General features: G+C 71.9%; 51 protein-coding genes (1 of these 51 cut by a window edge). 23 read left to right on the forward strand and 28 right to left on the reverse strand.

What is annotated here, in order from left to right:
* Window positions 1-340 precede the first annotated feature (340 nt).
* Window positions 341-1,273 carry a Ppx/GppA phosphatase family protein gene (locus ACWCRJ_RS37120; RefSeq protein WP_450943417.1) on the reverse strand — a complete coding sequence of 311 codons (933 nt, stop codon included), beginning with the start codon at window positions 1,271-1,273 and terminating at the stop codon, window positions 341-343.
* 71 nt (window positions 1,274-1,344) lie between these two features.
* On the opposite strand from ACWCRJ_RS37120, the gene ACWCRJ_RS37125 reads away from it, so the two are divergent.
* Window positions 1,345-2,256: a hypothetical protein gene (locus tag ACWCRJ_RS37125; protein WP_450943418.1), complete on the forward strand. Its 912-nt coding sequence runs from the start codon at window positions 1,345-1,347 to the stop codon at window positions 2,254-2,256.
* Between the two features lie 254 nt (window positions 2,257-2,510).
* Here ACWCRJ_RS37125 and ACWCRJ_RS37130 read toward each other — a convergent pair whose 3' ends face one another.
* A complete protein-coding gene (locus ACWCRJ_RS37130) occupies window positions 2,511-4,229 on the reverse strand; it encodes a BACON domain-containing protein (RefSeq protein ID WP_450943419.1) in 1,719 nt (572 codons plus the stop codon).
* A 216-nt stretch (window positions 4,230-4,445) separates the two neighbouring features.
* Here ACWCRJ_RS37130 and ACWCRJ_RS37135 point away from each other — a divergent pair, with 216 nt between their 5' ends.
* The 3 genes from ACWCRJ_RS37135 (at window position 4,446) to disA (ending at window position 8,676) form a co-directional block, all read left to right on the forward strand.
* A complete protein-coding gene (locus ACWCRJ_RS37135; RefSeq protein ID WP_450943420.1) occupies window positions 4,446-5,831 on the forward strand; it encodes an alpha/beta hydrolase in 1,386 nt (461 codons plus the stop codon).
* A 230-nt stretch (window positions 5,832-6,061) separates the two neighbouring features.
* Complete coding sequence (gene radA, locus ACWCRJ_RS37140) at window positions 6,062-7,471, forward strand: DNA repair protein RadA (RefSeq protein WP_450943421.1); 1,410 nt, start codon at window positions 6,062-6,064, stop codon at window positions 7,469-7,471.
* Window positions 7,472-7,551: 80 nt separating this feature from the next.
* The gene (disA, locus tag ACWCRJ_RS37145; protein WP_046919581.1) at window positions 7,552-8,676 is read left to right on the forward strand and encodes a DNA integrity scanning diadenylate cyclase DisA; all 1,125 of its coding nucleotides are present in this window, start codon (window positions 7,552-7,554) and stop codon (window positions 8,674-8,676) included.
* 142 nt (window positions 8,677-8,818) lie between these two features.
* On the opposite strand, the gene ACWCRJ_RS37150 is transcribed toward disA, so the two are convergent.
* A complete protein-coding gene (locus ACWCRJ_RS37150; RefSeq protein WP_450943422.1) occupies window positions 8,819-9,649 on the reverse strand; it encodes a hypothetical protein in 831 nt (276 codons plus the stop codon).
* A gap of 297 nt (window positions 9,650-9,946) precedes the next feature.
* On the opposite strand from ACWCRJ_RS37150, the gene ACWCRJ_RS37155 reads away from it, so the two are divergent.
* The 6 genes from ACWCRJ_RS37155 to cseC all read left to right on the forward strand — a co-directional run bounded on the left by ACWCRJ_RS37155 (window position 9,947) and on the right by cseC (window position 15,995).
* Entirely contained in the window at window positions 9,947-11,005 is a 1,059-nt protein-coding gene (locus tag ACWCRJ_RS37155; RefSeq protein WP_450943423.1) for an LLM class flavin-dependent oxidoreductase, read from the forward strand.
* 272 nt (window positions 11,006-11,277) lie between these two features.
* On the forward strand, window positions 11,278-12,210 hold the full coding sequence (locus ACWCRJ_RS37160) for an A/G-specific adenine glycosylase (RefSeq protein ID WP_450943424.1): 933 nt from the start codon (window positions 11,278-11,280) through the stop codon (window positions 12,208-12,210).
* A 352-nt stretch (window positions 12,211-12,562) separates the two neighbouring features.
* On the forward strand, window positions 12,563-13,114 hold the full coding sequence (locus tag ACWCRJ_RS37165) for a SigE family RNA polymerase sigma factor (RefSeq protein ID WP_013001644.1): 552 nt from the start codon (window positions 12,563-12,565) through the stop codon (window positions 13,112-13,114).
* A complete protein-coding gene (locus tag ACWCRJ_RS37170; protein WP_450943425.1) occupies window positions 13,102-13,785 on the forward strand; it encodes a hypothetical protein in 684 nt (227 codons plus the stop codon). Before ACWCRJ_RS37165 ends, ACWCRJ_RS37170 begins: the two co-directional genes overlap by 13 nt.
* An 81-nt stretch (window positions 13,786-13,866) precedes the next feature.
* Entirely contained in the window at window positions 13,867-14,574 is a 708-nt protein-coding gene (gene cseB, locus ACWCRJ_RS37175; RefSeq protein ID WP_450943426.1) for a two-component system response regulator CseB, read from the forward strand.
* Between the two features lie 14 nt (window positions 14,575-14,588).
* A complete protein-coding gene (gene cseC, locus ACWCRJ_RS37180; RefSeq protein ID WP_450943427.1) occupies window positions 14,589-15,995 on the forward strand; it encodes a two-component system sensor histidine kinase CseC in 1,407 nt (468 codons plus the stop codon).
* A 282-nt stretch (window positions 15,996-16,277) separates the two neighbouring features.
* On the opposite strand, the gene ACWCRJ_RS37185 is transcribed toward cseC, so the two are convergent.
* A complete protein-coding gene (locus ACWCRJ_RS37185; RefSeq protein ID WP_450943428.1) occupies window positions 16,278-17,879 on the reverse strand; it encodes an MDR family MFS transporter in 1,602 nt (533 codons plus the stop codon).
* 167 nt (window positions 17,880-18,046) lie between these two features.
* Between ACWCRJ_RS37185 and ACWCRJ_RS37190 the strand changes: the two genes are divergently transcribed.
* Window positions 18,047-18,676, forward strand: coding sequence for a TetR/AcrR family transcriptional regulator (locus ACWCRJ_RS37190; RefSeq protein ID WP_450943429.1), 630 nt, complete (start codon window positions 18,047-18,049; stop codon window positions 18,674-18,676).
* Window positions 18,677-18,766: 90 nt separating this feature from the next.
* Window positions 18,767-18,955: a hypothetical protein gene (locus ACWCRJ_RS37195; protein WP_005475753.1), complete on the forward strand. Its 189-nt coding sequence runs from the start codon at window positions 18,767-18,769 to the stop codon at window positions 18,953-18,955.
* Between the two features lie 22 nt (window positions 18,956-18,977).
* On the opposite strand, the gene ACWCRJ_RS37200 is transcribed toward ACWCRJ_RS37195, so the two are convergent.
* From ACWCRJ_RS37200 to ACWCRJ_RS37210, 3 genes are all read right to left on the reverse strand, one after another.
* Window positions 18,978-19,574 carry a M23 family metallopeptidase gene (locus ACWCRJ_RS37200; protein ID WP_450943430.1) on the reverse strand — a complete coding sequence of 199 codons (597 nt, stop codon included), beginning with the start codon at window positions 19,572-19,574 and terminating at the stop codon, window positions 18,978-18,980.
* Between the two features lie 490 nt (window positions 19,575-20,064).
* The gene (locus ACWCRJ_RS37205) at window positions 20,065-20,514 is read right to left on the reverse strand and encodes a hypothetical protein (RefSeq protein WP_450943431.1); all 450 of its coding nucleotides are present in this window, start codon (window positions 20,512-20,514) and stop codon (window positions 20,065-20,067) included.
* A gap of 353 nt (window positions 20,515-20,867) precedes the next feature.
* Window positions 20,868-23,393, reverse strand: coding sequence for an ATP-dependent Clp protease ATP-binding subunit (locus ACWCRJ_RS37210; RefSeq protein ID WP_450943432.1), 2,526 nt, complete (start codon window positions 23,391-23,393; stop codon window positions 20,868-20,870).
* 441 nt (window positions 23,394-23,834) lie between these two features.
* On the opposite strand from ACWCRJ_RS37210, the gene ACWCRJ_RS37215 reads away from it, so the two are divergent.
* Entirely contained in the window at window positions 23,835-24,491 is a 657-nt protein-coding gene (locus ACWCRJ_RS37215) for an SCO3374 family protein (protein ID WP_450943433.1), read from the forward strand.
* On the opposite strand, the gene ACWCRJ_RS37220 is transcribed toward ACWCRJ_RS37215, so the two are convergent.
* The 10 genes from ACWCRJ_RS37220 to ACWCRJ_RS37265 all read right to left on the reverse strand — a co-directional run bounded on the left by ACWCRJ_RS37220 (window position 24,470) and on the right by ACWCRJ_RS37265 (window position 32,895).
* Window positions 24,470-24,805, reverse strand: coding sequence for a histone-like nucleoid-structuring protein Lsr2 (locus tag ACWCRJ_RS37220; RefSeq protein WP_129799481.1), 336 nt, complete (start codon window positions 24,803-24,805; stop codon window positions 24,470-24,472). The genes ACWCRJ_RS37215 and ACWCRJ_RS37220 overlap by 22 nt on opposite strands.
* Before the next feature lie 291 nt (window positions 24,806-25,096).
* Entirely contained in the window at window positions 25,097-25,630 is a 534-nt protein-coding gene (locus ACWCRJ_RS37225; RefSeq protein ID WP_005475760.1) for an amino-acid N-acetyltransferase, read from the reverse strand.
* Window positions 25,631-25,639: 9 nt separating this feature from the next.
* Window positions 25,640-26,125, reverse strand: coding sequence for a BlaI/MecI/CopY family transcriptional regulator (locus ACWCRJ_RS37230; RefSeq protein ID WP_450943434.1), 486 nt, complete (start codon window positions 26,123-26,125; stop codon window positions 25,640-25,642).
* 107 nt (window positions 26,126-26,232) lie between these two features.
* Window positions 26,233-26,424, reverse strand: a complete 192-nt coding sequence (locus ACWCRJ_RS37235) for a hypothetical protein (RefSeq protein ID WP_450943435.1) — start codon at window positions 26,422-26,424, stop codon at window positions 26,233-26,235.
* Between the two features lie 19 nt (window positions 26,425-26,443).
* Complete coding sequence (locus ACWCRJ_RS37240; protein WP_450943463.1) at window positions 26,444-27,130, reverse strand: hypothetical protein; 687 nt, start codon at window positions 27,128-27,130, stop codon at window positions 26,444-26,446.
* Window positions 27,131-27,424: 294 nt separating this feature from the next.
* Window positions 27,425-28,222: a type III pantothenate kinase gene (locus ACWCRJ_RS37245; protein ID WP_037702429.1), complete on the reverse strand. Its 798-nt coding sequence runs from the start codon at window positions 28,220-28,222 to the stop codon at window positions 27,425-27,427.
* Window positions 28,223-28,236: 14 nt separating this feature from the next.
* A complete protein-coding gene (gene nadC, locus ACWCRJ_RS37250) occupies window positions 28,237-29,223 on the reverse strand; it encodes a carboxylating nicotinate-nucleotide diphosphorylase (RefSeq protein WP_450943436.1) in 987 nt (328 codons plus the stop codon).
* Window positions 29,224-29,228: 5 nt separating this feature from the next.
* On the reverse strand, window positions 29,229-30,944 hold the full coding sequence (locus ACWCRJ_RS37255) for an L-aspartate oxidase (RefSeq protein ID WP_450943437.1): 1,716 nt from the start codon (window positions 30,942-30,944) through the stop codon (window positions 29,229-29,231).
* Entirely contained in the window at window positions 30,941-31,933 is a 993-nt protein-coding gene (gene panC, locus ACWCRJ_RS37260) for a pantoate--beta-alanine ligase (RefSeq protein WP_450943438.1), read from the reverse strand. Before panC ends, ACWCRJ_RS37255 begins: the two co-directional genes overlap by 4 nt.
* The gene (locus ACWCRJ_RS37265; protein ID WP_450943439.1) at window positions 31,930-32,895 is read right to left on the reverse strand and encodes a Rossmann-like and DUF2520 domain-containing protein; all 966 of its coding nucleotides are present in this window, start codon (window positions 32,893-32,895) and stop codon (window positions 31,930-31,932) included. The genes panC and ACWCRJ_RS37265 overlap by 4 nt, the downstream gene beginning before the upstream one ends.
* A 208-nt stretch (window positions 32,896-33,103) precedes the next feature.
* Here ACWCRJ_RS37265 and ACWCRJ_RS37270 point away from each other — a divergent pair, with 208 nt between their 5' ends.
* Window positions 33,104-34,294 carry a threonine aldolase family protein gene (locus tag ACWCRJ_RS37270; protein WP_450943440.1) on the forward strand — a complete coding sequence of 397 codons (1,191 nt, stop codon included), beginning with the start codon at window positions 33,104-33,106 and terminating at the stop codon, window positions 34,292-34,294.
* A gap of 67 nt (window positions 34,295-34,361) precedes the next feature.
* Here ACWCRJ_RS37270 and ACWCRJ_RS37275 read toward each other — a convergent pair whose 3' ends face one another.
* The 3 genes from ACWCRJ_RS37275 to ACWCRJ_RS37285 form a co-directional block, all read right to left on the reverse strand.
* Window positions 34,362-34,994 carry an AAA family ATPase gene (locus ACWCRJ_RS37275; protein ID WP_450943441.1) on the reverse strand — a complete coding sequence of 211 codons (633 nt, stop codon included), beginning with the start codon at window positions 34,992-34,994 and terminating at the stop codon, window positions 34,362-34,364.
* Window positions 34,995-35,013: 19 nt separating this feature from the next.
* Window positions 35,014-35,685: a response regulator gene (locus tag ACWCRJ_RS37280; protein WP_450943442.1), complete on the reverse strand. Its 672-nt coding sequence runs from the start codon at window positions 35,683-35,685 to the stop codon at window positions 35,014-35,016.
* A gap of 95 nt (window positions 35,686-35,780) precedes the next feature.
* A complete protein-coding gene (locus ACWCRJ_RS37285) occupies window positions 35,781-36,983 on the reverse strand; it encodes a sensor histidine kinase (RefSeq protein ID WP_450943443.1) in 1,203 nt (400 codons plus the stop codon).
* Between the two features lie 118 nt (window positions 36,984-37,101).
* On the opposite strand from ACWCRJ_RS37285, the gene ACWCRJ_RS37290 reads away from it, so the two are divergent.
* On the forward strand, window positions 37,102-38,145 hold the full coding sequence (locus ACWCRJ_RS37290; protein WP_450943444.1) for an SAM-dependent methyltransferase: 1,044 nt from the start codon (window positions 37,102-37,104) through the stop codon (window positions 38,143-38,145).
* 54 nt (window positions 38,146-38,199) lie between these two features.
* Here ACWCRJ_RS37290 and ACWCRJ_RS37295 read toward each other — a convergent pair whose 3' ends face one another.
* On the reverse strand, window positions 38,200-39,360 hold the full coding sequence (locus ACWCRJ_RS37295) for an NADH-quinone oxidoreductase subunit D (protein WP_450943445.1): 1,161 nt from the start codon (window positions 39,358-39,360) through the stop codon (window positions 38,200-38,202).
* A gap of 31 nt (window positions 39,361-39,391) precedes the next feature.
* Between ACWCRJ_RS37295 and ACWCRJ_RS37300 the strand changes: the two genes are divergently transcribed.
* Together ACWCRJ_RS37300 and ACWCRJ_RS37305 are read left to right on the forward strand one after the other, a co-directional pair.
* The gene (locus tag ACWCRJ_RS37300; protein WP_450943446.1) at window positions 39,392-39,898 is read left to right on the forward strand and encodes a PH domain-containing protein; all 507 of its coding nucleotides are present in this window, start codon (window positions 39,392-39,394) and stop codon (window positions 39,896-39,898) included.
* Window positions 39,899-40,128: 230 nt separating this feature from the next.
* Window positions 40,129-41,784, forward strand: a complete 1,656-nt coding sequence (locus tag ACWCRJ_RS37305) for a PH domain-containing protein (protein WP_450943447.1) — start codon at window positions 40,129-40,131, stop codon at window positions 41,782-41,784.
* Between the two features lie 89 nt (window positions 41,785-41,873).
* Here ACWCRJ_RS37305 and ACWCRJ_RS37310 read toward each other — a convergent pair whose 3' ends face one another.
* A complete protein-coding gene (locus ACWCRJ_RS37310) occupies window positions 41,874-43,871 on the reverse strand; it encodes a hypothetical protein (protein ID WP_450943448.1) in 1,998 nt (665 codons plus the stop codon).
* A 284-nt stretch (window positions 43,872-44,155) separates the two neighbouring features.
* Window positions 44,156-45,280, reverse strand: a complete 1,125-nt coding sequence (locus ACWCRJ_RS37315; protein WP_450943449.1) for an alpha/beta hydrolase — start codon at window positions 45,278-45,280, stop codon at window positions 44,156-44,158.
* Between the two features lie 193 nt (window positions 45,281-45,473).
* On the opposite strand from ACWCRJ_RS37315, the gene ACWCRJ_RS37320 reads away from it, so the two are divergent.
* The 6 genes from ACWCRJ_RS37320 (at window position 45,474) to ACWCRJ_RS37345 (ending at window position 50,495) form a co-directional block, all read left to right on the forward strand.
* Window positions 45,474-47,330: a phosphatidylglycerol lysyltransferase domain-containing protein gene (locus ACWCRJ_RS37320; RefSeq protein ID WP_450943450.1), complete on the forward strand. Its 1,857-nt coding sequence runs from the start codon at window positions 45,474-45,476 to the stop codon at window positions 47,328-47,330.
* A 73-nt stretch (window positions 47,331-47,403) separates the two neighbouring features.
* Entirely contained in the window at window positions 47,404-48,270 is an 867-nt protein-coding gene (folP, locus tag ACWCRJ_RS37325; RefSeq protein WP_450943451.1) for a dihydropteroate synthase, read from the forward strand.
* A complete protein-coding gene (locus ACWCRJ_RS37330; protein ID WP_450943452.1) occupies window positions 48,267-48,770 on the forward strand; it encodes a nuclear transport factor 2 family protein in 504 nt (167 codons plus the stop codon). Before folP ends, ACWCRJ_RS37330 begins: the two co-directional genes overlap by 4 nt.
* A 150-nt stretch (window positions 48,771-48,920) precedes the next feature.
* Window positions 48,921-49,280 carry a dihydroneopterin aldolase gene (gene folB, locus ACWCRJ_RS37335; RefSeq protein ID WP_450943453.1) on the forward strand — a complete coding sequence of 120 codons (360 nt, stop codon included), beginning with the start codon at window positions 48,921-48,923 and terminating at the stop codon, window positions 49,278-49,280.
* Window positions 49,277-49,888 (forward strand): 2-amino-4-hydroxy-6-hydroxymethyldihydropteridine diphosphokinase, encoded by a 612-nt coding sequence (gene folK / locus ACWCRJ_RS37340; protein WP_005475796.1) that lies wholly within the window; start codon window positions 49,277-49,279, stop codon window positions 49,886-49,888. Before folB ends, folK begins: the two co-directional genes overlap by 4 nt.
* A gap of 121 nt (window positions 49,889-50,009) precedes the next feature.
* Window positions 50,010-50,495 (forward strand): DUF3180 domain-containing protein, encoded by a 486-nt coding sequence (locus ACWCRJ_RS37345; protein WP_450943454.1) that lies wholly within the window; start codon window positions 50,010-50,012, stop codon window positions 50,493-50,495.
* A gap of 24 nt (window positions 50,496-50,519) precedes the next feature.
* Here the strand turns inward: ACWCRJ_RS37345 and folE are convergent, their stop codons facing one another.
* From folE to ACWCRJ_RS37370, 5 genes are all read right to left on the reverse strand, one after another.
* Window positions 50,520-51,125: a GTP cyclohydrolase I FolE gene (gene folE / locus ACWCRJ_RS37350; RefSeq protein WP_450943455.1), complete on the reverse strand. Its 606-nt coding sequence runs from the start codon at window positions 51,123-51,125 to the stop codon at window positions 50,520-50,522.
* A gap of 193 nt (window positions 51,126-51,318) precedes the next feature.
* A complete protein-coding gene (ftsH, locus tag ACWCRJ_RS37355) occupies window positions 51,319-53,334 on the reverse strand; it encodes an ATP-dependent zinc metalloprotease FtsH (RefSeq protein ID WP_450943464.1) in 2,016 nt (671 codons plus the stop codon).
* A 178-nt stretch (window positions 53,335-53,512) separates the two neighbouring features.
* Complete coding sequence (gene hpt, locus ACWCRJ_RS37360; protein ID WP_046919677.1) at window positions 53,513-54,073, reverse strand: hypoxanthine phosphoribosyltransferase; 561 nt, start codon at window positions 54,071-54,073, stop codon at window positions 53,513-53,515.
* Between the two features lie 96 nt (window positions 54,074-54,169).
* Entirely contained in the window at window positions 54,170-55,336 is a 1,167-nt protein-coding gene (tilS, locus tag ACWCRJ_RS37365; RefSeq protein WP_450943456.1) for a tRNA lysidine(34) synthetase TilS, read from the reverse strand.
* 191 nt (window positions 55,337-55,527) lie between these two features.
* A protein-coding gene (locus ACWCRJ_RS37370; RefSeq protein ID WP_450943457.1) for a zinc-dependent metalloprotease crosses the window boundary here: on the reverse strand, window positions 55,528-56,511 show its 3' portion. It continues 141 nt past the right edge of the window; the window shows 984 of its 1,125 coding nt (coding positions 142-1,125); the start codon falls outside the window, past its right edge; its stop codon occupies window positions 55,528-55,530.

The following is a 56,511-nucleotide window of genomic DNA, read 5'->3' on the forward strand; positions in this document are numbered from 1 at the left end:
AGCGCGCCGTTCCCCGCGCCCCTGAAAGACATGGGGTGCGGGCCGGGGGGTGGGCACCGCCCCTGCGCCGTCGGGGTGCTCCGAGAAGGCGACCGCGGGCCGGTGGGGGCTGAGCGCGCCGTTCCCCGCGCCCCTGAAAGACATGGGGTGCGGGCCGGGGGGTGGGCACCGCCCCTGCGCCGTCGGGGTGCTCCGAGAAGGCGACCGCAGGTCGGTGAGGGCTGAGCGCGCCGTTCCCCGCGCCCCTGAAAAGCTGGGGCTGCGCCCCGCGCTTTTCGCCCTGTGGCCCGCGTCCTCGGCTCGCGGCCGGCGCCTTTTCGGCTCGTGGCCGGGACACCCCCTACGCCGTACCCATGTGGTCCAGGCGTCGCAGGATCACGCCCTCCCGCAGTGCCCAGGGGCAGATCTCCAGGGTCTGCACGTCGAAGAGGTCCATCGCGGCCTCGGCAACCAGCGCGCCCGCGAGGATCTGGTTCGCGCGGCCCTCGGAGACGCCGGGGAGCGCGGCGCGCTGGGCCGTGGTCATGTGGGCGAGCTTGGGGACCCAGGACTCCAGGGCCTCGCGCTTGAGGTCGCGCTGGACGTAGAGCCCCTCCGTGGAGCGGGCCGCGCCGCCGATACGGGCGAGCTGTTTGAAGGTCTTGGAGGTGGCGACGACGTGGTCGGGAGCGCCGAACCTGCTGAACTCGCCGACCGTACGGGCTATCTGGGCCCGGACATGCCGGCGCAGGGCGCGGACGTCGTCGGGCGTGGCCGGATCGCCGGGCAGCCAGCCGGCGGTCAGGCGGCCGGCGCCCAGAGGCAGCGAGGCGGCGGCGTCGGGCTCCTCATCTATGCCGTACGCGATCTCCAGGGAGCCCCCGCCGATGTCGAGGACGAGGAGCTTGCCCGCGGACCAGCCGAACCAGCGGCGGACGGCGAGGAAGGTCAGCCGGGCCTCCTCGGCGCCGGTGAGGACCTGCAGTTCGACCCCGGTCTCGTCCTGGACCCGGGCGAGGACCTCGTCGGCGTTGCTGGCCTCGCGCACGGCGGAGGTGGCGAAGGGAAGCAGTTCCTCCACGCCCTTGTCCTCGGCGGCCTGGAGCGCCTCGTGGACGACGGCTATGAGTTTCTCGACCCCTTCGGGACCGATGGCCCCGGCCTCGTCGAGGAGCTGGGCAAGGCGTAGTTCCACCTTGTGCGAGTGCGCGGGCAGGGGGCGTGCGCCCGGGTGTGCGTCCACCACCAGCAGATGCACCGTGTTCGATCCCACGTCGAGGACACCGAGTCTCATGGGCGGAACGCTACTGCCAGCGGAGCCGTGCAAGGTCCTCGATGCGGCCTCCGGCGCCGTACCCTGGACGGGTGCCAAAGACGAAAAAGGCAAAGGCCGACAAGTCGGCAGCGGGAGCGGCCGTGACCGGCGGCTCTTCGCGGGCGAAGGCGGCGACCAGGCCCCCGAAGTCGGCGAAGGGCTCCGCGGAGTCCACGGCGCCGGACGAGAAGGGACTCGATTTCGCGCGCGCGTGGGTGGAGTTCCCTGATCCGGCGGACGAGGAGCAAGTCTTCCGCTGCGATCTCACCTGGCTGACCTCCCGCTGGAACTGCATCTTCGGCAGCGGCTGCCAGGGCATCCAGGCGGGCCGTGCGGCCGACGGCTGCTGCAGCCTGGGCGCCCACTTCTCGGACGAGGACGACGAGAAGCGCGTCGCCGAACATGTGGCGAGGCTCACTCCGGAGATCTGGCAGTTCCACGACGTGGGCACGGAGACCGGCTGGGTCTCCAAGGACGAGGACGGCGACCGCCAGACCCGTCCGTACAAGGGGTCGTGCATCTTCCAGAACCGCCCGGGCTTCGCCGGGGGCGCGGGCTGCTCGCTGCACATCCTGGCGCTGCGGGAGGGCCGCGAGCCGCTGGAGACCAAGCCGGACGTCTGCTGGCAGCTGCCGATCCGGCGCACGTACGACTGGATCGACCGGCCCGACGACACGCGGGTGCTGCAGGTGTCGATCGGCGAGTACGACCGCCGCGGCTGGGGTCCGGGCGGCCACGATCTGCACTGGTGGTGCACGTCGGCGACCTCGGCACACGGCGCGGGCGACCCGGTGTACGTCTCGTACCGGCCTGAGCTGGTCGAGCTGATGGGCAAGGCGGGGTACGACCGCCTGGTCGAGCTGTGCGAGCAGCGACTGGCGTCGCGTCTGCCGCTGGTCGCGCCGCATCCGGCGGATCCTGTCACCCCGCCGGCCGAACCGATGGATCCGGTCGGACCGTAGGCGGAGTGGTGGATGCGGTCGGACCGTAGGCCGAGTCGGTGGATGCGGTCGAACCGCACCGTGGGCGGAGCCCGTACACCGTGGGCGGAGCCCGTACACCGTAGGCGGAGCCCGTGGTGCGATTCGAGCATCGCAGGCGGAGTCGGCACCCGTCCTCGCCCCGGGCGATCCGTGGCGGGCCCACCACGCGCGACGCACCAGGCAGCTCTCCCGCCGAACCGGACCTTCCCTCCCGGCACGCACCCCCGCCGTCCCTACGAAGCCGGCGGCGGGTCGCCTCCCCCGTCGCTCGGCGGTGAGGTCGGGCCGGGTGGGTCCGTGGGGGTCTCGTCGGTGGGGGCCGGGGTCGGGTCGGGCTGCGCCGGGCCGGTGGGTGTGGGGTCCGGGTCGGGTGCCGGGGGCGGGGCCGTGGGCCTCGGCGGGCCCGGGTCCGCGTCCGGTGGCGTCGGCCGGGTGTCGACCGGCGGCGTCGGCACCGGACCGTAGCCCTCGATCGTCACCACGGCCCCCGACGGAGCCAGTGAGACCTCCGCCGTCCAGTACCCGGCGGGCTCGCTCAGCTGGTCGACGTACACCTTGATCGTCGTGGACGCGCCGGGCTCCAGGGTGCCCGAGGACCGGCTGAGGTAGAGCCAGTCGGCGCCGGTGCGGGCGGACCAGCGGACGGGGGAGTCGCCCGTCGCCTTCAGGGTGATGAGGGTGGTGTCGCCGTCGTTCGCCGCGGTGACGGAGAGCGCGCCCCGCCCCTTCCCCTGGGTGACCTCCACGGACACGTCGTCCGCGGGTCCCTTGCCGGGGCGGGCGCCGGGCCTGGTCCGGGCGTTGCCGGCGTTCTCGTAGGCGTCGCCGCCGCCCTCGCCGACGGTGCCGTCGCCGTCGCCCTGTTCCTCGCCCGCGCTGACGGAACGGCCGTCGGCGCCCTCGCCGATGAGGGGGGCGCCCCGGTAGGCGGCCCAGAGAGCGAAGACGGGCGCGGCGACCACCGTGGCCACGACGGTCGTCGTGACGGCCCGCGCGCGCAGCCGGTCCCGGCGGGCGGCGCGGTCCCTCGGGTCCATGGGGAAGCCCCGGCGGTCGAAGCGCGGGGCGCCGCCACGCGCGCGCGTGAGGTGCGCCGTGGCCGACACGAGGGCCGCGCGCGGCGCTTCGAGAACGGGCAGCGCGGCGGGCGTGACGCTGGTGCCGGGCCAGTGGCCGGGGACGGCGCGCTCGGCGGCGCGGCGGCAGACGGGACAGTCGTCGACGTGCCGGACGAGTTCACGGCGCAGAGCGGCGCTCAGGACGAACGGCTGGTCCCCGGCGAGGCGGGCGACGCCCGGACAGGCGCCGCTCTCCACGACGGCCAGGGCCGCCCTGGTGCGCTCCACCTCGCAGGCGGCGGAGGCGAGCAACTCCCGCGCGGCGGCCGGGTCCATCCCCAGCACGTCGGCGACCTCGGGGGCGGTGAGCTGGTGCCGCACGGCCAACTCCAGCGCCTCGCGCTGCTCGGGCGTGGTGCCGGCGGCCTCCGGCCAGGCGAGCCGGGCCAGTTCACGCCTGCGCCGCCGCTCCTCGTCCTCGGAGAGGGCGGCGGATCCGACGGCGTTCTTCGCGGCGCGCGGCTTCCCGGTCCCGCCGGCGTGTGCGGGCGGGCGCCCGGAGGCGTGCGTGCCCGGCCGTTTCTGCCGGACCTCCGTGAGCCCGCGCAGACAGGCCCACCGGGCCAGCGCGTACAGCCGGGCCCGGCGGCCCCCGGCGTCGTCCGGGCCCCGGCGGCGGTCGGCGAGCGCGAGGACGTCCGCCAGGGCCGTGGTCGCCGCGTCGTGGTCGCACAGCACCGACATGCAGTAGGTGAACAGGCCGTCCAGGTACGGCTCGTAGTGCGCCGGTGTGCGCTGCGCCACCGCCCGCGCGGCCGCCCGATCGCGCGCCTCGCTGTACGCCCGGTGCGCGCCGGTGGTGCGGGTCGAGGTTTCCGGACTGATGCTCATCATTCATGGACGGTAGGCGCCCGGAAGCGACACCTTCTCGCCCGTTCGGCACATTTACTCCGTACGGGTGAAACGATCCCTCATAAGGGGACAGGAACCCCGGGTTCCGGCGGCATCGCGCCAATGTTGTGCACTTTCTTGACCACGGCTACTTATTCGCCCTACATTCCCGGGAGTCCAAGTTGCCTTCAGGTATGCCGAGTCAGGAGCCCCACTCTCATGACCGCACGCGCCTTCCGCTCGCCCGCCGGCCGCACGCTCACCGCCCTGGCCGCCGCCGTCGTCCTCTCGCTGACCGGTGCCTCCGTCTCGACGGCCACCGCGCAGACGGCCGCGCCCGCCGTCGAACGCCTCACCGGCACCCTCCCGGACGGAGCCGCCTGGATCGCGGACGTCCCGGAGAACTGGAACGGCACCCTGATCGTCTTCAGCCACGGCTTCGGCGGCACCGCGCCCCAGAACGCCCCCCGCGAGACCGTACGCCTGCGGCTCCTCGAAGAGGGTTACGCGCTCACCGGCTCCTCCTACGACGTGAGCGAGACCCTCTGGGCCCTGGAGAGCGCCGAGCGCGACCAGGTCGCCACCATCGCGGCGGTCACCGAGAAGATCGGCGAACCCACCCGCACCCTCTCCGTCGGGCAGTCCATGGGCGGTCTGGTCAACGCCCGGCTGGCCCGCTCCGGCGCCGGCGGGATCGACGGCGCCCTGGGCCTGTGCGGTCTCGTGGCCGGCGCCAACGACCTGCACACCTACCAGCTCGACGCCGAGTACACGATCGCCCGGCTCCTGCTCCCGGACACGCCGGTGAAGCTGGTGGACTTCGCCTCCGAGGCCGAGGGCGCCACGACCGGCCGGCAGCTCACCGACGCCGTCGTCGCCGCGCAGCAGACCCCCGAGGGCCGCGCCCGTATCGCCCTCGCCGCCGCCTACCTCAACCTGCCCACCTGGGCACCCGGCAAGGACCGCCCCGCCGACGGGGACTGGGAGGCGCAGCAGGCCCAGCAGTACGCGTGGCTCGCGCAGGGTGTCCTCAACCGCGTCGAACCCGCCCGCCACCACGTCGAGAAGGCCCTGGGCGGCAACAACTCCGGGAACAAGGGGGTCGACTACGCGCGCGTGCTCGCGAACTCGCAGCACGCGCCCCTGGTCAAGGCTCTGTACAAGAAGGCCGGCCTGAACCTGCGCGCCGATCTGCGGAACCTGACCTCCCACGCCGACATCGCCGCCGACCCGGCCGCCGTCGCGGCCGGCGAGCGCACCTCCTCCGCCGGACAGGGCCTCGCGGTCCCGCTCCTGGACATCCACACCGTCGCCGACGACCTCGTACCCGTCGAACAGGAGTCCCGCTTCGCCGCCCGCGTGCGCGCCTCCGGCGACGCCGCCCTCCTGCGCCAGGCCTACGTCGAACGCCAGGGCCACTGCACCTTCACCACCGCCGAGACCGTCGCCGCCCTGCACGCCCTGGAGTCCCGCCTCGACTCCGGCCGCTGGGGCGCCTCCGCGACCCCGGGCGCCCTCCAGACCGCCGCCCTCGCCCTCGGCCTCGACGGCGCGGCGTACGTCCCGTACCGCCCGGCCGACCTGACGATCGGGCCCCGCCGATAGGGCACGTTCGCGAGACACGGGGGCGCGCTCCCAGGCAACCGGTGGCGCGCGTCCCCGAGGGGCGCGGGAAACGGCGTGAGCAACCCGTCTTCCTCGCGCCCGCCCCACTAGCACGCCCCCCACGGCGAACGGGCGCCCCCCACCGGGGCCGCCGGCACCCCACGGCCGCCGGCCCCGGCCCTGCCCGCCCAACCACCGCCGCTGTCAGTGCCCTCCGTTACGGTTCGTGCATGGCTGCCCGTACGAAAACCGCGAAGGACCGGCCGTCCTACCGCTGCACGGAGTGCGGCTGGCAGACGGCCAAGTGGCTCGGCCGCTGCCCCGAATGCCAGGCGTGGGGCACGGTCGACGAGTACGGCACGCCCGCCGTCCGTACGACGGCCCCCGGCCGCGTCACCACCTCCGCCGTGCCCATCGGCCAGGTCGACGGCCGCCAGGCCACCGCCCGCACCACCGGGGTCCCGGAGCTGGACCGGGTCCTCGGCGGCGGCCTGGTCCCCGGTGCCGTGGTCCTCCTAGCGGGCGAGCCGGGCGTCGGCAAGTCCACCCTGCTCCTCGATGTCGCCGCCAAGGCCGCCGACGCCGAGCACCCGACCCTCTACGTCACGGGCGAGGAGTCCGCCAGCCAGGTCCGCCTGCGCGCCGACCGGATCGACGCCCTGCACGACCACCTCTACCTCGCCGCCGAGACCGACCTCTCCGCCGTGCTGGGCCACTTGGACGCGGTGAAGCCGTCCCTGTTGATCCTCGACTCGGTCCAGACGATCGCCTCCCCCGAGATCGACGGCGCCCCCGGCGGCATGGCCCAGGTCCGCGAGGTCGCCGGCGCCCTGATCCGCGCGTCCAAGGAACGCGGCATGTCGACCCTCCTGGTGGGACACGTCACGAAGGACGGCGCCATCGCGGGCCCCCGTCTCCTGGAGCACCTCGTCGACGTGGTCCTGCACTTCGAGGGCGACCGGCACGCGCGCCTGCGCCTGGTCCGCGGCGTCAAGAACCGCTACGGCGCCACGGACGAGGTCGGCTGCTTCGAGCTGCACGACGAGGGCATCACCGGCCTCACCGACCCCAGCGGCCTCTTCCTCACCCGCCGCGACGAACCCGTCCCCGGCACCTGCCTGACCGTCACCCTGGAGGGCCGCCGTCCCCTGGTCGCGGAAGTGCAGTCGCTCACAGTCGACTCGCAGCTACCCTCCCCCCGGCGCACGACGTCCGGCCTGGAGACCTCGCGGGTCTCGATGATGCTCGCGGTCCTGGAGCAGCGCGGCCGTATCAGCGCCCTGGGCAAGCGGGACATCTACTCGGCGACGGTCGGCGGCGTGAAGCTCTCGGAGCCCGCCGCGGACCTCGCGATCGCCCTCGCCCTGGCGTCCGCGGCGACCGACACCCCGCTGCCCAAGAACCTCGTGGCGATCGGTGAGGTGGGCCTCGCGGGCGAGGTCAGACGGGTCACGGGCGTCCAGCGCCGCCTCTCCGAAGCGCACCGCCTGGGGTTCACCCACGCGCTCGTTCCGTCCGATCCCGGCAGGGTTCCTCCCGGTATGAAGGTCCTCGAAGTGGCCGACATGGGAGACGCCCTGCGGGTGCTGCCCCGATCCCGTCGGCGAGAGGCCCCACGGGACGAGGAGGACCGCCGGTAGACTTTGCCCAGGTCTCGCCCGTCCGTACGAACCACGAGTGCGAAACGGGAGCGCCCCCAACCCGCGACCGGAGGAGTGCAGTGGCAGCCAACGACCGGGCAGCAGCTCCCGGAAAGTCCGGTGGGAGCTCCGGTGCCGATGGCCTGATGCGCGCCTCGCTGAGCGCCGTGGCACCAGGTACGGCCCTTCGCGACGGGCTCGAGCGGATTCTCCGCGGCAACACCGGCGGGCTCATCGTGCTCGGCTTCGACAAGACCGTCGAGCCGATGTGTACCGGCGGTTTCGTCCTGGATGTGGAGTTCACGGCCACCCGCCTGCGGGAGCTGTGCAAGCTCGACGGCGGCATCGTGCTCTCCTCGGACCTCTCCAAGATCCTCCGGGCGGGTGTGCAGCTGGTCCCCGACCCGACGATCCCCACCGAGGAGACCGGCACCCGGCACCGCACGGCCGACCGCGTCAGCAAGCAGGTGGGCTTCCCGGTCGTCTCGGTCTCCCAGTCGATGCGCCTGATCGCGCTGTACGTCGACGGCCACCGGCGCGTTTTGGAGGACTCGGCGGCGATCCTGTCCCGCGCGAACCAGGCCCTGGCGACGCTGGAGCGGTACAAGCTCCGCCTGGACGAGGTGGCCGGCACCCTCTCCGCGCTGGAGATCGAGGACCTGGTGACGGTCCGGGACGTCTCGGCGGTCGCCCAGCGGCTGGAGATGGTCCGCCGCATCGCCACCGAAATCGCCGAATACGTGGTCGAACTGGGCACCGACGGCCGCCTCCTGGCCCTCCAGCTCGACGAACTGATCGCGGGCGTCGAGCCAGAGCGCGAACTGGTCGTCCGGGACTACGTCCCCGAGCCGACGGCCAAGCGCTCCCGCACGGTCGACGAGGCCCTGCGGGAACTCGACGCCCTCGCCCACGCGGAGCTCCTCGAACTGCCCACCGTCGCCCGTGCCCTCGGCTACACCGGCTCCCCGGAGGGCATGGACTCCGCGGTCTCCCCGCGCGGCTACCGACTCCTGGCCAAGGTCCCCCGCCTCCCCGGCGCCATCATCGACCGCCTCGTCGAACACTTCGGCGGCCTGCAGAAGCTGCTCGCCGCCAGCGTCGACGACCTACAGACGGTCGACGGAGTGGGCGAGGCCCGCGCCCGCAGCGTCCGCGAGGGCCTGTCCCGCCTGGCGGAGTCGTCGATCCTGGAGCGGTACGTCTAGCAGGGCGGAGGCCGTCCGGGAGGGCAGAGACCGTCCGGCAGGGCGGAGACCGGGGCGGGGCCGCGAGAGCGGCCCTTCCGGAGGACGGGACGGGAGGGGGCGTCGGGGGTGATCCCGGTCGCCGGCCCCCACCGTCAGACCGTCAGTCCTTCTCCAGCACGAACGACGCCCGGGCCGTGGCCAGCCCCGGAGCCTTCGCCTCCACGAGGTAGGTCCCCGCGCCGGCCGAACCCGCCGACGGGGTCGCGCAGTTGGGCGCGCTGGGGGCGCGGTTCCACTCCACCGTGTAGGTGACCCGGTCCCCGGCGGGCACCCTGAACAGCAGGCTCCCCGCGGTCTCATGGCAGTCGTCGGACGCCCAGAACGCGTCGTCGCCGTCGGCCGCGGTGATCGTCACCACCGTGTTGTCCGGTCCGAGGTCGAGCTTGCAGTCACCGCCGGAGGAGTTGCGCGCGATCAGCTCGAACGTGGGGTCCACGCCGGGCTCGTAGTCGTTGCGCACACTGCGCACGGTCAACTTCACGGCTCCGGCGGTGCAGTTGGGCAGACTCGACCCCGCCTCGACCTGCTCACCGGAACTGCTGCCGTTCTTGCCGCCGTCGTCCGACGTGCCCCCGCCCGCGGCACCGGACCCGTCCCCGGCGCCCCCGGAACCGGAACCCGAACCCGAACCCGAGCCGCCGGATCCTGAGCCCGAACCGTCGCCGCCCGCGCTCGACCCGTCGCCCGACTCGTCCCGCCCGCCCGGCGCTTCACTGATCGCGGGACCGGACTCCGAGGGCCCGGGAGTGATCGAGGTGACGGGGTTCTTGCCGTCGGGCTCGCCCGCGTTGTTCCCGTTGCCCCCGCCACCGCCGGTGACGATCCATACGACCAGAATCGCCAGCAGACCGACGACGGTCAGCAGAACGGCCCTCCGTCGCCAGTAGATGGTGGAGGGAAGCGGCCCGATCGGATTGCGCAGAGATCCCACGGCGCAAACTGTACGAGAGATCGGGCCCTTCACCGGCCCCACCCGCCGCCCGAAACTCCAACTTTTCCGGATCATCATCCCGGTCGTTCCCGAACGCGCCCCCACCGGACGCCACATGATCGCGGTACGTGATCACAACGCCCGAACGGGCACCCTCCGTGACCGGATCGGCGCCGTGTCGCGCCCGGTCGGCCGGGCGAACTTCCGGACCTCGCACCACCGTTCACCGTCTCCTCATGCACAGCTGCCACAATCTCCCCATCACCGCACAGTGCGTCGACGTACCTGGAGAAGACGATGGACGGATCCGTGGAGGGCGGCGTCACCGTGCCGACGCCGAGGCCGTTGCGGAAGCTGGGGTTCCTGACCATCGGGCTGTTCGACGAGGCCGATCCGCGCCGGGGCCACGAGTCGACCCTGGAGATCATCGAGTTGGGTGAGCGGCTCGGCTTCGACAGCGCGTGGCTCCGCCACCGTCATCTGCAGTACGGCATCTCCTCCCCCGTCGCCGTCCTGGCGGCGGCCTCGCAGCGCACGAGCCGTATCGAACTGGGCACCGCCGTCATCCCGTTGGGCTGGGAGAACCCGCTGCGGCTCGCCGAGGACCTGGCCACGGTCGACCTGCTCTCCGGCGGCCGGCTCAACCCGGGGATCAGCGTCGGACCCCCGATGCACTACGACACCGTCAAGGCCGCGCTCTACCCGGACACCGCCGACGCCGAGGACTTCGGCTTCGATCGGGTCCGGCGGCTCCTCGGCTTCGTCCGCGGCGAGCCGGCCAGCGACTTCAGCGGCACCGAGGGGTTCGAGGTCTTCTCCGAGAGGGTGCAGCCGCACTCCCCCGGGCTGGGCAGCCGCATGTGGTACGGCGGCGGCAGCCTCCGGTCGGCGCGGTGGGCCGGCGAGAACGGTATGAACTTCCTGACCAGCAGCGTCGTGAAGGCCGAGGGCGAGACGACTGCGGCGGTGGACTTCGCCGGGGTCCAGCTCTCCCACATCCGGGAGTTCCGGGCGCATCATCCCGACGGGGCGGGGGCCCGGATCTCACAGGGGCTCGTCGTCATCCCCACCGACTCGGCGACGTCGGAGCAGCGCGCACGGTACGAGGCGTACGCGGCGAAGCGGCTGCCCCGGACCACCGCGCCGCAGGGGCCGGGGCGGCTGCTCTTCGCACCCGACCTGGTGGGTACGTCCAAGGAGATCGCCGAGCGGCTGCGCGCGCAGGTCGCCTTCCGTGAGGTCGACGAGGTGGCGTTCGCACTGCCGTTCACCTTCGAGCACGAGGACTATGTGCAGATCCTGACCGACATCGCGACGAAGCTGGGGCCGGAGCTGGGGTGGCGGACCGGCGGTTAAGGCGGGCGCGGCAGGGGTCGGGGGTGCGGGTCGGCGGGTGCGGGTGCCTGGGGCTTCTCGCGCAGTTCCCCGCGCCCTGAAAGCCCAGGCCCCTGCGGGCCTGCAAGGTGGCCGGCGTCGGCACTGAAAAGCACGGGGTGCGGCCCCTGCTTTTCAGGGGCGTGGGGAACTGCGCGAGAAGCCCCACCGGACCCGCACCCGCCGACGAACCCCAGACACCCCCCACCAGAACCCGCCCGCACCCACCCCCGCATGGCAGGATCGACCGTGCCATGACTGCACCCACGAAGCCCCAGAGCAGCCCAGCCACCGAAACCCCCACCCCCATCCCCGCCACCACCCTGCACACCCCGGTGATCGCCTGGTTCGAGACGCACGCCCGTGACCTGCCCTGGCGGCGGCCGGAGGCCGGGCCCTGGGGGGTGATGGTCAGCGAGTTCATGCTGCAGCAGACGCCGGTCAACCGCGTACTGCCCGTCTACGAGCAGTGGCTGGCGCGCTGGCCCCGCCCGGCGGACCTCGCGAAGGAACCACCGGGCGAGGCGGTCCGCGCCTGGGGCCGGCTCGGATACCCGCGCCGCGCCCTGCGCCTGCACGGCGCCGCGGTGGCCATAACGGAACGGCACGGCGGGGACGTACCGCGGGAGCACGCGCAGTTGCTCGCGCTGCCGGGGATCGGCGAGTACACGGCCGCGGCGGTGGCGTCGTTCGCCTACGGCCAGCGGCACGCCGTGCTCGACACGAACGTGCGGCGCGTCTTCGCCCGCGCGGTCAGCGGCACGCAGTACGCGCCGAACGCGACCACGGCCGCCGAACGGAAGGTGGCCCGCGCCCTGCTGCCGGAGGACGACGGTACGGCGTCCCGCTGGGCGGCCGCGTCGATGGAGCTGGGCGCGCTGGTGTGCACGGCGAAGAACGAGACGTGCGGAAGCTGTCCGATCGCCGGGCAGTGCGCGTGGCGGCTGGCCGGGAAGCCCGCGCACGAGGGCCCGGCGCGGCGCGGTCAGACGTACGCCGGTACCGACCGTCAGGTCCGCGGCAAGCTGCTCGCCGTACTGCGGGACGCGACCGCGCCCGTACCGCAGGCGGTCCTGGACCGGGTGTGGGACGAGCCGGTGCAGCGCGCCCGCGCGCTCGACGGACTGGTCTCCGACGGCCTGGTGGAACCCCTCCCCGGTGGCCTCTACCGGCTCCCTCTCACCTGACGGCCGGCCCGCCGTACGTCACAGGCCACGCAGGGCCGAGGCTCGACCGCGACATGGACCGCATCCCTGCCCGACGGGGTGAACCGATACATTCCGGCCCCAAAGGGCAGGTCGCTTTACCCCGTTCCTCCTTCTGTTACACAACCGACGGACAGCCGAGCGTTCTCCGCAGGCTGGTTCGGACGTCCCCGTGACAACCCCTCCGTAGCTTCATTGGCGTACCGCAGGAACCCGCGAAACGAACCAGCGGACCAGGCGGCACGAGCGGATCGCACCAGCGAGACGAAGCGGCGGACAACCGGCGCCGCGCGACAGCGCGGACGCCGGAAACGGGGAACGGAGGCGGTTGATCATGGCGCACGGCGAGGTGCTCGAATTCGAGGAGTACGTCCGTACCCGGCAGGACGCGCTGCTGCGCAGCGCCCGTCGGCTCGTGCCGGACCCGGTCGACGCCCAGGATCTGCTGCAGACCGCGCTGGCCCGGACGTACGGCCGCTGGGAGGGCATCGCGGACAAGCGGCTGGCGGACGCCTATCTGCGCCGGGTCATGATCAACACGCGGACGGAGTGGTGGCGGGCCCGGAAGCTGGAGGAGGTCCCGACCGAGCAGCTGCCGGACGCCCGCATCGAGGACTCCACCGAGCAGCACGCGGATCGCGCCCTCCTGATGGACATCCTCAAGGTTCTGGCACCCAAGCAGCGCAGTGTCGTGGTCCTGCGACACTGGGAGCAGATGTCCACGGAGGAGACGGCCGCCGCCCTCGGCATGTCGGCCGGCACCGTCAAGAGCACGCTCCACCGTGCGCTGGCCCGGCTCCGCGAGGAGCTGGAGTCGCGGGACATCGACGAGCGTGCCGCCCGCGCGTTCGAAGCGAGCGAGGAGCAGGAGCGTTGCGCGGCCTGAGCACAGTGGCCGGCCCGGGGCCAGGAGCCCGGCAGGCCCCGAAGGCGGTGATCACGGCGGTGGCCGTGCTCACCGCCCTCGGCCTTTCCGTCTCCGCCTGCGGCACGGGCGGCACCGGCGCCCGCGACGAGGGCCCGGCCGACAACGACTCCCTCGCGGCGGGCGCGGCCTCGCCGTCCGTCTCCGCGTCGGTGGACGGTGACGGCGGCGGCGATCACCCGAGCGTCGACGAGGTCGTCCGCATGGTCCGCGCGGACCCGGAGGTCAGCCGGACCGTCAAGAGCGACCTGAAGCCGTGCGTGGCCGACGAGTACCCGGTGGACGTGACCTACGGGAACCTGACCGGAGGCACCGGCGACGACCTCGTGGTCAACGTGATGACCTGCGCGGACGCCGTGGGGGTGGCGTCGTACGTGTACCGCCCGGAGAAGGGGACGTACCGGAGCGTCTTCCTGTCCGAACAGCCCCCCGTCTACGCGGAGATCGACCGGGGCGACCTCATGGTCACCCGGCAGCTGTACGAGAATGGCGACCCGTCCTCCTACCCGTCCAGCGAGGAGGTCACGACCTACCGCTGGATCAAGGACGGCTTCGTACAGCGCTCCAGCACGCGCACCGAGTACAGCAGCGCGGTGGGCGGCACGGAGACGGCGACACCCGAGCCGAGCTGACCCTCACGCCGGGAACCGTGCCGCGCACGAACGACCAGACCGGTTCGTCCCACCCCGACCGAGAGCGAGCGAGATCACCGGATGGCAGAGCAGACCCATGTCCTGTTCGTCGAGGACGACGACGTGATCCGCGAGGCCACCCAGCTCGCGCTGGAGCGCGACGGCTTCGCGGTCACGGCCATGCCCGACGGGCTGTCCGGGCTGGAGGCGTTCCGCGCGGACCGGCCGGACATCGCCCTCCTCGACGTCATGGTGCCGGGCCTGGACGGGGTCTCCCTGTGCCGCCGTATCCGTGACGAGTCGACCGTCCCCGTGATCATGCTCTCGGCGCGCGCCGACTCCATCGACGTGGTGCTGGGCCTGGAGGCGGGCGCCGACGACTACGTGACCAAGCCGTTCGACGGTGCCGTCCTGGTCGCCCGGATCCGCGCGGTGCTGCGCCGCTTCGGGCACGCGAGCGGCGGTGACACCAAGGCCGAGGAGGCCGGGGCCGCGAGCACCGGCGGGGTCCTCACCTTCGGCGAACTGGTCATCGACACCGAGGGCATGGAGGTCCTGAAGTCCGGGGCGCCGGTGGCGCTGACGCCGACCGAGATGCGGCTGCTGCTGGAGTTCTCGTCGGCCCCCGGCACGGTCCTCTCCCGCGACAAGCTGCTCGAACGTGTGTGGGACTACGGCTGGGGCGGCGACACCCGGGTCGTCGACGTCCACGTCCAGCGACTCCGCGCGAAGATCGGCCAGGACCGCATCGAGACGGTCCGCGGCTTCGGCTACAAGCTCAAGGCCTGAGCGGGGCGGCGCAGATGAACACGAGGGTGGTACGAGGGGGGCGGCCGCCGGAGCCGTCGGGCGTCGGCGGCCGCCGGTCCGGCGCGGGGCTCGCCTCGGGCATCCGCACCGGCCTGCGGTGGCAGCTGAGCGCGGCGATCGCGCTGGTCGGCGCGCTGGTGGCGGTCGCGCTGAGCCTGGTCGTGCACAACGCGGCGCGGGTGTCGATGCTCGACAACTCGCGCGACCTCGCCGACGAGCGCATCCAGGTCGCCCAGCGCATGTACGAATCGGGCCGTCCGCTGAAGTCCGGTGCCTTCGGGGTGCAGCTCGACGATCCCGACATCCCCAAGGACCTCCTGGCCAAGGTCGCGGAGGGCCGCCGGGCCACCTATGTGTCCGAGGGCCGCAACGGGGTGCCCGACATCTGGGCGGCCGTCCCGCTGAAGGACAAGCGCGTCCTCTCCCTGCACACCGACTTCACCGACCACAGCTCCGCGGTGCTGCGCGACCTCGACCAGGCCCTGCTCATCGGTTCCATCGCGGTGGTCTTCGGCGGCTCGGCCCTCGGGGTGCTCATCGGCGGCCAGATGTCCCGCCGGCTGCGCAAGGCGGCCGCCGCCGCGCACGAGGTGGCCATGGGCGAGTCCGACGTACGGGTGCAGGACGCGATCGGCGGTGTCGTACGCGACGAGACCGCGGAGCTGGCGCGGGCCGTGGACGCCATGGCCGACACACTGCGCCGGCGCATCGAGGCGGAACGGCGGGTGACGGCGGACATCGCGCACGAGCTGCGTACCCCGGTGACCGGGCTGCTCACGGCCGCGGAACTGCTGCCGCCGGGCCGGCCCTCCGAGCTGGTCCGCGACCGGGCGCAGGCGATGCGGACGCTCGTGGAGGACGTGCTGGAGGTGGCCCGCCTGGACGGGGCCTCCGAGCGGGCCGAGTTGCAGGACATCATGCTGGGCGAGTTCGTGGCCCGGCGGGTGGCGGCGAAGGACGCGGGGGTACGGGTGCGGGTCGTGCACGAGTCGGAGGTGACGACGGATCCGCGCCGCCTCGAACGCGTCCTGCTGAACCTCCTGGCGAACGCGGCGAAGCACGGCAGGCCGCCGATCGAGGTGTCCGTCGAGGGCCGTGTCATCCGCGTCCGCGACCATGGGCCCGGCTTCCCCGAGGACCTGCTCGCGGACGGTCCGCGCCGTTTCCGCACCGGCGCCTCCGACCGCGCGGGCCAGGGGCACGGCCTCGGGCTCACGATCGCCGCCGGACAGGCCCGCGTCCTGGGCGCCCGCCTCACCTTCCGCAACGTCCGCCCGCCCGGCTCCCCGGACGGCGTCCCGTCCGAGGGCGCGGTCGCGGTCCTGTGGCTCCCGGAACACGCCCCCACGAACACGGGCAGCTATCCGATGCTGCCGGCATCACACGACGGGCCGGGCTGAACCGAGGGGTCTCCTTTAGTGCGGGTGTGGGTGCGTGGGGCTGCGGGTGCGTGGTCCTCTGCGGGCGCGTGGGGCTTCTCGCGCAGTTCGCCGCGCCCCTGAAGGCACCAGGCCCTACGGGCCAGAACGCAACGGCCCTACGGGCCTGAAAAGCATGGGGCGCAGCCCCTGCTTTTCAGGGGCGGGGGGAACTGCGCGAGAAGCCCCACCGGAGCCGCACCCGCCCACGAACAGGAACCCCCCGAGCTCTCCCCGCGCACCCCCCGGGAGGGTACGGCCCGATCAGACCCCCGCCGCCTCCTTCGCCGTGGCCTCACCGGCGGAGCCCACCGCGGGCGACCCCCCGGCCCCCCGCAACGGCACCTCCTTCACGAACACCGCGGCCACCAGTGCCACCACGGACACGACCGCCCCCAGCAGGAACGCCGAGTGCGTCCCCGAAGCGACCGCGTACTGGTACGCCTCCCGCGCCGCCACCGGCAACTTCGCCAGGCTCGCCGCGTCCAGCTGTGCCGACCGTTCGGTCACCTGGGACCCCAGCGCCCCGGCCCGCTCGGCCATCACGTCCTGCACACGGCTGTTGAACAGCGCGCCCATGATCGCGACGCCGAAGGACGACCCGAGCGTCCGGGCCAGCGTGGTGGTCGAGGAGGCGACACCCATGTCCTTCATCTCGACGCTGTTCTGCGCGACCAGCATGGTGATCTGCATCAGGCAGCCCATACCGGCACCCAGTACGGCCATGTACACCCCGGACGTCACCCGGCTCGTACCGGTGTCCATCTGCGCCAGCAGGAACAGACCCACGATCATCAGGACGCTCCCGACGACCGGGAAGATCTTGTAGCGGCCGCTTCCCGTGGTGACCCGTCCGGCCACCATCGACACCGCGAGCATCGCGCCCAGCATCGGCAGCAGCAACAGCCCGGAGTTGGTCGCGGACGCACCCTGCACGGACTGCTGGAACAGCGGCAGGAACAGCACCGCGCCGAACATCACGAACCCGGTGAAGAAACCGATCAGGGACATCAGCGTGAAGTTCCGGCTGCGGAAGATGTGCAGCGGGATCACCGGCTCCGCCACCCGCTTCTGCACGAAGAGGAATCCGACCAGCGAGGCCACACCGAGCGCGATCAGCTCCATGACGACGGCCGAACCCCAGGCGTACTCGGTCCCACCCCACGTCGTGACCAGCACGATCGCCGTGATGCCGACGGTGAGCAGGGCGGCGCCCAGGTAGTCGATGTCCCGCGCCGACCGGCCGTCCCGCGACGGCTTCGGCAGATGCAGTACGGCACTGACGGCGACCAGCGCCACGACCCCGAGCGGCAGGTTGATGTAGAAGGACCAGCGCCAGCCCCAGTGGTCGGTGATGGACCCGCCCACCAGCGGCCCGGCGATCATGGCCAGGGCCATGACACCGGCCATCATCCCCTGGTACTTGCCCCGCTCACGCGGCGGGATCAGGTCGCCGATGATCGCCATGACGCCGACCATCAGGCCGCCGGCACCGAGCCCCTGCACCGCGCGGAACGCGATCAGCTGGCCCATGTCCTGGGCCATCCCGCTCAGCGCCGACCCGATCAGGAAGATCACGATCGAGGTCATGAAGACCCGCTTGCGGCCGTAGAGGTCGCCGAGCTTGCCCCAGATCGGAGTGGAGGCCGCGGTCGCGAGCGTGTACGCGGTCACGACCCAGGAGAGGTGTTCCAGACCTCCCAGCTCGCCCACGATCGTCGGCATCGCGGTGCCGATGATCATGTTGTCGAGCATCGCCAGCAGCATGGCGATCATGAGCGCGAGCAGCACCACCCGCACACTGCGCGGCTGCGGCCCGTCCTTCTCCGCCCCACCGCTCACTTCGTTCTTCGTCTCCGCATCCATCGCGGTCCTCCACTCCCCCCGGAGCCACCGAGTACTTACTTGCCGACCGGCTAGTTGTCTACACTTAGGGAAGCTAGGTCCCTAACTAGCCGGGCGTCAAGTAAGTTCGACGGGCTTGGCCGAGCCTTGACCGGCGCAGGCCTTCCGCGACGGCGAGGAGTACGAGGATGAGCGACCCGACAGCGGACGCGACGGGCGCGACGGACGTGACACGGATGACGACGAAACGGCAGCGCCGCGGCGACACCCGTCAGCGCATCCAGGACGTCGCCCTCGAACTCTTCGCCGAACAGGGGTACGAGAAGACCTCGTTGCGGGAGATCGCCGAACGCCTCGACGTGACGAAGGCGGCGCTCTACTACCACTTCAAGACCAAGGAAGACATCCTCATCAGTCTCTTCCAGGACCTGCAGCGGCCGATCGACGAACTGATCGAGTGGGCCGGCACCCAGCCGCGCACCCTCGACACCAAGCGCGAGATCCTGCGCCGCTACAGCGTGGCCCTGGCCGACGTGGCGCCCCTGTTCCGCTTCATGCAGGAGAACCAGGCGACGGTACGTGAGCTGAGCGTCGGGGAGTCGTTCAAGGACCGGATGATCCGCCTGATCGACACCATCAAGGAACCCGACGCCGCCCTGACCGACCAGGTCCGCTGCACGAGCGCCCTGTTCACCATGCACGCCGGCATGTTCGTCCTCCGGGACGTCGAAGGCGACCCCGAGGAGAAGCGCGAGGCGGTCCTGGAGGTCGCGATCGATCTGGTGACCCAGGCACACGCGGGCACCCAAAGCCTCTGAAAACCTGAGCAACGCTCTTGAAGGGCCCTGTATCCGGGTAAACCCTCAGTGCCTTCGGGGACCTCCCGAGCATCCGCACGAGGAGGCCCCGTGAACGCCGAGGACTACGCCCGCATGACCGACGAGGAACGCGCGGAGTTCCTCCGCGGACGCCACCATGTCGCCCTCGCCGTCACGGCTGCGGTGACGGTCGTGATGCTCGTGCTCATGGTGTTCTTCATCGACTACTACGCGGACACCCCGATGTGCGGCACGGGCCAGGACTACGGCCCGTGCTGACCCGGCACGCTCACCCGCGGTCTCAGACGGTGACACCCTTGACGCGCAGGAAGGCGACGGGGTCGACGGCCGAGCCGTAGTTGGCGGTCGTACGGATCTCGAAGTGCAGGTGCGGGCCGCTGGAGTTACCGGTGTTGCCGGAGAAGGCTATGCGCTGCCCGGTCTTGACGACCTGACCGACCTTCACGCCGACCTTCGAGAGGTGCGCGTACTGCGAGAACTGGCCGTTGGCGTGCTTGATGACGACGGCGTTGCCGTACGCGGGACCGTCACCGGCGCCGTTGCCGCCGGCCTTCACGACGGTGCCGCCGTGCGCGGCGACGACCGAGGTACCGCTCTTGACGGCGAAGTCCTGCCCGCTGTGCTTGGCGGACCACATGTTGCCGGCCTGCGCGAACCGCGCGCTCAGCTTGTAACCCTTGACCGGGCTGACCCAGGAGGCCGCCTTCTTGGCGGCGGCGGCCTGGACGGTGCCGGCGCTCGCGGCCGGAGCCCCGTCGGCGGCGGACGCGATCCCGGCCCCCAGCACACCCGAGACCCCCATCCCGACGGCCATCACGGCGGCACGGACACGGAGCTGGGACATACGGGTGCGGGGAGTGCGAACACGCTGCGACATGGAGTACCTCACGGGGAACGGAGACAGGGACTGTGCCTCGACGGACACGAATCCCACCCGGCGCACCTCTGCGGCCGCCGAACGGGACACCCCTTGGTACCCCTACGCCCCGAAACCCCCCAAACGTGGTGACCTACGACCGAACGTCGTACTCCATCAGAAATCCCCCCACTTCTTGACAGCCACCCTCAAACGCCTCCCCACCTGCACAGCACCCTCAGAAATCCCCACCACCAGACCTAAAAGTCCGTTTTGCCCTATGGGCGCCATCCACTATTCCGCGTAGTACCGACCGAACCCCGAGTGCGCCATGTCACCGACCCCGGAATCGGAAAGCCGCGAAATGTGACCCCGCCAACGCGACCCGCATCACTCGAAACCCGCATCGAGCACGGTGACACCGCTGATCAGAAACTGCGCGGGGTCGCCGGCCCCGGGAGAACGGCCCTCGTACATCGGCCGTCGGTGACGGCTGCCAGGCAGGCACAACTCAGCTCAGGGCGCGCGTCGCCCGGGGATTCGCCGCAGGATCCAGATCGTCGGCGACATCGAATCCGCCGACATCCGTTCCGCTCTCCATCCGGGCCAGGTCGAGAAAATCGTCGTACGCGACAACCGTGTCCTCAGGAATCTCGATTTCCCGGCCGAGCAGGACACGCTCAATCACCTGGACATCAGCGGCGGCACTCCTTACGTGCACGACCTGACTCCGCTCCACGAACTCCCGCTCACCCGGCTCGCCGTGAACTCCCTCCCGGCGCTGGAAAGACCGGGCGCCCTTCATCCACCAGGAGCCTCGCCCACTCCGCGAGCACTCGGCACCGCTGTCCCGCTCCGCGCGGAATCCGTCGATGAGGCGCTTCCACGGAACCCGCCGCTGGAGTACCCGCGATTCACCGGGGACGCGCTGCGGTTCACCGGGCTGCGCGGACTGCGTCATATGCGCTCGGTGAAGCGGCTGAGCCTCGCCAAGCTCCCCGAAAGACTCACTCCGGACCACTTCGAAGAGATCGCCCGACTACCGGCTCTGGAGGAATTGCGCCTGCACCGGAACGCCACGGGCTGGGCGGTGGGGCCGGTACCGCCGCACATCACCAGTCTCGCGCTCAACGCGTCACGGGCGCGGAAGACCTCTCCGGAATCCCGGAACTCCTTCCCGGCCCGCCCACCCTTCGAAGGACCCGGACCGTGCTGTTGTGGTCGAGCGGTATGAACTCCCGCATACGAAAAGGGGCTGCCCCAGGACCGAAGTCCCGGGGCAGCCCCTTCGCGCGCTCAGGCCGAGCGCAGCGGTTACGCGTCCTTGCTCAGGTTCGGGCCCGCACCGCCGGCCGCCTGCTCGATCGGCGGGACGTCCGGCAGCGCTGCCTTCTCCTCACCCCGGAAGGTGAAGGTGGCCGTCTCGCCCTCGCCCTCGGTGTCCACGACCACGATGTGGCCGGGGCGCAGCTCGCCGAAGAGGATCTTCTCGGAGAGGGTGTCCTCGACCTCGCGCTGGATGGTCCGGCGCAGCGGCCGGGCGCCCAGGACGGGGTCGTAACCCTTCTTGGACAGCAGCTCCTTGGCGGCCTGGGAGAGCTCGATGCCCATGTCCCGGTCCTTGAGGCGCTCGTCGACCTTGCCGATCATCAGGTCGACGATCTTGAGGATGTCCTCCTGCGTCAGCTGCGGGAAGACGACGACGTCGTCGACGCGGTTGAGGAACTCGGGCCGGAAGTGCTGCTTCAGCTCGTCCGAGACCTTGTTCTTCATGCGCTCGTAGTTGGTCTTCTTGTCGCCCGAGGCCGCGAAGCCCAGGTTGAAGCCCTTGGAGATGTCCCGGGTGCCGAGGTTGGTCGTCATGATGATGACCGTGTTCTTGAAGTCCACGACCCGGCCCTGGGAGTCGGTCAGGCGACCGTCCTCCAGGATCTGCAGCAGCGAGTTGAAGATGTCCGGGTGGGCCTTCTCGACCTCGTCGAAGAGGACGACGGAGAACGGCTTGCGGCGGACCTTCTCGGTCAGCTGGCCGCCCTCTTCGTAGCCCACGTAGCCGGGGGGCGAACCGAAGAGACGGGAGACCGTGTGCTTCTCGCTGAACTCCGACATGTCGAGGGAGATCAGGGCGTCCTCGTCACCGAAGAGGAACTCGGCGAGCGCCTTGGACAGCTCGGTCTTACCGACACCGGACGGGCCGGCGAAGATGAACGAACCACCGGGACGCTTCGGGTCCTTCAGACCGGCGCGCGTACGACGGATCGCCTTCGACAGCGCCTTGACGGCGTCGACCTGGCCGATGACCCGCTTGTGGAGCTCGTCCTCCATGCGCAGCAGACGCGAGGACTCCTCCTCGGTCAGCTTGAAGACCGGGATGCCGGTGGCGGTCGCGAGGACCTCGGCGATCAGCTCGCCGTCGACCTCGGCGACGACGTCCATGTCGCCGGCCTTCCACTCCTTCTCCCGCTTGGCCTTGGCGGCCAGGAGCTGCTTCTCCTTGTCGCGCAGGGAGGCGGCCTTCTCGAAGTCCTGCGAGTCGATCGCGGACTCCTTGTCGCGGCGGACGCCGGCGATCTTCTCGTCGAACTCGCGGAGGTCCGGGGGCGCGGTCATCCGGCGGATGCGCATCCTCGATCCGGCCTCGTCGATCAGGTCGATCGCCTTGTCGGGGAGGAAGCGGTCCGAGATGTACCGGTCGGCGAGCGTCGCCGCCTGCACCAGGGCCTCGTCCGTGATCGAGACGCGGTGGTGCGCCTCGTACCGGTCACGGAGGCCCTTGAGGATCTCGATGGTGTGCGGGAGCGAGGGCTCGGCGACCTGGATGGGCTGGAAGCGGCGCTCCAGGGCCGCGTCCTTCTCCAGGTGCTTGCGGTACTCGTCCAGCGTGGTGGCACCGATGGTCTGCAGCTCACCGCGGGCCAGCATCGGCTTCAGGATCGAAGCGGCGTCGATGGCGCCCTCGGCGGCACCCGCACCGACCAGCGTGTGCAGCTCGTCGATGAACAGGATGATGTCGCCGCGGGTGCGGATCTCCTTGAGGACCTTCTTCAGGCGCTCCTCGAAGTCACCGCGGTAGCGGGAGCCGGCGACCAGCGCGCCGAGGTCGAGGGTGTAGAGGTGCTTGTCCTTGAGGGTCTCGGGCACCTCGCCCTTGACGATGGCCTGCGCGAGGCCTTCGACGACGGCGGTCTTGCCGACGCCGGGCTCACCGATCAGGACCGGGTTGTTCTTGGTGCGGCGGGACAGCACCTGCATGACCCGCTCGATCTCCTTCTCGCGCCCGATGACCGGGTCGAGCTTGGACTCACGAGCGGCCTGAGTGAGGTTCCGGCCGAACTGGTCGAGGACCAGGGACGTCGAGGGGGTGCCCTCGGCGGGGCCGCCGGCGGTGGCGGTCTCCTTGCCCTGGTAACCGGAGAGCAGCTGGATGACCTGCTGCCGCACCCGGTTGAGATCTGCGCCCAGCTTGACCAGGACCTGGGCGGCGACGCCCTCGCCCTCACGGATCAGGCCGAGCAGGATGTGCTCCGTGCCGATGTAGTTGTGGCCCAGCTGAAGGGCCTCGCGGAGCGACAGCTCCAGGACCTTCTTGGCACGGGGGGTGAAGGGGATGTGCCCGGACGGGGCCTGCTGCCCCTGCCCGATGATCTCCTCCACCTGCTGGCGGACCGCCTCGAGCGAAATCCCGAGGCTCTCCAGGGCCTTAGCGGCGACACCCTCACCCTCGTGGATCAGGCCCAGGAGGATGTGCTCGGTGCCGATGTAGTTGTGGTTGAGCATCCGGGCTTCTTCCTGAGCCAGGACGACAACCCGCCGCGCGCGGTCGGTGAACCTCTCGAACATCGTTAATCGCTCCTCAGAGCGGTCAGGCAGTGAGGGGACGCTCCCCTCGCTGTCCTTCCGCAGCTTAGTCCCGCAAGCGGGGACCGCTCATTCCAACTGCCGACACCGGACCGAGAACCAACACAGCCTCCTGACCCCGAACGCCGACATCTGCTCCAACCCGATGGTGCGAGACGATGTTCCCGCAGGCCAGGCAGTTACCCCCACCATCAGTACGCCGATGGCGAACGTGAGACGGCCTTTTCTGCGTGTCGCCCCCTCCCACTAGGGATGTCTTACCCGTAGGGACTGACACTCCATGCCGGATGCACCGGTTCCCTCCGCTACGGGCGAACATCCTTGCGTCGTCACCCATCGCTGAACGCCCCCTTTCCCGGTACTCCTCGCATCCGAGTCGACACCCAGCGTAACTCCGGGCTTCTTCGCACGGTTGCTCCTGACATGACCATCGTCCCCCTTCCCCGCCGACCGCTCGACCCGAGCGGCGTCCCGGGTGCCGTCGCGCGCGATGTTCCGGGTGACGTCGCCTGCGACGCGGTGCGGCAGTGGTACGAGAACGAGCTCGGCTGGGCGACCGTGCCCGGGGCGCCCGTACACCTCATTACGGGCCTGCGCTTCGATGTGCTCGACGTGCCGGCGGAAGCGGGGGGCGCGGCGCTCAGGCATCTGGGCCCGGTGCCGGGTCCGGGCTCACCAGTGGCGCTGCGCGGCGGGCGGATGCTGCTGCTGGTCGCGGCGGGCTGCGCGGAGGAGCTGCCGGGCCTGCTGGAGTGGCTGGACTGGGGCGGCCTCGACCTGGACCTCACTGCCGTCGGAACGGGCGGTCGACTGGCGGCGCCGGCACCTCCGGGCGGGGCCGGAAGGCGGGTGGGCGGGCGCGGGGAGGCCGGTTCACAGGGGGCCGCCGAGTGGTTGCGGCCCCCCGAGCCGGGATGCGAGGTGGAACCCTCGCTGCCGAGCATGTCGGCGTTGGGGGGCGGTGGGGGTGCCCCCGACCTCGTGCGAGTGCTGGACACGGTGGCGACGCACTGCCACCGCGTCCGGCTGCGGCGCGCGAGCGCCGGGCCGTCGCAATCTCAGCCGTTGGCCTTCTCGTAGGCCTCGCGGATGGAGGCGGGGACGCGACCGCGGTCGTTGACCTCGTAGCCGTTCTCCTTCGCCCAGGCGCGGATGGCCGCGGTGTCCTGGCTGCCGCCGGCGGCCGCACGGGCCTTGCCGCGTCCGCCCGAAGCACGGCCTCCGGTACGCCGACCACCCTTGACGTAGGGGTCGAGAAGGCCGCGAAGCTTGTCCGCGTTGGCGGTCGTGAGGTCGATCTCGTAGGTCTTGCCGTCCAGCGCGAACGTCACGGTCTCGTCCGCCTCGCCGCCGTCGAGGTCGTCGACAAGAAGGACCTGAACCTTCTGTGCCACCGGATTTCCTTTCATCGGTAACTTCAGGGTCGAGGGCCTGCGGCGTGCGCCGCTGTTTCGCGTCCCCTGTTATATGCAGTACTGCAGTACGTCGGAAAGCAAACCGCTTTTCCAGGAAAAACACAAACCCCTGGGAGAGACCGGGGAGAGACCACGGAGAGGGCGGGCAGCCCCGGGAAGACCGGAAACATGCGCGTTTCGGACATAGGGCACCCGCGCAAGGCGAACCCCTGTTGAATAGGAGTCGAGGTTCCCGATGAAGCCCGGCCTTCCTTCCGGATCGGCCGACGATCACAGATGCAGAAGCATCCGGCTGTTGCCCAAGGTGTTCGGTTTCACCCGTTCGAGACCGAGGAACTCCGCGACGCCCTCGTCATAGGAACGCAGCAGCTCGGCGTAGACATCGGTGTCCACCGGAGTCTCGCCGATCTCCACGAAGCCGTGCTTCGCGAAGAACTCGACTTCGAAGGTCAGACAGAAAACCCGGCGAACACCCAGCCAGCGAGCGGTGTGGAGCAACTTCTCCAGCAACTGGTGGCCGACGCCGAGGCCCTTGGCTTCCGGGTGCACCGCGAGAGTGCGGACTTCCGCGAGGTCTTCCCACATCACGTGCAGCGCGCCGCAGCCGACGACCTCGGCGTTGTCGTCCCGTTCCGCGACCCAGAACTCCTGAAGGTCCTCGTAAAGCGTGACCGTCGCTTTGTCCAGCAGGATGCTGGACTGGACGTACGCGTCGAGGAGGCGGCGCACGTGCGGGACATCGCTGGTCCGAGCCCGCCGGACGGTGATGGCTTTTGAGGTGACTTCGGGACGCGATGCTGGCATGAGCGGACGCTATCGCCCGGGGAGATCCGGGGATTCGCCGGGGGTCCCCTGCGTTTCACCGGACGATTCGGCGGATTCGCCGGCGGTTTCAGCAGGGGTTTCGACGACCGGGGCGGCGGCGGCGACCGGTTCGGGTTTGACGGCGTCGGGGCCCTGCACGATGCGTACGGCGTCGGTGAGCGCCTGCCGCTGTTCCTCGCTCATCATCCCGAAGAAGGCGACGAGGGCCGCCGCGGGGTTGTCGCTCTGCGACCAGGCTTCGTTCATCAGTGCGGCCGCGTAGGCGGCGCGTGTGGAGACCGCCTCATATCGATAGGCCCGGCCCTCCGCCTCCCGGCGCACCCAGCCCTTCTGATGGAGATTGTCCAGAACGGTCATCACCGTGGTGTACGCGATGGACCGTTCCTTCTGGAGGTCTTCCAGGACTTCCCGAACGGTCACCGGGCGGTTCCACTTCCACACCCGCGTCATGACCGCGTCTTCGAGTTCTCCCAAGGGGCGAGGCACAGTTCCGCACAATATCCGAAGAGACCCCAACAGACAGAACAAAAAGGGCGTACGACTCGAAAAACACACGAGTCGTACGCCGAGGAGGCGTCGCGTCAGGCGCCGGTGCCCTTGGGGCCGGGGGCGTCGGCCTGGCGGGCGTTCTCCGCGCGGGCGAGGGCCGCGTCGACCGCCGCGTCCTCCTTGGCCTTGTTGGGGCCGCCCTGGGTCTTCACGATCACCCTGATGAGGGCGATGAACAGCACGGCCATCACGAAGGGGGGCAGCAGCGCGGAGACGTAGTCCATGGGCCCAGGGTAGCCAGGGCTAGACGGCGGCCAGCTGTTGGGGCGGGCTCGCGGGCGGGGCGGCCGGTTTGCGCTTGGGCGGGAAGACCTCGCCGGGGGTGGGGACGGGGCGGCGGGCCGGGCTCGGGGCGTCCGGGCGGGGCACGGGGCCCGGCTTCTCGGCGGGCTGGGCGGGACGGGACGGCCGGGCGGGCTTGGGCTCGGCGGGTTCCCCGGCGGCGCCGTACGCGCGCGTGCCGGATGGCGGCAGACCGCCGGGCAGGGCGGTGAGCCGGAGCCGGGAGCGGCCGGAGCCGGAGCGGGAGGCGGGGACGACCACCGCCGACGGTGCCGCGTGCCCCGCGAAGCGGGCGCGCACGTCCTGTTCGGCGAGCCGGCGGCAGCGCTCCAGGAGGGTCGCGGCGGTGGGGTTGCCGCGCAGCGCGCGCAGGGCGGCGAGATCGTCCGGGTCGGGGTGGTACCCGGTGTCCAGGGCCTGTGTGAGGAGGGCCGCGTAGCCCGTGACCGTGCCGGGGAGGGCGGCCCGGTAGCGGGCGAGGTCGGCCAGCAGGAAGGCCCTCAGACGGGCTTCCTCGCGGGTCGCCTCGTCGACGGACTCGGCGAGCCGGAGGCAGTCCTGCACCTCCTGCGCCGAGGCGGGGCTGGGGTTGAGGGCGAGGGCGAGGGCACGGCGGAGCACGCGAAGCTCCTCGGCGCCGAACGCCATGCCGCCGCGGGTTCCGTGGGGCGTGGGCATGCGGCGACGATACGCGCTAATCAGACAAAAGAGGGTGGATGGGGGCGTGTGGCGCGGGGGACCACCCGCCTGGGCGGACCGGGGGCGCGGTGGGGGGTAGGGGGTGGGGGGTGGTGCGGGTCCGGTGGGGCTTCTCGCGCGGCCCCGCGGGCCTGAAAGCTGGGGGCACAGCCCCTGCTTTTCAGGCCCGCGGGGAACTGCGCGACCAGCCCCCACTCACCCGCACCCGCCGACGCACCACGCCCCCACCCCGGACCGCGCCCCTCAGAGACGCGACACGTTCCGTTCGTAGACCAGCCGCAACCCGATCAGCGTCAGCCACGGCTCGTGTTCGTCGATGACGGACGACTCGCCGAGCACCATCGGCGCGAGCCCACCCGTCGCGATGACCGTCACGTCCTCGGGATCGTCGGCCAGCTCACGGACCATCCGGCTCACCACCCCGTCGACCTGGCCGGCGAACCCGTAGACGATCCCGGACTGCATCGCCTCGACCGTGTTCTTGCCGATCACACTGCGCGGCCGGGCCACCTCGATCTTGCGGAGCTGGGCGCCCTTGACGCCGAGCGCCTCGACGGAGATCTCGATGCCGGGGGCGATGACACCGCCGACGTACTCCCCGCGCGCGCTGACCGCGTCGAACGTCGTCGCCGTACCGAAGTCGACGACGACGGCCGGGCCGCCGTACAGCTCGACGGCGGCGACGGCGTTGATGATGCGGTCGGCGCCGACCTCCTTGGGGTTGTCCGTGAGGATCGGGACGCCCGTCTTGACCCCCGGCTCGACGAGGACGGCGGGGACGTCGCCGTAGTAGCGGCGGGTCACCTCGCGCAGCTCGTGCAGGACGGACGGGACGGTGGCGCAGATGGCGATGCCGTCGATGCCGTCGCCCAGTTCCTCGCCGAGGAGCGGGTGCATGCCCATGAGGCCCTGGAGGAGGACCGCCAGTTCGTCGGCGGTGCGGCGCGCGTCGGTGGAGATGCGCCAGTGTTCGACGATGTCCTCGCCGTCGAACAGACCGAGGACGGTGTGGGTGTTGCCCACGTCGATCGTCAGCAGCATGACCCGTCCCCGCCCTACTCGGCCGCGCGCAGGTCGAGGCCGATGTCCAGGATCGGGGCCGAGTGGGTCAGGGCTCCGACGGCCAGGAAGTCGACGCCGGTGTCCGCGTACGCCTTCGCGTTGGTGAGGGTCAGGCGGCCCGAGGCCTCCAGCAGGGCGCGGCCGTCGACGAGCGCCACGGCCTCCTCGCACTCGATCGGCGTGAAGTTGTCGAGGAGGATCAGGTCGGCGCCCGCGTCGATGACCTCGCGCAACTGGTGGAGGGTGTCGACCTCGACCTCGATGGGCACCTCGGGGAACATCGCGCGCACGGCCTCGAAGGCCTGGGCGACACCGCCGGCGGCGACCACGTGGTTGTCCTTGACGAGGGCCGCGTCCGAGAGGGACATGCGGTGGTTGACCCCGCCGCCGCAGCGGACCGCGAACTTCTCCAGGGAGCGCAGCCCCGGCGTCGTCTTGCGGGTGTCGCGCACCTTCGCCTTCGTGCCCTCCAGGGTGTCCGCCCACGCGCGCGTGGCGGTGGCGATGCCGGAGAGGCGGCACAGCAGGTTCAGCGCGCTGCGCTCGGCGGTGAGGAGGTCGCGGGTGGCGCCGGTGACGCTGAGCAGCTTCTGGCCGGCCTCGACGCGGTCGCCGTCGTCGACGTGCCGCTCGACCTCGAACTCGTCCGTGCAGGCCACCGAGAGGACCGCCTCGGCGATCCTGAGGCCCGCCACGACGCCGCCCTCGCGGGCGGTGAAGTCGGCGGTGGCGCGGGCGTCCTCGGGGATGGTCGCGACCGTGGTGACGTCCACACCGTGGTCGAGGTCCTCCTGGATCGCGACGTTGGCGATGTCCTCGACCTCCACGGGGTCGAGCCCGGCGTCGGCCAGGAGCTGGGCGAGCGCGGGGTCGAGCCCGCACTCCAGGTACTCCTCTTCGGCCGACCCGTCGGCGGCGCCACAGGCGCAGCCGTCGCCGCAGCCGCCGCCGGAGGCGAGGGGAAGTTCGGGGGTGCTCACGTCTGTCACTGCTCCTGGTGATGCGGCCGGGTCGGGGGGAAGTCTGCGGTATCGGTGGTGTGTACGGCGAGGGTCCGGTCCGGATTCAGCCGTACGACGATGTGGCGGCGCCAGGCGGCGTCGTCGCGCTCGGCGCGGTCCTCGCGCCAGTGGCAGCCGCGGGTCTCCTCGCGCAGCCGGGCGGCGGCGACCAGGACGCGGGCCACGCACAGGAGGTTGGTGGTCTCCCAGGTGTCGACGCCGGGCTCGGCCGTCTTGCCGTTCTCGGCGAGGGTGTCGCGGGCCTGCGCGTGCAGCCGGTCCAGGGCCGCCGCGGCGGTCGCGAGGGAGGTCGCGGAGCGCAGGACGCCGGCGCCCTCGGTCATGGTCCGCTGGATCGCGAAGCGGATCTCCGGTTCGAGCAGCGGGTGCGCGGGCTTCTCGGCGTACGGGACGGGCTGGGGCACGCGCGCGTGGAGGTCGTCGTCGGCGTGGGCTGCGGCGATGTCGGCGACGATGCGCTCGGCGTAGACCAGGCCCTCCAGGAGGGAGTTCGAGGCGAGCCGGTTGGCGCCGTGGACGCCGGTGCAGGCGACCTCGCCGCAGGCGTAGAGGCCGGGGACGGTGGTGCGGCCGTGGGAGTCGGTGCGCACCCCGCCGGAGGCGTAGTGGGCGGCCGGGGCGACCGGGATGGGCTCGGTGACGGGGTCGAGTCCGTGGGCGCGGCAGGCGGCCAGGATCGTCGGGAAGCGGTGCTCCCACATGGCGGCGCCGAAGTGCCGGGCGTCGAGGTACATGTGTTCGGCGCCCTGCTCCTGCATGCGGCGCATGATGCCCTTGGCGACGATGTCGCGGGGCGCCAGTTCGGCCAGCTCGTGCTGGCCGAGCATGAAGCGGACGCCGTCGGCGTCGACCAGGTGGGCGCCCTCGCCGCGTACCGCCTCGGAGACGAGGGGCTGCTGGCCCTCCGCGTCCGCGCCCAGGAAGAGCACGGTCGGGTGGAACTGGACGAATTCGAGGTCGGAGACCTCGGCGCCGGCCCGGAGCGCGAGCGCGACGCCGTCGCCGGTGGACACCGACGGGTTGGTCGTCGCCGAGAAGACCTGGCCCATGCCGCCCGTCGCGAGGACGACCGCCGGGGCGTGCACGGCTCCCACGCCGTCGTGCTGGCCCTCGCCCATGACGTGCAGGGTGACACCGGCGGTGCGGCCGTCCGCGTCCAGCAGGAGGTCCAGGACGAGCGCGTTCTCGACCGTGCGCAGTCCCCGCGCGCGGACCGCCTCGACGAGTGCCCGGGAGATCTCGGCGCCGGTCGCGTCGCCGCCCGCGTGGGCGATGCGCCGGCGGTGGTGGCCGCCCTCGCGGGTCAGCTCCAGTCCGCCCTCCTCCGACTCGTCGAAGTGGGCGCCGGTCGCGATCAGGCGGCGTACGGCGTCGGGGCCCTCGGTGACGAGGAGCCGTACCGCCTCCTCGTCGCACAGGCCCGCGCCGGCCACCAGGGTGTCGTCCTGGTGCTGTTCGGGGGTGTCGCCCTCGCCGAGGGCGGCGGCGATGCCGCCCTGGGCCCAGCGGGTGGAGCCGTCGTCGAGGCGGGCCTTGGTGACGACGACCGTGCTGAGGCCGGCGGCCTCGCAGCGCAGCGCGGCGGTGAGGCCGGCGACGCCCGAGCCGACGACCACGACGTCGGCGTCGACGGACCAGCCCGGGGCCGGCGCGTGCAGTCGTATGCCTGTGCTGGTCACGAGGCGGCTCCGAAGGTCAGGGGGATGTTGTCGATCAGCCGGGTCGTCCCCACCCGGGCCGCGACGGCGAGGACGGCCTCGCCGGTGAAGTCGTCGGGGATGTCGGTGAAGTCGGACGGGTCGACCAGGGCCAGGTAGTCCAGGGCGAGCGGCGGCTTCATGCGCAGGGCCTCGTCGAGGACCAGGCGCGCGGCGGCGCGGACGGCGGCCGGGCCGCCGGGGGTGGACTTGGCCATGGCGTGCGCGTCGGCGGCCGCGCGGGACTCGCCGATCGCGCTCAGCGCCTCGGCACGCGCGCGCGTGGCGGGCACCTCGCGGGCCCGCGCACGCAGCGCCTCCTGCGCGGCGTGCCGGTCACGGCCCGCGAACAGCGCCTGGGAGAGCGCGAGGGCGGTGCGGCGCTCCTCGGTGGACAGATACCGGTTGCGGCTGGACAGGGCCAGGCCGTCGTCCTCCCGGACGGTCGGCACGCCCACGATGTCCATGCCGAAGTTCAGGTCGCGGACCATGCGGCGGATCAGGGCGAGCTGCTGGGCGTCCTTCTGGCCGTAGAGCGCCACGTCGGGGCGGGTGAGGTGCAGCAGCTTGGCGACGACGGTGAGCATGCCGTCGAAGTGGCCGGGGCGGGCGGCGCCCTCCAGGCGCTCCCCCATGGGACCCGCGGTGATCCGGACCTGGGGTTCGCCGCCCGGGTAGACCTCGTCCACGGCCGGGGCGAACACCACGTCGGCGCCCGCGGCCTCGGCGAGCTCGACGTCGGCGTCCAGGGTGCGCGGATAGCGGTCGAGGTCCTCGCCGGCGCCGAACTGGAGGGGGTTCACGAAGACCGTCACGACGACCTCGCCCGTGCCGCCCGCCAACTCGCGCGCGGTGCGGATCAGGGTGGCGTGGCCCTCGTGCAGGGCGCCCATGGTCATCACGACGGCCCGGCGTCCCGCACGCGCGCGTGCGTGCAGTTCGGCGGCGGTGCGCAGCACGGTGGTGGTCATCGGGTCTCCCCTTCGGTCCCGTCGGTCCCGTCGGTGCCACCCGCTCCGGCGGTGCCTTCCGTCGTGCCCGCGAGCACGCCGAGGAGGTCCTCGGCCAGTTCCGGCTTGAGCAGGCCGTGGGCGAGGGCGCGGTCGGCGGTCGCGCGGGCCATCGCCAGATACCCGGCGACGGTGGCCGGGGCGTGCGCGCGCAGCTCGGCGACGTGCGCGGCGACCGTGCCGGCGTCCCCGCGCGCGACGGGGCCGGTGAGCGCCGCGTCGCCCGACCTGAGCGCGTTGTCCAGGGCGGCGCCGAGCAGGGGGCCGAGCATGCGGTCGGGGGCGGTGACACCGGCCGTGCGCAGCAGCTCCATGGACTGGGCGACCAGGGTGACCAGGTGGTTGGCGCCCAGGGCGAGGGCCGCGTGGTAGAGCGGGCGGCTCTCCTCGGCGATCCACTCGGGCTCGCCGCCCATCTCGATCACCAGCGCCTCGGCGGCCATCCGCAGCTCGTCCGGGGCCGTGACCCCGAAGGAGCACCCCGCGAGCCGCTGCACGTCCACCGCGGTCCCCGTGAACGTCATCGCGGGGTGCAGGGCCAGTGGCAGTGCGCCGGCCCTGAGGGCGGGGTCCAGGACCTTCGCGCCGTACCGGCCGGAGGTGTGCACGAGGAGCTGCCCGGGGCGTACGGAGCCGGTCTCGGCGAGGCCCTCGACCAGCCCCGGCAGGGCGTCGTCGGGGACGGTCAGCAGTACCAGGTCCGCGTGGCGCAGCACGTCGGCGGGGGGCATCAGCGGGACGTCGGGCAGCAGTTCGGCCGCGCGGCGCCGGGAGGCGTCGGAGACGCCGGAGACGGCCACCGGACGGTGCCCCGCCAACTGGAGCGACGCCGCCAGCGCGGGACCGACGCGGCCGGCGCCGACCACCCCGACGGCGAGCCGCGCGGGGCGGTGCTTCGGCTCTGGTTGCTCGAATGTACTCACGCGGTGGTGGCCTTCCCGTTCCAGTCCGCTCTGGGTACCGGACGATTTCTCGTCATGTTAACGCGATTGGTTCGAGAGGCGTTCGGTTGTCCACAGGCTGTGGGTGGCCGCCGGCCGTTTCCGCAGGTCACGCCCGAGGGTCCGGATGCGCGGGAAGCGGCGTGAAAAACGGGTGCCGCGGCGGCCGGGCCCGGGGGATGATCCCGGGATGAGCGATACGGCGGACACCACAGGGCAGGAGGCGGCCGCCGAGGAGTCCCCGGCCGCGCAGCGGTACAAGCGGCGGCAGGCCGCCCATCGGGCGGCCGAGCGGGTGCTGTCGCGGACGAGTGCGCTGGCCACGCTCCGGGAGCGGCTCGCTCTGCTGGACACCGCCGGTGACGTGTACGACCTGGACGAGACGGCGGACATGTACGGCAACGGGGTCGTCGAGGCCCTGGAGAGGCGGACCGCCGCGCTGCTCGGCATGGAGGCCGCCGCGTTCTTCCCGACCGGCACGATGGCCCAGCAGGTGGCGCTGCGCTGCTGGGCGGCCCGCACCGGGAACCCGGCCGTCGCCCTGCACGGGCTCGCCCACCCCGAGATGTACGAGCGGCATGCGTTCAGCCAGGTCAGCGGGTTGCGCCCGGTACGGCTGACGAGCGAGTCACGGCTGCCGACCGCCGACGACGTACGCGGTCTCGACGAGCCCTTCGGGGCGCTGATGCTCGAACTCCCGCTCAGGGAGGCCGGTTTCGTGCTCCCCTCCTGGGAGGAGCTGGAGGAGGTCACCGAGGCGGCCCGCGAACGGGACGCGGTGGTCCACTTGGACGGGGCCCGCCTGTGGGAGTCCGCGACCCACTTCGGCCGCCCGGTGGACGAGATCGCGGCCCTCGCCGACAGCGTCTACGTGTCGTACTACAAGTCCCTCGGCGCCTACGGCGGTGCCGCGATCGCCGGCCCCCGGACCCTGGTCGACGAGGCGAAGGCCTGGCGGCACCGGTACGGCGGACAGGTCTTCCAGCAGTTCCCCACCGCGCTGTCGGCTCTCGTAGGCCTGGAGCGCGAGCTGCCCCGGCTGCCGGAGTACGTCCGTCACGCGCGCGTGGTCGCCGCCGCGCTGCGCGAGGGGTTCGCGGCGGCGGGCGTGCCCTGGGCCCGTGTGCACCCCGAGGAGCCCCATACCAACGAATTCCAGGTCTGGCTGCCGTACGAGGTCGACGTCGTCGCGGAGGCCGCCGTCCGGCAGGGCGAGCAGACGGGCGCGCTGCTCTTCGCCCGGCCCTGGGACCAGGGCGGGCCGGGACTGGCGGTCACCGAGATCGAGGTGCGCTCCGCCGCCCTGGAGTGGACGGCGGCGGACGTGAGCAGGGCCGTGGCGGACTTCGTGGCGCTGGTGGGGAAGGTCTCGGGCGAGTAGCCCGGCGTCACCGGAACTCGTCGGTACCGGGACTCGTCGGTACCGGGACTCGTCGGTACCGGGACCGTCAGTCGAACCGGATGTGCCGTGCGCCGATCGCCGCCTGTCGCAGCCGGGTCCGCAGGGCGCTGTCGTGGTTCGGCGTGAGCCGGAGGCCGGCCGAGGCGGCGATGCGGTCGGCGACCTCCGGGACGGTCATGTGGTCGGTCCACAGGTGCTCGGCGAACTCCGGTTCCCGCAGCCGCTCCAGGCAGTGGTCGAGCCGTCCGACCGCCCAACTCTCCCTGCGCAGCCGGGCGTCCTTCCCGGCGACGTACCCCAGGAGGTGCCCGAAACCGCGTTCCCGGAGCCGCTTCAGCACGGTGCCCCGCCGGGCGAGGAGCGTGAAGTGGCGGACATCGTGGCCGAGTTCGCGCAGGCGGCCGACGGTTTCCGTGAAGTGGGCGGGGTCGGTGACCGTCATGGGGGCGATCACCACGCCGCCGCGCCGGGTGAGGGCGAGGTCCAGGACCTCGACCACGCCCTGCCGCCAGGCGGCCAGCTCCCTGAAGTCCGCCCGCAGTTCGGGCGGCAGCATCCGGTGGAGACCGAAGCCGACGTGCTCGGGATCGCAGATCACGCTGCCCGGCAGCCGTCGCCCGATCTCGTACGCGGTCTGGGTCTTCCCGCCCCCGAACGGGCCGTTGATCCACAGCAGCACGAGCGTGCCCCGGCGCCGGTCAGCCCTGGCCGCCCGCTCGTACCAGCCCCGTCTCGTAGGCCAGGACGACCACCTGGACGCGGTCGCGGAGGCCGAGCTTGGTGAGGATGCGGCCGACGTGGGTCTTGACCGTGGCCTCGGACAGGACGAGGCGGGCGGCGATCTCGCCGTTGGACAGCCCCTGGGCGACGAGGATCATGACCTCGCGTTCGCGCTCGGTGAGCCGCTCCAGCTCCTTGTGCCGGGGTTCCGAGCCGGTGCTCGGCAGCATCGGGGCGAACCGGTCGAGCAGGCGCCGCGTGGTGGAGGGGGCGACGACCGCGTCGCCGCTGTGCACGGCACGGATCGCGGCGAGCAGCTCGCCGGGCGGCACGTCCTTGAGCATGAAGCCGGAGGCCCCGGCCTTCAGCCCGGAGAAGGCGTACTCGTCGAGGTCGAAGGTGGTCAGGATGAGCACCTTCGGCGGGTTCGGCTCGGCGCAGATGCGGCGGGTGGCCTCGACGCCGTCCAGCTTCGGCATGCGGACGTCCATCAGGACGACGTCCACCTCGGTCGCCCGGACGACCTGCAGGGCCTCGACGCCGTCGCCCGCCTCCGCCACGACCTCCATGTCCGGCTGGGCCGCCAGCACCATCCGGAAACCGGTGCGCAGCAGCACCTGGTCGTCGACGAGCATCACGCGGATCGCCATCGGGTCCTCTTCCGTGTCTCTACAAGGGGTCTGAAGGAGCGGGGGTGCGTCAGCGGGCGTGCGGGTCACCGGTGTCGGCGGGTGGCACGGCCGGGTCAGTGTGCGGGCTTCAGGGGCAGCAGGGCGCTGATCCGGAAGCCGCCGCCGGGGCGGGGGCCCGCGTCCAGCGTGCCGCCGACCATACCGACGCGCTCACGCATCCCGATGAGGCCGTGCCCCTGTCCGTCGGCGCCGCCCTCCTCGTACAGCTCGTGGGGCGCTCCCTTGCCGTCGTCCTCGACGAGCAGCCCGAGGCCGTCGTCGAAGTAGACCAGCCGGACACTCGCGCCGGTGTTCGGGCCACCGTGCTTGCGGGTGTTGGTGAGGGCCTCCTGGACGATGCGGTACGCCGTCAGCTCCACCCCGCTGGGCAGCGGGCGCGGGGTGCCCTCGATCTTGAAGTCGACGGGCAGACCGGCCACCCGGCACTGCTCGACCAGGTCGTCGATCTGCTCCACGTCGGGCTGCGGGACGTACTCGCCGACCTCCTTGTGCTCGCCGGTGCGCAGCACGCCGAGCAGGCGGCGCATCTCGGCGAGGGCCTGGCGGCCGGTGGAGGAGATGGTCTCCAGGGCCTTCTTCGCCTGGTCGGGGGCCGCGTCGATGACGTATGCGGCGCCGTCGGCCTGCACGACCATGACGGAGACGTTGTGCGCGACGACGTCGTGCAGTTCGCGGGCGATCCGGGCGCGCTCGGCGGCGACCGCGACCTTGGCCTGGGCCTCGCGTTCCTTCTCCAGCCGGGCGGCACGCTCCTCCAGCTGCGCGAAGTACGCGCGTCGGGTGCGCAGGGAGTCGCCGAGCACCCAGGCCAGGGCGAACGGCACGGTCAGGACCACCGCGAGCACCGCGTTCCCCAGCGTGCTCGTCTGCTGCTCGGTCCAGCGCAGCTGCGCCAGGGACGCCGCGCAGAGGCCGCCGCCCAGGGCGAACCAGGAGGCCCAGCGCGCGCCGTCCGCCGCGACCGTGTAGATGACCACGAGCATCGCGAAGTCGGCCGGGATTCTCGGCACCCCGACGATCAGCTGTGCGATACCCGCCGCGGCGGCCAGCACGAGCATCTTCTCGGGCATGCGGCGTCGCAGGGCGATCGAGAGGCAGAGCGCGCACGTGATCACCGCGAACGCGGGCCCGTTCGCGTCGTTCGCGTAGACCGGATCGATCGGTCCGCTCGCCAGGCTCATCCCGAGCAGGACGACGGCCCAGAAGCTGTCGACCCATGTCGGGTGCCGGCGGAGGAAGTCATAGAGGCGCTGCACGTAACCCAGCGTAGGGAAGGGGGCGGTGTGCAAGGGTCAACCGGAGGACCGATCCGTGACCGGGGCACGTACTCCCCAAGGTGGAGGCCGTGTTACCCGTTCCGCTTAGCCTGACGTGATGAGCGATCGTCCCGCGCGACCGGACACGTCACGGCCCCGCGCCCCGGAAGGGGCGGGGCCCTGGCGCGGTTGGCGCGCCGCGGCCGAGCAGGCCCTGTACGGGCCCCGCGGCTTCTACCGGCGTCCGGAAGGGCCCGCCGGGCACTTCCGGACCTCCGTGCACGCCTCCCCGCTCTACGCCGCCGCCGTGGCGCGACTGCTGTGCCGGGTGGACGAGGCGCTGGGGCGCCCCGGCGAGCTGGGGTTCGTGGACATGGGAGCCGGGCGGGGGGAGCTGGTGGGCGGGGTGCTGGCCGCGCTGCCCGCAGAGGTGGCGTCCCGCACGCGCGCGTACGCCGTGGAACTGGCCGGGCGGCCACACGGTCTCGATCATCGCATCGAGTGGCTCGCGCGGCCGCCGGCGGGGATCACCGGGCTGCTGTTCGCCAACGAGTGGCTGGACAACGTGCCCGTGGACGTGGTCGAGGTGGACGCGGCCGGCACGGCCCGGCTGGTGCTCGTGGGGGAGGACGGGAGCGAGCTGCTCGGGCAGCCCGTGGGCGGGGAGGCTGCGCGGTGGCTGGACCGGTGGTGGCCGCTGGAGCCGGAGGAGGGGCTGCGGGCGGAGGTCGGGCTGCCGAGGGACCGGGCGTGGGCCGCCGCCGTGGCGGGTGTCGGGCGGGGGCTGGCCGTCGCCGTCGACTACGCGCACCTGGCCGGCTCCCGGCCGCCCTTCGGCACGCTCACGGGGTTCCGGGAGGGGCGGGAGACCGCGCCGGTCCCGGACGGGTCGTGCGACCTCACCGCGCACGTGGCGCTGGACGCGTGCGCGCTGCCGGGGGCCCGCCTGCTCACCCAGCGGGAGGCCCTGCGCGGCCTCGGGGTCACCGCCGGGCGCCCGCCGCTCTCCCTCGCGACCACCGATCCGGCCGCGTACGTACGGGCCCTCGCGGGCGCGGGTGAGGCCGCCGAGCTGACCGCGCACGGCGGACTGGGCGACTTCGGCTGGCTGGTGCAGTCGGTCGGCATCGCGGACCCTCTCCGTCGCGACCAGGTCGGCTGATCCGCCCGCCTGCCCGCCTGCCCGCCTGCCCTCCTGCCCGCCTGCCGGTCCGTCCTACTTGTCGATGTCCCCGACCACGAAGAACAGCGACCCCAGGATCGCCACCATGTCGGCCACCAGGGTGCCCGGCAGCAGTTCGGTGAGCGCCTGGATGTTGTTGTACGAGGCGGAGCGCAGCTTGAGGCGGTACGGGGTCTTCTCGCCCTTGCTGACGAGGTAGTAGCCGTTGATGCCGAGGGGGTTCTCGGTCCACGCGTAGGTGTGGCCCTCGGGGGCCTTGAGGACCTTCGGCAGGCGCTGGTTGATCGGGCCCGGCGGCAGGTCGGCGAGCCGGTCGAGGCAGGCGTCGGCGAGGGCGAGGGCGTTGTGGGTCTGCTCCAGGAGGCACTCGAAGCGGGCGAGACAGTCGCCCTCCTCCCGGGTGACGACCTTCAGGACGTCCTGGAGTTCGCCGTACGCCAGGTACGGCTCGTCGCGCCGCAGGTCGAGGTCGACACCGGAGGCCCGTGCGATCGGGCCGCTGACGCCGTACGCGTGCACGGCCTCCGGGGACAGGACGCCCACGTCGCGGGTACGGCCCCGGAAGATCTCGTTGCCGAGGACCAGGTCGTCGAAGACGCCCATCCGGGAGCGGACGTCCGCGACCGCCGTACGCGCGCGGGCGGTCCAGCCCGCCGGAAGGTCCTCCTTGAGGCCGCCGACGCGGTTGAACATGTAGTGCATGCGCCCGCCGGAGATCTCCTCCATCACGTTCTGGAGCTCCTCGCGCTCCCGGAACGCGTAGAAGACCGGGGTGATGCCGCCCAGCTCCAGCGGGTAGGACCCGAGGAACATCAGATGGTTCAGGACCCGGTTCAGCTCGGCGAGGAGCGTGCGCATCCAGACCGCGCGCTCGGGGACCTCCATGCCGAGCATGCGTTCGACTCCGAGGACGACGCCGAGTTCGTTGGAGAAGGCGGAGAGCCAGTCGTGGCGGTTGGCGAGCATGATGATCTGGCGGTAGTCGCGCGCCTCGAACAGCTTCTCCGCGCCCCGGTGCATGTAGCCGATGACCGGCTCGGCGTGCTGGATCCGCTCGCCGTCGAGGACGAGCCGCAGCCGCAGCACTCCGTGGGTGGACGGGTGCTGCGGGCCGATGTTGAGCACCATGTCCGTGCTCTCGGCGGCACCGCCGATACCGACCGTCGTCTCTCGGGTCTCCGTCGGGGGAGTCATGGACACAGTCTGTCGTACGTACGCTTGCGAAATGGAGACGGGGACCTTGGAGGACGGCGCCGGACGCGCGGAGGCCGAACCGGTCTGGACGGGACTGCCGCGCGGGCTGCTGCGGATGAGGCGGCTGTTGCTGGTGGTGTGGCTGGTGCCGCTCACGATCGCCACGGCCGTGCTGCCGGGCTGGCTGGCGGGCCCGCCCTGGGCGGCGTTCGCGCTGCTGCCGCTGGGCGTGCTGCTGTGGGGCTGGCCGGTGCTGGGCCGCAACTGGCGGTCCTGGCGGTACGCCGAACGGGCCGACGACCTGCTGATCAGCCGGGGCGTGCTCTGGCGTGAGGAGACCGTGGTGCCGTACGGGCGCATGCAGCTGGTCGAGGTGACCTCCGGGCCCGTGGAGCGGCACTTCGGCCTGGCGAGCGTCCAGCTCCACACGGCCGCGGCCGCCTCGGACGCCCGCATCCCGGGCCTCGACCCGGCCGAGGCCGAACGCCTCCGCGACCACCTGACCCAACTGGGCGAGGCCCGATCGGCAGGGCTGTGACGGTGCCGGCACAGGACGCGGACGACACGGCACGGGCGGAGCGGAAGGTGGACACGGCGGAGGCCACTGACGAACGCAGCGGGGCGGCCGGGGGCGCTGACGGGCGGGGCGGGGTGGCGAGGGCGGAGGATGCCGGCGAGGTGGCGGGGGCGGGGGCCGAAGGCACCGGCGCCTTCGGGCCGGGCGAGAGGGCGGAGGCGAGGCCCGGGGCCGCTGAACGACACGGCGGGATGCCACGGACCACGGACACGGACGGACCGGGCGAGGCCGCGGGAACCCAGGACGGACCTGGCGAGGCCGCGGGAACTCAAGACGGACCTGGCGAGGCCGCGAGGGCCGACGACGAGACGGGCAGGACGGCGGAGGCGAAGGTCGAGGCCGCCGGTGAGGACCCGAAGGCAGGCGCCGACACCGCCGGTGCGGCCGCGGCGGCGACGGAACAGGCCGCTGACCGGCGCGCGGCACCACCGGCCGGGAGCGCCGGCGACGGCACTGCCGGAGGCCGGGGCGAGCCCGGTGAGGTGGCGGGCGCGAGGGCCGGGGGCATCGATGCGGCCGTGGTGGTGAGCGGTGGTGGTGACGTGGGTGGGGCGGTGGTCGTCGAGCATCGGCTGCATCCGGTGACGCCGCTGCGCCGGGCCTGGGCGCCGGTCGCGGTGCTGATCGGCTGGGCGGTGCACGATCCGGACGGGGCGCAGCGGAACCTGATGCGGCTCGACACCTCGACGCTGCTGATCGCGCTCGCCGTGTTCATCCCGGCCGCCGCCCTGTACGGCTTCCTGACCTGGTGGTTCACCCACTTCGCGGTGACCGACAGCGAACTGCGCATCCGTACCGGCCTGTTGTTCCGCCGCACGGCCCACATCCGCCTCGAACGCATTCAGGCCATCGACGTCACCCGCCCGCTGCTGGCCCGGATAGCGGGCGTCGCCAAGCTCAAACTGGACGTCGTCGGCGCCGACAAGAAGGACGAGCTGGCCTACCTCGGCGAGGCGCACGCCGGCGCGCTGCGGGCCGAACTCCTCGCCCGCGCCGCCGGTTTCGCGCCGGAGACCGCGCGCGAGGTCGGCGAGGCTCCCGTACGGCAGCTGCTCAAGGTCCCGGCGGGGGTGCTGGCCATGTCCCTCGTCCTGACCGGCGCCACCTGGGGAGCCCTGGTGGCCGCGGTCGTCGTGCCGTCCGTGCTGTGGTTCGCCACGGAGAGCGTGTGGACCGTCCTCGCGACCGCGCTGCCGCTGCTCGGCGCGGCCGGGGCGAGCAGCGTGGGACGGTTCGTCGGGGAGTACGACTGGACGGTCGGCGACTCCCCCGACGGGCTCCGCATCGACCACGGACTCCTCGACCGGGCCCACGAGACGGTCCCGCCCGGCCGGGTGCAGACCGTACGCATCGTCGAGCCGCTGCTGTGGCGGCGGCGCGGATGGGTCCGGGTCGAGCTGGACGTGGCCGGTTCCTCGAACTCCGTCCTCGTGCCGGTCGCGCCGCGCGAGGTGGCCGAGGCCGTGATCGCGCACGTGCTGCCCGGGGTGGCCGTGCCGGACGCGGCGGCGCTCGTACGGCCGCCCGGCCGCGCCCGGTGGTGCCTGCCGTTCTGGTGGCGGGGGTACGGACTCGCCGTCGACGGCTCGGTGTTCGCGGCGCGGCACGGACTGCTGCGGCGCCGGCTCGACCTCGTACCGCACGCGAAGGTGCAGAGCGTACGGCTGGCGCAGGGGCCCTGGCAGCGGTACAAGAGGCTCGCCGACGTCCATGTCGACACCGGCGCCAACAAGACCGTTACCGCGCGACTACGGGACGCCGGCGAGGCAGCGGAGCTGCTGCGGGCCCAGGCGGAACGATCCCGCACAGGGCGGCGGGAGGCTCTGCCGGACCGGTGGATGGCGTGACGCCGGGGCCCGGGCGGTAGATGCGTGGGGCGCCCGACCGTCGAGGTCGGGCGCCCGGTTGTCGATGGCTGGTGACTGGTGACTGGTGACTAGGACGCCGCTGTGCGCAGGCCCTGGATGTCGATCTGCTCCGTCTCGTCGTGGGCCGTGAGGTCGATGACCTGGCCGACACCGCGGGACGCCTCGTCGGCCTGCTTGAACCGGGCCTCGGACTCGGCCTTGTGGAGCGCGAGGGCCTCCTGGCCGACCACGTCGGCGAGGTCTTCGTTCTGCACCGCCTCCAGGGCGTCCGCGCCCTTCTGGGTACCGAAGAAGTCGAACCCGCCTTCGACGGACGCCCGCCGCCACGGCGCGGCCGGCACGACGGCCACGGCGGTGGGCACCGTGAAGTGACCGGCCGGCGGAAGCGCGGGCAGCGCACGCCCCGACGGCTCCACCCGCGTCAGCTCGCCCACCCCCGTCGACCGTGCCGGAGCGGAGACAGCGGGTACGGGATCGGCGGTCGCGCGCTCGTGTCCGCGGACCGCCACGGACTTCCCCGCGGCGTCGTCCTCCTCGGCGGTGAGCACCGGAACGGGCTCCTGCGCCGACTCGGCGGAACGTCCCTGCCGAGTACCTCCATCGGTCGGTCCGTCCGGATCACCCTTGGGCGAAGGCGGCCCCTTGGGGCCCTTCGGCGCCTGCCCCTCGGCGGACCCGGCGTCGGCGGACCCGGCGGGGGCGGATCGGTCCACGGACGCCTCGGCCGCGACCGGTTCGACGGGCTGTTCGACGGGCTGTTCGTCGGCGGAAGCGGTTTCCGCGCCGGCGTCTGCGTCTGCGTCTGCGTCTGGAGCGAATTCAGGCTCGGGCTCGTACGCCGGCTCGGCGGCGTTCTCGCCTTCGGTACCGGCGCCTCCGGCCTCCACGTCGGCGGGCGCGTCGGGCTCGGCCCCGGTGTCGATGGCCTCGGTGTCGATGGCCCCGGTGTCGATGGCTTCGGCTTCGGCTTCGGACAGGGACACGGGGTTGGTGGCGTTGGCGGAGACGGTCTCAGTCTCGGCCTCGGGCCCGACCGCAGCCACGATCTCGCCGTCGGTCTCCGACACGGCCGTGCTCTCGGCCACGGCTTCGCCGTCGACCCCGATCTCCGTCTCGGCCTCGTCTCCCGCCGTGCCCTGCTCCGAGCCCCGCTGGGTGATGATCCGGTCCAGCGCCGAGTTGGCACGCAGGAAGAGCCCGGACCCGGACGGTGAGAACACCGCGGAGTTCGCCTCCTCGTCCCCGAGGTCCTCCGCGAAATCCTCCCCGGCGTCCTCCCCGAGATCTCCCCCGAACTCCTCCCCGGCGTCCTCCTCGTCGGCGTCCGCGTCCCCGTCCACCGCCGAACCACCCGCACCCGCGCCGGCCGGGGCAGCCACAGCCCCGCCCTCCGGTGCGGCAACCGACTTCGCCGACTTCGCCGCCTCCACCGCTTCCGCGGCCTTCGCGGCGGCCTTGGAGGCCGTCTCCCACGAGGCCCAGGGCGCGCCCGCCGCCGGAACCCCCTGTGGCGGCACCGGCGAGGCCTGGGACGCCGCGCTCACCTCGTCGTCCTTGCCCGCGTCCTCGTCCGCCCCGGCCGCCGGCAACTCCCGTGCCTCCTCCGGCACGGTCGCCTCGATCTCCAGCAGGCGGCGGCCCTCCAGGGCACTGGCCCGCTCGGTCTCGGCGGTGGCGTAGCGGCGCAGCAGCGCGGCGTGTTCGTTGCGTAGGCCCGCGAGTTCGGTGCGCTTGGCGCGGAGTTTGTGCTCCAGCTTGGTGCGCAGCTCGCGCGACTCGTCGAGGTCGGTCTCCAGCTCGGCGACGCGCTCCTCATGACGCCACTCGTCGCTCGCCCGCGCGCGCGTGAGGTCGGCGACGCGTTTGCCCGCCTCGACGTCCCAACGGCGCATGACCGCCGCGCCCACGGCCGCGGTCGCCGCCGCGACGGCTGCGGTGACCCGGAGCACGGACTGCTCGGAGAACACCCAGGGCCCGAGGGCGCAGACGAGCGAGACGCCTGCGATCGCCGTGGGGGGCAGCAGCCTGTGCAGAGGAGGTGAATGGCGGTGACGTCCACGTGGCATGGCCAGAAACTTACCGCGCGTAGGCGAATGATGGTGGCCCGGGCCGTAAAAACTCAGCCGCCTCTCTCAGCTCTCACAAGCCCTCACAGGCTTCCTCACCGCCGGTGCACCAATGCGCCCACCGGCGACTCCTCTCTTGGATCAACCCCATTGAATCCGGATACGCCTTGGCCACATCTGCTTCTCCCCTGCGGCCGGTGAATTCCGGCGAATTGCCGAGGGCCCCGTCCACCCCCTTGTCGTCACCTCTCCGACCATCTGCGCACCGCGGGCCCGCACGCCCCTCACCGGTCGCTCAGCCGCCCGCTGAGCCACTGCAGGGTCGCCGGGATCTCCCGCCGCCACGTGTTGAAGTTGTGCCCGCCGCTGTCGAGGATGATCGACGAGATCCGCGTCGGCCGCTTCTCCTCCACCGACTCGATGAACTTCAGGGTGTCCTTGTAGTTGGTCTCTCCCTGTTTGCTGCTGGTGACCAGCAGAGAGGTGTCCGGCGCCGGTCGGTGCGCGAGATACCAGAAGAGATCCGCCTCGTTCCGTGACGTCTTGTCGCCGTGGAAGAGATCACCGGTCGTCGGGTCGCTCGGCGCCTTGTAGTACGGCGAGAGGCCCGCCCCGGCGGCGTACACCCGAGGGTGGTGCATGGCCAGTTTCAGCGCACAGTAGCCGCCGGTCGAGTCTCCGACGATCCCCCAACTCCCCGGCCTTTTCCCCACCCTGTAGTGATGGCCCACGGCGTCCGGCAGGTCCCGCGCGAAGAACGACTCGGTCCGCGGTCCCCCCGGCACGTCCACGCACTCGGTGTCGCGCGGCGGCGCCACGGTCGGCCGCAGCATGATCAGGATCATCGGCTGTGCCGTGCCCTCGCGGGCCAGCCCACGGGCAGTCCGCGGATAGTGGAGTCCCTTGACGAGCGCCTCGGCGGTGCCGGGGTAGCCGGTGAGGACGACGACGGCGGGGAAGGTCCGGGTGCGGTACCGCGCCTGGAAGTACTCCGGCGGCAGGTACACGTACGCCGGGGTGGCGATCCGGGTCGTACGGCCGACGATCTCGACCTTCTGGATCTGGCCGCCGGCCTGGGGGCGGGTACCCCCGGTCCCGTTCAGCGGCTGGGTGTCGACGACCCGCAGCGGTCCGCCGGTGTCGGCGCCGTCGTGGTCGACGACCACACCCTGGCCGCTCTCCCGGCCCAGGAGGTCGGCCCAGCTGGCGTAGAACCCGAAGGCCTGGTTCGCGACGAGGCCGACCGAGGCGAAGAGCGCGACCTGCGTGGCCAGCAGGACGGCGATCCGGCCGCCGACCGCCCGCCAGCCGTGGCGGGCCAGTCTCGGCCACAGCCACACCGTGCCGGCGAACAGCAGCACGGCGGACAGAACCGCCAGGACCAGAACCGTGTCGCTCGTGAGACCCATCGGGTTGTCTCCCGCCGCCCTTTCTTTCCTTGTCTTTCCTTGTCCTTGGGTTCAGCTTTCCGTTGGAGAGTGAACCTCCCTCGCCAAGGCACCGTCCTAGAGGGCGCAATGTCGCCGGATGCCGGAAAAGGCACCGGATCCAAGCTCACTCGCGGAACAACGGGATGCGATGTCTGTCAGGACAGATGGGGAAATGTCGGGCGAGGTTCCGGTCCGCCCGGACCGACTCCCGGCGGGCGCCGTAGGGCGCGGATACGGCGCCGTGCGCGGCGCACTGCGCGGGCCGCGCCCCGAGGCCGTGCCCGCCCTGGTCGCCAGGGCCTGCACGCTCGTCGGCCTGGTGGACATCGCCGCGGGCGTGTTCCCGCGCTTCCGGAACAGCCGTATGCACACACTGGCCGAGGTGCTCCCGGGCGCCCTCGGCCCGTTCGCGGCGGCCCTCTCGCTGAGCGTGGGCGTCCTGCTGCTGCTCCTCGCCCACGGTCTGCGCCGGCGCAAACGGCGAGCCTGGCGGGCGGCCGTGGTGCTGCTGCCGGCCGGGGCGATCGCCCAGTTCGCCTACCGGCACTCGCTCGTCGGCGTGCTCGTCTCGCTCGCCCTGTTCGTCCCCCTGCTGCGCCACCGCGACGAGTTCCGCGCCCTGCCCGACCCCACCAGCCGCTGGCGGGCGCTCGCCAACTTCGTGCTGATGGGCGCCGGGTCGATCGTCCTCGGTCTGCTCGTCGTCAGCGCCCACCCCGGGCGCATGGTCGGCGACCCGAGCCTCGCCGACCGGCTCGAACACGTCATCTACGGTCTGTTCGGCTTCGAGGGCCCGGTCGGCTACCTCGGCACCACGTCCTGGACGGTGGCCTTCTCGCTCGGCGCCCTCGGCCTGCTGACCGCGATCACCACCGTCTACCTGGCCTTCCGCCCCGAACACCCGGCGGCGCGTCTCACCGACGACGACGAGGTACGGCTGCGCGCCCTGCTGGACCGGCACGGCGGCCGCGACTCCCTCGGCCACTTCGCGCTCCGCCGCGACAAGGCGGTCGTCTTCTCCCCGAGCGGCAAGGCCGCGGTCACCTACCGCGTCGTCTCCGGGGTGATGCTGGCCAGCGGCGACCCGATCGGCGACGTCGAGGCCTGGCCCGGCGCGATCGAACGCTTCATGGACGAGGCCAAGGCCCACTCCTGGACCCCGGCCGTCATGGGCTGTTCGGAGACGGGCGCCGAGGTGTGGACCCGCGAGACCGGCCTCGACGCCCTCGAACTGGGCGACGAGGCGGTGGTGGACGTCGCGGATTTCTCCCTCGCCGGACGCGCGATGCGCAACGTGCGTCAAATGGTGAAGCGCATCGAGCGGCTCGGTTACGAGACCCGGGTCCGGCGCGTCCGTGACCTCGGCGAGGCGGAGCTGGAGCGGATCCGCCGTGCCGCCGAGGACTGGCGCGGCACCGACACCGAACGCGGCTTCTCGATGGCGCTCGGCCGCGTCGGCGACCCGGCCGACGGCGACTGCCTCATCGCCACCGCGCACAAGGCGGACGAGGTCCCCGGCCCGTACGGCGACCTCAAGGCCGTACTCCACTTCGTGCCCTGGGGCCCCGACGGCGCCTCCCTGGACCTGATGCGCCGTGACCGCTCGGCGGACCCCGGCATGAACGAACTCCTCATCGTCGCGGCCCTCCAGGCGGCTCCCCGCCTGGGCGTGCAGCAGGTCTCCCTGAACTTCGCGATGTTCCGTTCGGCCCTGGCCCGCGGCGAGAGGATCGGCGCGGGACCGGTGCTGCGCGCCTGGCGCGGCCTGCTGGTCTTCCTGTCCCGCTGGTTCCAGATCGAGTCGCTGTACAAGTTCAACGCGAAGTTCAACCCGCGCTGGGTGCCCCGCTTCGTCGTCTACGCCGCCTCCCGCGACCTGCCCCGCATCGGCCTCGCCGCGATGCAGGCCGAGGGCTTCGTCCACCTCGCCCTCCCCTCTGTGCTGCGCCCGCGCCCGAAGGTCCGCCGGCCGTGCGCGCACACGGTGGCGGACCAGCACATCGGCGAACAGAACGTCCGTGCGGCCTAGGACCTCGGTCACCTGGTGCCGGGGGCCCCGGCTCGGGGCAGGGCCCCCGGCGCCGTGGGCCTAGGCTTGACGCATGAGCAAGCAGAACGGGCGCGGTCAGGTGGCCGGAATGCCCGTGTGGGACCGTTGCGCGGTCATGGGGGTCGTCAATGTCACCCCCGACTCGTTCTCCGACGGCGGCCGCTGGTTCGACACCACGGCGGCGGTCAAGCACGGCCTGGACATGGTCGCGGAGGGCGCGGACCTGGTGGACGTGGGCGGTGAGTCGACCCGGCCCGGTGCCGCCCGCGTCGACGAGGCCGAGGAACTCAAGCGCGTCATCCCCGTCGTGCGGGGGCTGGCCTCCGAGGGCGTCACCGTGTCCGTGGACACCATGCGCGCCTCCGTCGCCGAGCAGGCCCTCACCGTCGGCGCCGCCCTCGTCAACGACGTCAGCGGCGGCCTCGCCGACCCCGCGATGATCCCGGTGGTGGCGGCCGCCGGCGCCCCCTTCGTGGTGATGCACTGGCGCGGCTTCCTGGAGGGCGGCAACGTCAGGGGCGTCTACGAGGACGTCGTCGCCGAGGTGGCACAGGAGCTGCACGCGCGCGTGGAGGCCGTTCTGGAGGGCGGTGTCGCGCAGGACCGCGTCGTCGTGGACCCCGGCCTCGGCTTCTCCAAGGACGCCGAGCACGACCTCACCCTCCTCGCCCACCTCGACCGGCTGCTCGGCCTGGGCCACCCCCTCCTGGTCGCCGCGTCCCGCAAACGGTTCCTCGGCCGGGTCCTGGCGGGCCCGGAGGGCGCCCCGCCGCCCGCCCGCGAACGGGACGCCGCGACCGCCGCCGTGTCGGCCCTGGCCGCCCAGCAGGGTGCCTGGGCGGTCCGGGTGCACGAGGTCCGCGCCACCGCCGACGCGGTCCGCGTGGCCCGCGCCATCGAAGGGGCCCGGGAGCGGTGAGCGCTCCCCACACCGACGTCGAACAGGTCGAACTCGCCAACCGGGCCTTCTACGAGGCCATGGAACAGGGCGACTTCGAGACGCTCTCCTCGCTCTGGCTGACCCCCGCCGACGTGGGCGTGGACGAGGAGTACCACGACCCCGCCGAGACGGGCGTGATCTCCTGCGTGCACCCCGGCTGGCCCGTCCTGACCGGGCGCGGCGAGGTGCTGCGGTCGTACGCGCTGATCATGGCGAACACGGAGTACATCCAGTTCTTCCTCACCGACGTGCATGTGTCGGTCACGGGGGACACCGCGCTCGTCACCTGCACCGAGAACATCCTGAGCGGCGGGCCGGCGCCGGACGGCAGTGACGAGCTGGGACCGCTCGTGGGACAGCTGGTGGTGGCCACGAACGTGTTCCGCCGCACATCCGACGGCTGGAAGCTCTGGTCGCACCACGGCTCCCCGGTGCTGACCGAATCCGATGAGGACGAGAGCGAGGACACACCGTCCTGACGGGGTAGGCGGTCCACCCGGGCCCGCGTGCGCGAGGGTTGTCGTGGCTCGCAGGTAGATTCGGAGGTGGCCGGTGTGCCGAGCGCGCACGGATGACACGGATGACACGGGTGACATCGGCCGTTCCCGACGACTGCAGGAGTGATTCGCGTGGATCGTGTCGCGTTGCGTGGCCTCAGGGCCCGTGGACACCACGGGGTGTTCCCGCACGAGCGCGAGGAGGGCCAGACCTTCGTGGTGGACCTCACGCTCGGCCTGGACACCCGGCCGGCTGCCGCCGACGACGACCTGGCGAAGACCGTGCACTACGGGATCGTGGCGGAGGAGGTCGTCGCTCTCGTGGAGGGCGAGCCGGTGAACCTCATCGAGACGCTCGCCGAGCGCATCGCCCGGGCGTGCCTGGAGCACGACGGGGTCCAGGAGGTCGAGGTCGCCGTCCACAAGCCGAACGCGCCGATCACCGTCCCCTTCGACGACGTGACCGTCACCATCACCCGGAGCCGAGTATGACCGCGTTCTTCGCCGCGGGTCACAGCGACCCGACCGTACAGCCGGTGCCCGCCTCCGTCGTACAGAAGGTGGACGAGGCCGACACGACCCTGCACAACCCCCGCCGGGCGGTGCTCTCCCTCGGTTCGAACCTGGGCAACCGGCTGGAGAACATCCAGGGCGCGATCGACGCGCTGGAGGACACACCGGGCGTACGCGTCAAGGCCGTCTCGCCGGTGTACGAGACCGAGCCCTGGGGGGTGGCGCCGGGCAGCCAGCCCTCGTACTTCAACGCGGTCGTCGTCCTGAAGACCACCCTGCCGCCCTCCTCGCTGCTGGAGCGCGCCCAGGCCGTCGAGGAGGCCTTCCACCGGGTGCGGGACGAGCGCTGGGGCCCGCGCACGCTGGACGTCGACATCGTGGCGTACGCGGACGTCGTCTCCGACGATCCGCTGCTCACCCTGCCGCATCCGCGCGCGCACGAACGGGCCTTCGTCCTCGCCCCCTGGCACGACGTCGACCCGGAGGCCCGGCTCGTCGGCCGCGGCCCGGTCGCCCTGCTCCTGGACGATGTCACCCGCGAAGGCGTGACGCCCCGCGCCGACCTGGAACTCCACCTGCCCGCGTAGTCGTTAAGGTCTACCGGGTCGGGATCATCCCCGACACCGTCGGGACCACCGGCCGGGCCGACCGCCCGCCGCCCGTGGACCCCGGCTTTCCGTGGACCACCGGGCTCGTCGAAGGGGCATCGTGAAAGAGCTGCGCATCAGGACGCTGGCCGCGGTGTTCGTCGTCGCGGGGGTGCTGTCCTGGGCCGGGGCCCGGCTGTGGAGCTCGGTGGACACCCTGCCGAGCGTCCCGCTGGCCGCGCCCATCGTGCTCGCCCTGATCGCCACCGTCCTGACGGCCACCGCGGTGTCCCTGCGCAACCGGCTCAAGGCCCAGCGGGAGCGCCGGCCGGGCGCCAAGGGCGTGGAGCCCCTGATGGCCGCCCGCGCGGTCGTCTTCGGCCAGGCCAGCGCCCTCGTCGCCGCCCTCGTCGCCGGGATGTACGGCGGCGTCGGGATCTTCCTCCTGGAGTACCTGGAGATGCCGGCCCGCCGCGACCAGGCCATCTACGCCGGGTTCTCCGTCCTCGCGGGCATCGGCGTGATAGTGGCCGCCTTCTTCCTGGAGCGCGTCTGCAAGCTCCCGGAGGACGACGACACGGGCGGCGGCGCGGCCCGCGCGACGTAGCGGCCCGGCCGAACGCGCGGGGGTTCAGCGGGCCATGATGAGGCTCATCGCCTCGTTGCGGGTGGCCGCGTCCCGCAGCTGGCCGCGCACGGCCGACGTGATGGTCTTCGCGCCGGGCTTGCGGATGCCCCGCATCGACATGCACATGTGCTCGCACTCCACGACCACGATGACCCCGCGCGGCTCCAGGATCTCCATCAGCGAGTCGGCGATCTGCGTGGTCATCCGCTCCTGCACCTGGGGCCGCCGGGCGTAGACGTCCACCAGCCGCGCCAGCTTCGACAGGCCGGTGATCTTTCCGCTGGTGGACGGGATGTACCCGACGTGCGCGACACCGCGGAACGGGACCAGATGGTGTTCACAGGTGCTGTAGACCTCGATGTCCTTCACCAGGACCATCTCGTCGTGACCGAGGTCGAACGTCGTGGTCAGCATTTCTTCCGGCTGCTGCCACAGCCCCGCGAATATCTCCCGGTACGCTCGCGCCACCCGCGCCGGTGTCTCCCTGAGCCCCTCCCGGTCGGGATCCTCGCCGACCGCGATCAGCAGCTCCCGTACGGCGTTCTCGGCGCGCTTCTCGTCGAACTCGCCGATGGCGCCCCCACCGTCCAGCGTCACGGGGTCGGTCATGTCGTGCCTCGCTCCTGAGCCTGACGACGCGCACGGCCACGCGTCTCATTTTTCGGCCATGTTCCGGTCATACGAAAAGGCCGTGCCCCCCAGGCTAGAACCTGGGGGGCACGGCATCCATTCCGGGCCTGACGAGGCGGCCGGGGCCGGGAGCCGAGGCTCCCGGCGGTGGCCGGTTCTCGCCGGTGGGGCGTCAGCTCTCCGCGTTCTCCTCCGGAGTCGCGTCGACGGGCGCCTTGGTGGTGATCGCCGGCGTCGCGCCGTTCGCGCCGTTCGTCAGTGCCAGCTCCCGGGGGGAGAGCACCGGCGGACGGGTGGAGGGGGTGCGGCGGGAGGAGCCGGTCCAGGCGGGCCGGGGCGGACGCTTGACGATGGGGGCGAAGATCTCGGCGATCTGCTCCTTGCCCAGCGTCTCCTTCTCCAGCAGCTGCAGCACCAGGTTGTCGAGGACGTCGCGGTTCTCGACCAGGATCTCCCAGGCCTCGTTGTGCGCGTTCTCGATGAGCTTCTTGACCTCTTCGTCCACGAGCGCGGCGACCTCTTCCGAGTAGTCGCGCTGGTGAGCCATCTCACGTCCGAGGAACGGCTCGCTGTTGTCGCCGCCGAACTTGATGGCACCGAGACGCTCGGTCATGCCGTACTGGGTGACCATCGCGCGGGCCAGGCTGGTGGCCTTCTCGATGTCGTTCGAGGCGCCCGTGGTCGGGTCGTGGAAGACCAGTTCCTCGGCGGCGCGGCCACCCATCATGTAGCCGAGCTGGTCGAGCATCTCGTTACGGGTGGTCGAGTACTTGTCCTCGTCCGGCAGGACCATCGTGTAGCCGAGGGCGCGGCCCCGGGACAGGATGGTGATCTTGTGGACGGGGTCGGAGTTCGGTGAGGCCGCCGCGACCAGGGCGTGACCGCCCTCGTGGTACGCGGTGATCTTCTTCTCCTTGTCCGACATGATCCGGGTCCGCTTCTGCGGGCCCGCGATCACACGGTCGATCGCCTCGTCCAGCATGTGGTTGTCGATCAGCTTCCTGTCGCTGCGGGCCGTCAGGAGCGCGGCCTCGTTCAGGACGTTGGAGAGATCGGCACCCGTCATGCCGGGGGTGCGGCGGGCGACGGCGCCGAGGTCGACGTCGGGCGCGACCGGCTTGCCCTTCTGGTGGACCTTGAGGATCTCCAGACGGCCCTGCATGTCCGGGCGGTCGACGGCGATCTGGCGGTCGAAGCGGCCCGGGCGCAGCAGCGCCGGGTCGAGGATGTCCGGGCGGTTCGTCGCGGCGATGAGGATCACGCCGCCCTTGACGTCGAAGCCGTCCATCTCGACGAGCAGCTGGTTCAGCGTCTGCTCGCGCTCGTCGTGACCACCGCCGAGGCCGGCGCCGCGGTGGCGGCCGACCGCGTCGATCTCGTCGACGAAGACGATCGCCGGGGCGTTCGCCTTGGCCTGCTCGAAGAGGTCACGGACCCGGGAGGCACCGACACCGACGAACATCTCGACGAAGTCGGAACCGGAGATCGAGTAGAAGGGGACGCCCGCCTCGCCGGCGACGGCGCGCGCCAGCAGCGTCTTGCCCGTACCGGGCGGGCCGTAGAGCAGCACACCCTTGGGGATCTTGGCGCCCACGGCCTGGAACTTGGCGGGCTCCTGCAGGAACTCCTTGATCTCGTGGAGTTCCTCGACGGCCTCGTCCGCGCCGGCGACGTCCGAGAACGTCGTCTTCGGGGTGTCCTTGGTGATGAGCTTGGCCTTGGACTTCCCGAAGTTCATGACCCGGGAGCCGCCGCCCTGCATCTGGTTCATCAGGAACAGGAAGACGACCACGATGAGGACGAAGGGGAGCAGGGACAGCAGGATGCCGACGAAAGCGTTCTGCTTGGTCGGGGAGACCGTGTACCCGTCGGGGATCTGCTTGTTCTGGAACTTGTCCTGCAGGGTGTTGGCGAGGGTGACGCCCTGGTCGCCGATGTAGCTCGCCTGGAGCTTCGAGCTTCCCTCGATCTTCTGGCCGTCCTTGAGCTGCACCTTGAGGAGCTGCTCTTCGCCGGTGGTCAGTTTGGCTTCTTTGACCTTGTTGTCATTGATCGCCTGGACCACCTGGCCGGTGTCCACCGTCTTGTAGCCGCCGGACGAGCCGACGACCTGCATCAACACGACCACGGCAAGGACGGCCAGCACGATCCACATGACTGGCCCACGGAAGTATCGCTTCACGTCCATCCATACGGAGCGGTGCCGCCCCGTCCCTCCTGCCATAGTGAGTTTGATAAAAGACTGTTCTTCGGACGGTACCCCAGCATTGTCACCCGAAGCCGCAGGGGACTGTCGGCGATCCCGTCCTCGCATGCTCCAACGGCGCGAAACCCGCTGGGGTTCCCGAGCGTCTTACGGGGGTTGTTCAGCCGCCGTAGACGTGGGGCGCGAGCGTACCGACGAACGGGAGGTTGCGGTACTTCTCGGCGAAGTCGAGGCCGTAGCCCACGACGAACTCGTTGGGGATGTCGAAGCCGACCCATTCCACGTCGATGGCGACCTTGGCGGCGTCGGGCTTGCGCAGCAGAGTGCAGATCTTCAGGGACTCGGGCTCGCGGGAGCCGAGGTTGGAGATCAGCCAGGACAGCGTCAGCCCCGAGTCGATGATGTCCTCGACGATCAGGACGTGCTTGCCCTTGATGTCGGTGTCGAGATCCTTGAGGATCCGCACGACACCCGAGGACTGGGTGCCCGCGCCGTAGGAGGACACGGCCATCCAGTCCATGGTGACCGGGGTGGACAGCGCCCGCGCGAGGTCCGCCATGACCATGACCGCGCCCTTGAGGACTCCGACGATCAGCAGGTCCTTGCCCGCGTACTCCGCGTCGATCTTCGCGGCCAGCTCGACGAGCTTCGCGTCGATCTCTTCCTTGGTGATGAGCACCTCTTTGAGGTCGGCACCCATGTCTTTCGCGTCCACCCGCATCACTTTCGGTCGGTCGTCCCAGGGCCGCTCCCGGACGCCCGCACTCCGTGCGGGGGATCCGGGGCCCGTGTGAGGGGCCCCTTCGGCGTCCGGATTTCAGCCTTGCCGAATCACCAGTCTGCCACCCTGGCGCTGGGCGACGACTCGGCCGGGGAGATTGATGGCCCCCTGACCGCGCCAGCCGGTGATGAGCCGGTCGACCTCCTCGATGTGCCGGGCGAAGAGGGAACCGGCCGGGGCACCGGCCTCGATGGCGACCCGGCGCAGGATCCGGCGGCGTACGGCGGGCGGGAGCGCGTAGAGCTTCGCGCACTCCAGCAGGCCGGCGGCGTCGCGGACGGACGCCTCGGCCTGACGGGCCCAGGTGTCCAGGGCGTCGGCGTCGTCCCGGGAGAGCTGGGCCGTACGGGCGAGGGCCTCGACGACGCCCTTGCCGAGCGCCTTCTCCAGGGCGGGCAGGCCCTCGTGGCGGAGCCTGGACCGGGTGTAGGCGGGATCGGCGTTGTGCGGGTCGTCCCAGACGGGCAGCGACTGGACCATGCAGGCCTTGCGGGCGGTCTGGCGGTCGAGCTGGAGGAAGGGGCGGCGATAACGGCCGTCGGCCCCCGAGACCGCGGCCATACCGGACAGGGAGCGGATGCCGGAGCCGCGGGCGAGACCGAGCAGGACGGTTTCGGCCTGGTCGTCGCGGGTGTGGCCGAGCAGGACGGCGGTGCCGCCGTGGCGTTCCAGCGCGGCGTCGAGGGCGGCATAGCGGGCGTCCCGGGCGGCGGCCTCGGGGCCGCCCTCGCGGCCGACGGTCACGGCCACGGACTCGACCGGGTCCAGGCCCAGTTCGCGCAGGCGCAGGGCGACTTCCTCGGCGCGCAGGTCGGAACCGGGCTGCAGACCGTGGTCGACGGTGACGCCGCCGGCGCGGACGCCGAGCTTGGGCGCCTCGAAGGCGAGGGCGGAGGCGAGGGCCATGGAGTCGGCGCCGCCGGAGCACGCCACGAGCACGAGCGGGCGCTCGTCCCCGCCGGCTCCCGTGCGGGAGGCCCCCGGGCGCGCGGACGCGCTGCGCCGGACGTCGATGGGCCCGGCCGTGGGGGGCACGGCCGTGGGCGGCGCGGGCGCCGGTCGCGCGCCCGTGCCCGAGGGCGCGCCGGGGGTCGCGTGGGCGGGCGCGCGCAGGGTGGTGTTCGTGTCGTGTTCGGTGAGGAGGTCGTGGAGTACGCGGCGTACCGCCAGGCGTATCGCCGCGACCGCGGGGTGGGGACCCATGTCCGGTTCCCTTCATGAAATTGTCGGGGGGTGAGCCCGGGTTCGGTCACTCAGAGTGTGTAGATGGTGACAGAACCGGGCCGTTCCCCGAGCATTGCACGCCTACCCCTCGCTCACGGTCCCTCGGACGGGTGATTGGAGGTGCGTTTGCCTGCCGTAGGCCGGATTCGTTCACCACGCTCACGCGTGGCTCACGACTCCGCCTTGCGATGCACCCGTGTGACCCAGTCCGCCGGTTTGGCGATCTCCGCCTTGGTCGGCAGGGTGTTCGGTGAGGTCCAGACACGGTTGAAGCCGTCCATGCCGACCTGTTCGACGACCGCCCGTACGAACCGCTCGCCGTCCCTGTACTGCCTGAGCTTGGCGTCCAGGCCCAGCAGCTTGCGCAGGGCCTGGTCCAGGCGGGAGGCGCCCTTGGCCCGTCGCTGCTGGAACTTCTCGCGGATCTCGGCGACCGAGGGCACGACGGCCGGGCCGACCCCGTCCATCACGTAGTCGGCGTGGCCCTCCAGGAGGGACATGACGGCGGTCAGCCGGCCGAGGATCTCGCGCTGGGCGGGGGTCTGCACCAATTCCACGATCGAGTGACCGTCGTCGCCCACCTCTCCCTCGGGCCGGCCACCTGCGAGTGACTGGGCGGCCTCCCGGATGCGCTCCAGGAAGGTCGTGGGATCGACCTCCGTCTCCCCCAGGAACGACTGGATTTCACCCTCCAGGTGGTCCCGCAGCCAGGGGACGGCCGTGAACTGGGTCCGGTGCGTCTCCTCGTGCAGACACACCCAGAGGCGGAAGTCGTGGGGCTGGACGTCGAGTTCGCGCTCCACGTGCACGATGTTCGGCGCGACGAGGAGCAGTCGGCCCCCGCCGTTCTCGCCCGCCGGGAGTTCGCGGGTCGCCGGGGCGAAGGTCTCGTACTGACCGAGGACCCGCGAGGACAGGAACGACAAAAGCATGCCCAGTTCGACGCCGGTGACCTTGCCGCCGACCGCGCCGAGGACGGCGCCGCCCGGGGTGTTGCCGCGACGTTCCTGCATCTTCTCCAGCAGCGGCTTCAGCAGCTCCCGGAAGCCGGCCACGTTGGCCCGGACCCAGCCGGGCCGGTCCACCACCAGGACGGGGGTGTCGTCGCCCGTGTCGGGCAGCATCCGCGTGTAGGCGCGGACGTGTTCCTCCGA

This window comes from Streptomyces sp. NPDC002324 (genome assembly GCF_053593335.1).

Excerpts from the sequence above, each read along its gene's own strand:
- ACWCRJ_RS37120 (WP_450943417.1), bottom strand. The coding sequence starts at position 1,273 with ATGAGACTCGGTGTCCTCGACGTGGGATCGAACACGGTGCATCTGCTG.
- ACWCRJ_RS37130 (WP_450943419.1), bottom strand. The coding sequence starts at position 4,229 with ATGATGAGCATCAGTCCGGAAACCTCGACCCGCACCACCGGCGCGCAC.
- ACWCRJ_RS37135 (WP_450943420.1), top strand. The coding sequence starts at position 4,446 with ATGACCGCACGCGCCTTCCGCTCGCCCGCCGGCCGCACGCTCACCGCC.
- radA (WP_450943421.1), top strand. The coding sequence starts at position 6,062 with ATGGCTGCCCGTACGAAAACCGCGAAGGACCGGCCGTCCTACCGCTGC.
- ACWCRJ_RS37155 (WP_450943423.1), top strand. The coding sequence starts at position 9,947 with ATGGACGGATCCGTGGAGGGCGGCGTCACCGTGCCGACGCCGAGGCCG.
- ACWCRJ_RS37160 (WP_450943424.1), top strand. The coding sequence starts at position 11,278 with ATGACTGCACCCACGAAGCCCCAGAGCAGCCCAGCCACCGAAACCCCC.
- ACWCRJ_RS37165 (WP_013001644.1), top strand. The coding sequence starts at position 12,563 with ATGGCGCACGGCGAGGTGCTCGAATTCGAGGAGTACGTCCGTACCCGG.
- cseB (WP_450943426.1), top strand. The coding sequence starts at position 13,867 with ATGGCAGAGCAGACCCATGTCCTGTTCGTCGAGGACGACGACGTGATC.
- cseC (WP_450943427.1), top strand. The coding sequence starts at position 14,589 with ATGAACACGAGGGTGGTACGAGGGGGGCGGCCGCCGGAGCCGTCGGGC.
- ACWCRJ_RS37185 (WP_450943428.1), bottom strand. The coding sequence starts at position 17,879 with ATGGATGCGGAGACGAAGAACGAAGTGAGCGGTGGGGCGGAGAAGGAC.
- ACWCRJ_RS37190 (WP_450943429.1), top strand. The coding sequence starts at position 18,047 with ATGAGCGACCCGACAGCGGACGCGACGGGCGCGACGGACGTGACACGG.
- ACWCRJ_RS37200 (WP_450943430.1), bottom strand. The coding sequence starts at position 19,574 with ATGTCGCAGCGTGTTCGCACTCCCCGCACCCGTATGTCCCAGCTCCGT.
- ACWCRJ_RS37205 (WP_450943431.1), bottom strand. The coding sequence starts at position 20,514 with ATGACGCAGTCCGCGCAGCCCGGTGAACCGCAGCGCGTCCCCGGTGAA.
- ACWCRJ_RS37210 (WP_450943432.1), bottom strand. The coding sequence starts at position 23,393 with ATGTTCGAGAGGTTCACCGACCGCGCGCGGCGGGTTGTCGTCCTGGCT.
- ACWCRJ_RS37215 (WP_450943433.1), top strand. The coding sequence starts at position 23,835 with ATGACCATCGTCCCCCTTCCCCGCCGACCGCTCGACCCGAGCGGCGTC.
- ACWCRJ_RS37225 (WP_005475760.1), bottom strand. The coding sequence starts at position 25,630 with ATGCCAGCATCGCGTCCCGAAGTCACCTCAAAAGCCATCACCGTCCGG.
- ACWCRJ_RS37235 (WP_450943435.1), bottom strand. The coding sequence starts at position 26,424 with ATGGACTACGTCTCCGCGCTGCTGCCCCCCTTCGTGATGGCCGTGCTG.
- ACWCRJ_RS37240 (WP_450943463.1), bottom strand. The coding sequence starts at position 27,130 with ATGGCGTTCGGCGCCGAGGAGCTTCGCGTGCTCCGCCGTGCCCTCGCC.
- ACWCRJ_RS37245 (WP_037702429.1), bottom strand. The coding sequence starts at position 28,222 with ATGCTGCTGACGATCGACGTGGGCAACACCCACACCGTCCTCGGTCTG.
- panC (WP_450943438.1), bottom strand. The coding sequence starts at position 31,933 with ATGACCACCACCGTGCTGCGCACCGCCGCCGAACTGCACGCACGCGCG.
- ACWCRJ_RS37270 (WP_450943440.1), top strand. The coding sequence starts at position 33,104 with ATGAGCGATACGGCGGACACCACAGGGCAGGAGGCGGCCGCCGAGGAG.
- ACWCRJ_RS37280 (WP_450943442.1), bottom strand. The coding sequence starts at position 35,685 with ATGGCGATCCGCGTGATGCTCGTCGACGACCAGGTGCTGCTGCGCACC.
- ACWCRJ_RS37290 (WP_450943444.1), top strand. The coding sequence starts at position 37,102 with ATGAGCGATCGTCCCGCGCGACCGGACACGTCACGGCCCCGCGCCCCG.
- ACWCRJ_RS37295 (WP_450943445.1), bottom strand. The coding sequence starts at position 39,360 with ATGACTCCCCCGACGGAGACCCGAGAGACGACGGTCGGTATCGGCGGT.
- ACWCRJ_RS37300 (WP_450943446.1), top strand. The coding sequence starts at position 39,392 with ATGGAGACGGGGACCTTGGAGGACGGCGCCGGACGCGCGGAGGCCGAA.
- ACWCRJ_RS37305 (WP_450943447.1), top strand. The coding sequence starts at position 40,129 with ATGCCACGGACCACGGACACGGACGGACCGGGCGAGGCCGCGGGAACC.
- ACWCRJ_RS37310 (WP_450943448.1), bottom strand. The coding sequence starts at position 43,871 with ATGCCACGTGGACGTCACCGCCATTCACCTCCTCTGCACAGGCTGCTG.
- ACWCRJ_RS37315 (WP_450943449.1), bottom strand. The coding sequence starts at position 45,280 with ATGGGTCTCACGAGCGACACGGTTCTGGTCCTGGCGGTTCTGTCCGCC.
- ACWCRJ_RS37320 (WP_450943450.1), top strand. The coding sequence starts at position 45,474 with ATGTCGGGCGAGGTTCCGGTCCGCCCGGACCGACTCCCGGCGGGCGCC.
- folP (WP_450943451.1), top strand. The coding sequence starts at position 47,404 with ATGAGCAAGCAGAACGGGCGCGGTCAGGTGGCCGGAATGCCCGTGTGG.
- folK (WP_005475796.1), top strand. The coding sequence starts at position 49,277 with ATGACCGCGTTCTTCGCCGCGGGTCACAGCGACCCGACCGTACAGCCG.
- folE (WP_450943455.1), bottom strand. The coding sequence starts at position 51,125 with ATGACCGACCCCGTGACGCTGGACGGTGGGGGCGCCATCGGCGAGTTC.
- ftsH (WP_450943464.1), bottom strand. The coding sequence starts at position 53,334 with ATGGACGTGAAGCGATACTTCCGTGGGCCAGTCATGTGGATCGTGCTG.
- hpt (WP_046919677.1), bottom strand. The coding sequence starts at position 54,073 with ATGCGGGTGGACGCGAAAGACATGGGTGCCGACCTCAAAGAGGTGCTC.
- tilS (WP_450943456.1), bottom strand. The coding sequence starts at position 55,336 with ATGGGTCCCCACCCCGCGGTCGCGGCGATACGCCTGGCGGTACGCCGC.